This is a genomic window from Nitrospirota bacterium (assembly GCA_023229435.1).
Taxonomy (GTDB): Bacteria; Nitrospirota; UBA9217; order UBA9217; family UBA9217; genus JALNZF01.
On sequence record JALNZF010000024.1, the window covers coordinates 1 to 51,544 of the forward strand.

The 51,544-nt window shown below is 54.5% G+C and carries 51 protein-coding genes, 7 tRNA genes and 1 pseudogene; 19 read left to right on the top strand and 40 right to left on the bottom strand.

Annotation, left to right across the window (positions count from 1 at the left end; all coding sequences use genetic code 11):
- The first annotated feature begins 205 nt into the window (after positions 1-205).
- Together M0R70_13390 and M0R70_13395 are read left to right on the top strand one after the other, a co-directional pair.
- The gene (locus M0R70_13390) at positions 206-817 is read left to right on the top strand and encodes a YkgJ family cysteine cluster protein (GenBank protein MCK9420365.1); all 612 of its coding nucleotides are present in this window, start codon (positions 206-208) and stop codon (positions 815-817) included.
- A gap of 47 nt (positions 818-864) precedes the next feature.
- Entirely contained in the window at positions 865-1,413 is a 549-nt protein-coding gene (locus M0R70_13395; GenBank protein ID MCK9420366.1) for an NUDIX hydrolase, read from the top strand.
- Between the two features lie 155 nt (positions 1,414-1,568).
- Here the strand turns inward: M0R70_13395 and M0R70_13400 are convergent, their stop codons facing one another.
- The gene (locus tag M0R70_13400) at positions 1,569-2,204 is read right to left on the bottom strand and encodes an HAD family phosphatase (GenBank protein MCK9420367.1); all 636 of its coding nucleotides are present in this window, start codon (positions 2,202-2,204) and stop codon (positions 1,569-1,571) included.
- Between the two features lie 179 nt (positions 2,205-2,383).
- Between M0R70_13400 and dprA the strand changes: the two genes are divergently transcribed.
- From dprA to argB, 7 genes are all read left to right on the top strand, one after another.
- Positions 2,384-3,496: a DNA-processing protein DprA gene (gene dprA / locus M0R70_13405; protein MCK9420368.1), complete on the top strand. Its 1,113-nt coding sequence runs from the start codon at positions 2,384-2,386 to the stop codon at positions 3,494-3,496.
- A gap of 137 nt (positions 3,497-3,633) precedes the next feature.
- The gene (locus tag M0R70_13410; protein ID MCK9420369.1) at positions 3,634-4,110 is read left to right on the top strand and encodes a DUF494 domain-containing protein; all 477 of its coding nucleotides are present in this window, start codon (positions 3,634-3,636) and stop codon (positions 4,108-4,110) included.
- Positions 4,111-4,211: 101 nt separating this feature from the next.
- A complete protein-coding gene (topA, locus tag M0R70_13415; GenBank protein ID MCK9420370.1) occupies positions 4,212-6,821 on the top strand; it encodes a type I DNA topoisomerase in 2,610 nt (869 codons plus the stop codon).
- A 67-nt stretch (positions 6,822-6,888) separates the two neighbouring features.
- Positions 6,889-7,782: a tyrosine recombinase XerC gene (xerC, locus tag M0R70_13420; protein MCK9420371.1), complete on the top strand. Its 894-nt coding sequence runs from the start codon at positions 6,889-6,891 to the stop codon at positions 7,780-7,782.
- Positions 7,783-7,899: 117 nt separating this feature from the next.
- Positions 7,900-8,433, top strand: coding sequence for an ATP-dependent protease subunit HslV (hslV, locus tag M0R70_13425; GenBank protein MCK9420372.1), 534 nt, complete (start codon positions 7,900-7,902; stop codon positions 8,431-8,433).
- 107 nt (positions 8,434-8,540) lie between these two features.
- Positions 8,541-9,884 (top strand): ATP-dependent protease ATPase subunit HslU, encoded by a 1,344-nt coding sequence (hslU, locus tag M0R70_13430; GenBank protein MCK9420373.1) that lies wholly within the window; start codon positions 8,541-8,543, stop codon positions 9,882-9,884.
- A 166-nt stretch (positions 9,885-10,050) separates the two neighbouring features.
- Entirely contained in the window at positions 10,051-10,932 is an 882-nt protein-coding gene (gene argB / locus M0R70_13435) for an acetylglutamate kinase (protein MCK9420374.1), read from the top strand.
- Positions 10,933-11,041: 109 nt separating this feature from the next.
- Here argB and M0R70_13440 read toward each other — a convergent pair whose 3' ends face one another.
- The 13 genes from M0R70_13440 to M0R70_13500 all read right to left on the bottom strand — a co-directional run bounded on the left by M0R70_13440 (position 11,042) and on the right by M0R70_13500 (position 19,951).
- Positions 11,042-12,292, bottom strand: coding sequence for a hypothetical protein (locus M0R70_13440; protein MCK9420375.1), 1,251 nt, complete (start codon positions 12,290-12,292; stop codon positions 11,042-11,044).
- A 567-nt stretch (positions 12,293-12,859) separates the two neighbouring features.
- Positions 12,860-14,389: a mechanosensitive ion channel family protein gene (locus tag M0R70_13445; protein ID MCK9420376.1), complete on the bottom strand. Its 1,530-nt coding sequence runs from the start codon at positions 14,387-14,389 to the stop codon at positions 12,860-12,862.
- Between the two features lie 88 nt (positions 14,390-14,477).
- On the bottom strand, positions 14,478-15,089 hold the full coding sequence (gene yihA, locus M0R70_13450; protein ID MCK9420377.1) for a ribosome biogenesis GTP-binding protein YihA/YsxC: 612 nt from the start codon (positions 15,087-15,089) through the stop codon (positions 14,478-14,480).
- Between the two features lie 96 nt (positions 15,090-15,185).
- A complete protein-coding gene (gene clpX / locus M0R70_13455; protein ID MCK9420378.1) occupies positions 15,186-16,430 on the bottom strand; it encodes an ATP-dependent Clp protease ATP-binding subunit ClpX in 1,245 nt (414 codons plus the stop codon).
- A gap of 4 nt (positions 16,431-16,434) precedes the next feature.
- The gene (gene clpP / locus M0R70_13460; GenBank protein ID MCK9420379.1) at positions 16,435-17,034 is read right to left on the bottom strand and encodes an ATP-dependent Clp endopeptidase proteolytic subunit ClpP; all 600 of its coding nucleotides are present in this window, start codon (positions 17,032-17,034) and stop codon (positions 16,435-16,437) included.
- Between the two features lie 108 nt (positions 17,035-17,142).
- On the bottom strand, positions 17,143-18,429 hold the full coding sequence (tig, locus tag M0R70_13465; GenBank protein MCK9420380.1) for a trigger factor: 1,287 nt from the start codon (positions 18,427-18,429) through the stop codon (positions 17,143-17,145).
- Positions 18,430-18,570: 141 nt separating this feature from the next.
- Positions 18,571-18,653 (bottom strand) — tRNA-Leu (locus tag M0R70_13470).
- Between the two features lie 81 nt (positions 18,654-18,734).
- A tRNA-Lys gene (locus M0R70_13475) sits at positions 18,735-18,810 on the bottom strand.
- Between the two features lie 226 nt (positions 18,811-19,036).
- Positions 19,037-19,113: transfer RNA gene (locus M0R70_13480), tRNA-Arg, on the bottom strand.
- 94 nt (positions 19,114-19,207) lie between these two features.
- Positions 19,208-19,284: transfer RNA gene (locus M0R70_13485), tRNA-Arg, on the bottom strand.
- Between the two features lie 62 nt (positions 19,285-19,346).
- Positions 19,347-19,422: transfer RNA gene (locus M0R70_13490), tRNA-His, on the bottom strand.
- A gap of 268 nt (positions 19,423-19,690) precedes the next feature.
- A tRNA-Arg gene (locus M0R70_13495) sits at positions 19,691-19,767 on the bottom strand.
- Between the two features lie 107 nt (positions 19,768-19,874).
- Positions 19,875-19,951, bottom strand: a tRNA-Pro gene (locus tag M0R70_13500).
- Between the two features lie 158 nt (positions 19,952-20,109).
- Between M0R70_13500 and M0R70_13505 the strand changes: the two genes are divergently transcribed.
- The 4 genes from M0R70_13505 (at position 20,110) to M0R70_13520 (ending at position 23,125) form a co-directional block, all read left to right on the top strand.
- Positions 20,110-20,364: a hypothetical protein gene (locus M0R70_13505; protein MCK9420381.1), complete on the top strand. Its 255-nt coding sequence runs from the start codon at positions 20,110-20,112 to the stop codon at positions 20,362-20,364.
- Positions 20,365-20,373: 9 nt separating this feature from the next.
- Positions 20,374-21,345, top strand: coding sequence for an ABC transporter permease (locus M0R70_13510; GenBank protein ID MCK9420382.1), 972 nt, complete (start codon positions 20,374-20,376; stop codon positions 21,343-21,345).
- Between the two features lie 93 nt (positions 21,346-21,438).
- Complete coding sequence (locus tag M0R70_13515; protein ID MCK9420383.1) at positions 21,439-22,290, top strand: ABC transporter permease; 852 nt, start codon at positions 21,439-21,441, stop codon at positions 22,288-22,290.
- A gap of 157 nt (positions 22,291-22,447) precedes the next feature.
- On the top strand, positions 22,448-23,125 hold the full coding sequence (locus M0R70_13520; GenBank protein MCK9420384.1) for a PilZ domain-containing protein: 678 nt from the start codon (positions 22,448-22,450) through the stop codon (positions 23,123-23,125).
- 220 nt (positions 23,126-23,345) lie between these two features.
- Here the strand turns inward: M0R70_13520 and mltG are convergent, their stop codons facing one another.
- From mltG to M0R70_13590, 14 genes are all read right to left on the bottom strand, one after another.
- Complete coding sequence (mltG, locus tag M0R70_13525; GenBank protein MCK9420385.1) at positions 23,346-24,428, bottom strand: endolytic transglycosylase MltG; 1,083 nt, start codon at positions 24,426-24,428, stop codon at positions 23,346-23,348.
- 584 nt (positions 24,429-25,012) lie between these two features.
- Positions 25,013-25,333, bottom strand: coding sequence for a phasin family protein (locus M0R70_13530; protein ID MCK9420386.1), 321 nt, complete (start codon positions 25,331-25,333; stop codon positions 25,013-25,015).
- Between the two features lie 115 nt (positions 25,334-25,448).
- Positions 25,449-28,091 carry an alanine--tRNA ligase gene (gene alaS, locus M0R70_13535; protein MCK9420387.1) on the bottom strand — a complete coding sequence of 881 codons (2,643 nt, stop codon included), beginning with the start codon at positions 28,089-28,091 and terminating at the stop codon, positions 25,449-25,451.
- Positions 28,092-28,388: 297 nt separating this feature from the next.
- A complete protein-coding gene (locus M0R70_13540; GenBank protein ID MCK9420388.1) occupies positions 28,389-28,868 on the bottom strand; it encodes a recombination regulator RecX in 480 nt (159 codons plus the stop codon).
- A gap of 150 nt (positions 28,869-29,018) precedes the next feature.
- A complete protein-coding gene (locus M0R70_13545) occupies positions 29,019-30,272 on the bottom strand; it encodes a type IV pilus twitching motility protein PilT (protein ID MCK9420389.1) in 1,254 nt (417 codons plus the stop codon).
- Between the two features lie 222 nt (positions 30,273-30,494).
- Positions 30,495-31,583, bottom strand: coding sequence for a recombinase RecA (gene recA / locus M0R70_13550; protein ID MCK9420390.1), 1,089 nt, complete (start codon positions 31,581-31,583; stop codon positions 30,495-30,497).
- Between the two features lie 161 nt (positions 31,584-31,744).
- Positions 31,745-32,302 carry an RNA 2',3'-cyclic phosphodiesterase gene (gene thpR, locus M0R70_13555; protein MCK9420391.1) on the bottom strand — a complete coding sequence of 186 codons (558 nt, stop codon included), beginning with the start codon at positions 32,300-32,302 and terminating at the stop codon, positions 31,745-31,747.
- A gap of 126 nt (positions 32,303-32,428) precedes the next feature.
- Positions 32,429-33,664 carry a competence/damage-inducible protein A gene (locus M0R70_13560; GenBank protein MCK9420392.1) on the bottom strand — a complete coding sequence of 412 codons (1,236 nt, stop codon included), beginning with the start codon at positions 33,662-33,664 and terminating at the stop codon, positions 32,429-32,431.
- Between the two features lie 211 nt (positions 33,665-33,875).
- A complete protein-coding gene (locus M0R70_13565; GenBank protein MCK9420393.1) occupies positions 33,876-34,436 on the bottom strand; it encodes an STAS-like domain-containing protein in 561 nt (186 codons plus the stop codon).
- Between the two features lie 121 nt (positions 34,437-34,557).
- Positions 34,558-34,866, bottom strand: a complete 309-nt coding sequence (locus M0R70_13570; protein MCK9420394.1) for a hypothetical protein — start codon at positions 34,864-34,866, stop codon at positions 34,558-34,560.
- A 38-nt stretch (positions 34,867-34,904) separates the two neighbouring features.
- Complete coding sequence (locus tag M0R70_13575; GenBank protein ID MCK9420395.1) at positions 34,905-35,618, bottom strand: hypothetical protein; 714 nt, start codon at positions 35,616-35,618, stop codon at positions 34,905-34,907.
- Positions 35,619-35,779: 161 nt separating this feature from the next.
- The gene (locus M0R70_13580; protein ID MCK9420396.1) at positions 35,780-36,319 is read right to left on the bottom strand and encodes an ORF6N domain-containing protein; all 540 of its coding nucleotides are present in this window, start codon (positions 36,317-36,319) and stop codon (positions 35,780-35,782) included.
- 212 nt (positions 36,320-36,531) lie between these two features.
- Complete coding sequence (locus M0R70_13585; GenBank protein ID MCK9420397.1) at positions 36,532-37,374, bottom strand: ATP-binding protein; 843 nt, start codon at positions 37,372-37,374, stop codon at positions 36,532-36,534.
- Positions 37,371-37,835: a phosphatidylglycerophosphatase A gene (locus tag M0R70_13590; GenBank protein ID MCK9420398.1), complete on the bottom strand. Its 465-nt coding sequence runs from the start codon at positions 37,833-37,835 to the stop codon at positions 37,371-37,373. Before M0R70_13590 ends, M0R70_13585 begins: the two co-directional genes overlap by 4 nt.
- Before the next feature lie 277 nt (positions 37,836-38,112).
- On the opposite strand from M0R70_13590, the gene M0R70_13595 reads away from it, so the two are divergent.
- From M0R70_13595 to M0R70_13605, 3 genes are read left to right on the top strand one after another with little or no spacing between them, the layout of a single operon-like run.
- The gene (locus tag M0R70_13595; GenBank protein ID MCK9420399.1) at positions 38,113-38,337 is read left to right on the top strand and encodes a sulfurtransferase TusA family protein; all 225 of its coding nucleotides are present in this window, start codon (positions 38,113-38,115) and stop codon (positions 38,335-38,337) included.
- A gap of 16 nt (positions 38,338-38,353) precedes the next feature.
- Entirely contained in the window at positions 38,354-38,893 is a 540-nt protein-coding gene (locus tag M0R70_13600) for a DsrE/DsrF/DrsH-like family protein (protein ID MCK9420400.1), read from the top strand.
- 23 nt (positions 38,894-38,916) lie between these two features.
- Positions 38,917-39,282 (top strand): DsrE family protein, encoded by a 366-nt coding sequence (locus M0R70_13605; GenBank protein MCK9420401.1) that lies wholly within the window; start codon positions 38,917-38,919, stop codon positions 39,280-39,282.
- Positions 39,283-39,350: 68 nt separating this feature from the next.
- Here the strand turns inward: M0R70_13605 and M0R70_13610 are convergent, their stop codons facing one another.
- The 4 genes and pseudogenes from M0R70_13610 to M0R70_13625 form a co-directional block, all read right to left on the bottom strand.
- The gene (locus M0R70_13610; protein ID MCK9420402.1) at positions 39,351-39,938 is read right to left on the bottom strand and encodes a type I restriction enzyme HsdR N-terminal domain-containing protein; all 588 of its coding nucleotides are present in this window, start codon (positions 39,936-39,938) and stop codon (positions 39,351-39,353) included.
- A 153-nt stretch (positions 39,939-40,091) separates the two neighbouring features.
- Positions 40,092-40,406: pseudogene (locus M0R70_13615) on the bottom strand (co-chaperone GroES).
- A 382-nt stretch (positions 40,407-40,788) separates the two neighbouring features.
- Positions 40,789-40,971, bottom strand: a complete 183-nt coding sequence (locus M0R70_13620) for an SEC-C domain-containing protein (GenBank protein ID MCK9420403.1) — start codon at positions 40,969-40,971, stop codon at positions 40,789-40,791.
- A gap of 214 nt (positions 40,972-41,185) precedes the next feature.
- On the bottom strand, positions 41,186-41,737 hold the full coding sequence (locus M0R70_13625; GenBank protein MCK9420404.1) for a YaeQ family protein: 552 nt from the start codon (positions 41,735-41,737) through the stop codon (positions 41,186-41,188).
- Positions 41,738-41,989: 252 nt separating this feature from the next.
- Between M0R70_13625 and M0R70_13630 the strand changes: the two genes are divergently transcribed.
- Positions 41,990-42,799, top strand: a complete 810-nt coding sequence (locus M0R70_13630; GenBank protein ID MCK9420405.1) for a hypothetical protein — start codon at positions 41,990-41,992, stop codon at positions 42,797-42,799.
- Between the two features lie 10 nt (positions 42,800-42,809).
- On the opposite strand, the gene M0R70_13635 is transcribed toward M0R70_13630, so the two are convergent.
- The 4 genes from M0R70_13635 to M0R70_13650 all read right to left on the bottom strand — a co-directional run bounded on the left by M0R70_13635 (position 42,810) and on the right by M0R70_13650 (position 45,079).
- Positions 42,810-43,547: an MBL fold metallo-hydrolase gene (locus tag M0R70_13635; protein MCK9420406.1), complete on the bottom strand. Its 738-nt coding sequence runs from the start codon at positions 43,545-43,547 to the stop codon at positions 42,810-42,812.
- Between the two features lie 554 nt (positions 43,548-44,101).
- Positions 44,102-44,488, bottom strand: a complete 387-nt coding sequence (locus M0R70_13640; GenBank protein MCK9420407.1) for a hypothetical protein — start codon at positions 44,486-44,488, stop codon at positions 44,102-44,104.
- Positions 44,489-44,544: 56 nt separating this feature from the next.
- Positions 44,545-44,922 carry a TfoX/Sxy family protein gene (locus tag M0R70_13645; GenBank protein ID MCK9420408.1) on the bottom strand — a complete coding sequence of 126 codons (378 nt, stop codon included), beginning with the start codon at positions 44,920-44,922 and terminating at the stop codon, positions 44,545-44,547.
- 13 nt (positions 44,923-44,935) lie between these two features.
- Positions 44,936-45,079, bottom strand: a complete 144-nt coding sequence (locus M0R70_13650; GenBank protein MCK9420409.1) for a hypothetical protein — start codon at positions 45,077-45,079, stop codon at positions 44,936-44,938.
- A gap of 272 nt (positions 45,080-45,351) precedes the next feature.
- Between M0R70_13650 and M0R70_13655 the strand changes: the two genes are divergently transcribed.
- Entirely contained in the window at positions 45,352-47,130 is a 1,779-nt protein-coding gene (locus M0R70_13655; protein MCK9420410.1) for a DUF4388 domain-containing protein, read from the top strand.
- 50 nt (positions 47,131-47,180) lie between these two features.
- On the top strand, positions 47,181-48,254 hold the full coding sequence (locus tag M0R70_13660) for a PilT/PilU family type 4a pilus ATPase (protein ID MCK9420411.1): 1,074 nt from the start codon (positions 47,181-47,183) through the stop codon (positions 48,252-48,254).
- 139 nt (positions 48,255-48,393) lie between these two features.
- Here M0R70_13660 and M0R70_13665 read toward each other — a convergent pair whose 3' ends face one another.
- The 4 genes from M0R70_13665 to M0R70_13680 form a co-directional block, all read right to left on the bottom strand.
- Complete coding sequence (locus M0R70_13665) at positions 48,394-48,945, bottom strand: NAD(P)H-dependent oxidoreductase (GenBank protein ID MCK9420412.1); 552 nt, start codon at positions 48,943-48,945, stop codon at positions 48,394-48,396.
- A gap of 98 nt (positions 48,946-49,043) precedes the next feature.
- Entirely contained in the window at positions 49,044-50,030 is a 987-nt protein-coding gene (locus tag M0R70_13670) for an MBL fold metallo-hydrolase (GenBank protein MCK9420413.1), read from the bottom strand.
- Positions 50,031-50,140: 110 nt separating this feature from the next.
- Entirely contained in the window at positions 50,141-50,323 is a 183-nt protein-coding gene (locus tag M0R70_13675; GenBank protein ID MCK9420414.1) for a hypothetical protein, read from the bottom strand.
- A 162-nt stretch (positions 50,324-50,485) separates the two neighbouring features.
- Complete coding sequence (locus M0R70_13680; GenBank protein ID MCK9420415.1) at positions 50,486-51,367, bottom strand: diacylglycerol kinase family lipid kinase; 882 nt, start codon at positions 51,365-51,367, stop codon at positions 50,486-50,488.
- Positions 51,368-51,544: the final 177 nt, after the last annotated feature.

A 51,544-nucleotide genomic window follows, 5' to 3' on the forward strand; every position in this document is an offset into this window, starting at 1 on the left:
CTGCGAATCATCCTTGGAGAAAGTATCTGAAACTAAAACGAAGAAACCAGGAACAGCCAATCACTGTTCCCTAAAACCGGACATTTCTATTTTGGTAACAATAGGACATTTCTATTTTGGCTTGACATCCCCTTCGCTTCATATTGACAAACCACCTGTCAAGCCCGTATAATCCACCAACTCGCGACAGAAAGGTCTTGTGTAAATGAACCGCATAATCAAAAAATATGGACAGTTCCTCGAACGATCAAACACGGTCTTCTCCACTGCCGCTTCAAAACACGGCGTCGGATGCAAACAAGGGTGCCACGAGTGCTGTTCTGTCGGGTTCTTCGACATCACGCTTCTCGACGCGATCTATCTGCGCAACGCCCTGAAACAGCTCCCCGCTCCCATCAGGGAGCGCGTCATCGCGAAGGCCAATGAGCAGATTGATATCCTGGAAAAGAAGAAGGCTTTTTCCCGCAAAGATCCTTTGCTCAAAACTCTGCCCGCCATCGACTCAATCTCCCGCAGATCGGCAAAGATGTCCTGCCCGGCGCTCGAGAACGGCGCATGCATGATCTACAACCAGCGGCCGCACATCTGCCGCATCTTCGGCCCGACCATCCGCGGCCCGCGCCGCGCGGTGCAGCTCGCGGGCTGTGGGCTTTTTACAAAAGACATCCCCGAAGCCGATTTCCCCATCTTTGACCACTATAAGGAAGAAAAGAAATTGCAGAAAGCCATGTTTGTAAAAGCCGGCCGAACACGGCTCCGCGAAGTCGACACCATCATTCCCGCGGCGTTGACGCTGGATTTGAAAAAGTGGCTGTGACCGTTACTGCGGAGTGCGGAATGCGGAGTGCGGAATAACTTCCCTCGATGGAAATCATCAGCAAAAAAACCGTCTGGAAAGGCAATTTTATGAGCGCGGTGGAGATCACCTACCGCGACGCCCGGGGAGCGGTGCGTACCTGGGAGGCCCTCGAACGCGTCGGCGTCAGCGGTATCGTGGTCATGATCGCTGTCACGCCTTCCCATAATGTCATTCTTGAAAAGCAATTCCGGCCGCCGATGGGCCGGGACGTCATCGAACTTCCCGCGGGACTTGTTGATCCCGGAGAATCCATGGAAGCTGCCGCGAACCGTGAACTGATCGAGGAAACCGGCTGGTCAGCGGGGAAAATAGAATTTCTCGCCGAAGGTCCGATCTCAACAGGCGCCTCAACCGAAGCGCTCCGGGCCTATCTGTGCACGGAGCTTGTCCATGTGGGAAAGAACGGGGGGGACGACAACGAGATCATTGAAGTGACCGAGGTCCCGATACAGAAGGTCCAGGATTTTCTCCGCGCCGCGCAGATGGGCGGCACGCTTGTGGACTTGAAGGTGTTCGGGTTGGTGGAGTTGGCAAGGAAGGCATTAGAGCTTTAATCTAAAATTCCCCCTCACCCTAACCCTCTCCCCTGTGGGGCGAGGAAACTTTTTTACTTCCTCTCCCCGAGGGGAGAGGACTGAGGTGAGGGGGGCATTGTCCTTGGTGAGTCGCTGGCTCATGACTGTTGCACTTCAGAACGCCATCAGCATTTTCATGCAATGTCGATGAAATTCCTTATCTGTTTATCGTAATCATCCATGCCCACAAAATGGATCGTCTGGAGCCCCTGCCCCTGTGCCCGTTTGATGTGATTGATATTGTCATCAACAAAAAGAGTTTCTCCCGTCTTGACACCGAGAGCCGTGCATACATCCCCGAACACAGATGCATCTCGCTTGCTCTTGTGGAGCCGGAAGGAGTTGAATACCGAATCGAAGTGCCGGAACAGGACCGTTTTCCTGTCTATTTCATCGAGCCAGTTCGTCTGATCGCTCAACATGGCAACGATGAGACCCTTTGACCTCAGAAGGTCCACCGAGGCGATCATGTCCGGTCTGAGCACGAATCGCTTCAGTATCTCGTTTGTAAGCTCAGCGTCGGTGCCACGGATATTGGTCTTGCTCCTGACCGCGTTCCAGAATAATGCTTCGTCAGCATTACCGATGAGATATTCCGTCTCGTAAATGAGTGCATCAACCGTCTTGAAAAATGCATCGGGATCAAGACCATTCTCCTTGCCGATAGCCCTAAGGCCTTTCCAAAACCCCTCCTCCGCGATCACTCCCCCGAAATCAAAAAGGACCGCTTGGAGCATACTCTGCTCGATCTTTGCTGTTCTCTGAATCACCGTCCACCTCTCAGGTATCGATCAGGACTTCGAGATGAAATTTCTCTGAAGAATGACTTACCATAACATACTCAACAACTGACTGCAAAAAAATCTGCAAAAAAAATCTTGACTATCTTCCCTGAGACTGTATAATTCCTAACCTTAAGAGCGGAAAGAGCCCACACACGGACAGCCTCATGCAAACAAATTCCGATCCGGCCCTCTTCTGGATAGGACTCAGCAGCATTCCGGGAGTAGGACGCATCACGTTCAGGAAACTCGTCGACCTTTTCGGTTCACCGGAGCGGGCGCTCTCCGTTTCCTATGAGGATCTCAAAAAGATCGGCATGCTGTCCGACAAGGTCGCCGCGGCAATCGGATCGTTCCCCTGGCAGGAACATGCGAAGCGGGAGATCGCGAAAGCGGATGAAGCGAATATTGCGATCGTGACCGCGGACAACCCCGCGTATCCTGAAAGCCTCAGAAATACGCCCGACCGACCGCCCTACCTGTATGTGAAAGGCGCGTTGCGGGCCGAGGACAGCAACGCCATCGCGATCGTCGGCACGCGCAAGCCCACACATTACGGGATGACCGTAACGCGCCGAATCGCATCGGAACTTTCTTCCGCGGGTTTTACCATTGTCAGCGGCATGGCGAGAGGGATCGACACCCAGGCGCATCGTGGTGCGCTCACGGCAAAAGGCCGGACCATTGCGGTGCTCGGGTGCGGCATCGATGTGGTGTATCCGCCCGAGAACAAGGGTCTTATGGAAGAGATCAGCAGCGCAGGACGTGGGGCCGTGGTGACCGAGAACCCCTTCGGCACGCAACCTGAATCGGGTTACTTCCCGTCGAGAAACCGGATCATCAGCGGGCTATCACAGGGAACCGTGATCATCGAGGCTGCCGAAGACAGCGGCTCGCTCATCACCGCAAAGTACACGCTCGAACAGGGCCGCAAGCTCTATGCCGTACCGGGGAACATCGGCTCGCTGACCAGCAAAGGCACGAACAATCTGATCAAGCAGGGCGCGATCCTGGTGGAAGGCGTGGAAGATATCCTGAGGGACCTCGGGATGCAAAAACGGGACAAAGGACCGGACATGCCGGCCCGTCCCCTGCCCGCGCTTACCCAGGAAGAAACAACCGTGCTTCGCTGCATCACGAATGAGCCGAAGCACATTGACATCATCATGAATGAAAGCCGCGCCAATGCCGGAAAGCTGGGCGGGGTCCTGATCAATCTGGAGTTGAAAGGACTCGCGAAGCAGCTCCCGGGGAAGTATTTTGTGCGGGAAGAATCATAAGTATTACCACTAAGTCACCAAGGCACGAAAAAAGTCAACCTTTACTGGGCTGTTCTTAGTGTCTTCGCCTGCACCCAGCGGTTACGAGTGGTAACGCGAGTGCAGGGTGTGTCTTAGTGGTAAAAAGAGGAGTTACTTTGGACGAACAAATGATGGATCTGTTCTCGCTCATCGCGGACCAGGTACGGAACAAACAGGAGTTGTTCGACAACGAAGGCAAGATCATGCAGACCCTGCTGAACAACGGCTTCCTGCTCACCGAGGCGGACGCCGCGCTCACCCTGATGCAGACCCTCGTGCAGAACCAATCAGAGAGCTTCCTCGCACGAGAACCGAAGGCATCTTCCGTCCGGATGAGAGCGATGAACCGGGAAGAACGCGAACGGTTCACTGTTGACGCTTTTGGTTTTGTCTCAAAACTCACCCACCTCGGCATCATCTCCGAGGACCAGCGTGAAGAACTCCTGGAAAAGGCCATGACCGCATACACCGAACGGATAGAGCTTGACCATATCAAGAACCTAATTGCCTTTATCTTCTTCGTCTCCCCCCATGATCGGGAGCATAACTCGTCTGCGAATCTCCGGCGGATAAAGAATACCGCGTGGAATTAGAATGGATTCACCACAGAGTTCACAGAGAATACCGAATATGAATCATACTTTTAATGTTGCACTTTTACTCGGTGTCCTCTGTGGCAAAAAGGTATTACTGAATGAAATCTCTCGTCATTGTTGAATCACCCGCAAAGGCAAAAACCATCGCCAAATATCTCGGCGATGCATTTGATGTGCGCGCCTCTGTCGGCCATATTGCAGACCTCCCGAGCAAAGGTCTCGCGGTCGATGTCGACCATGGATTTAAACCCACCTACGAGCTCACCGAACGGGGAACACAGGTGGTGCGAGAGCTCCGGGCAGCGCTGAAAAGCGCAAGCGCCCTGTATCTCGCGACCGACGAAGACCGCGAGGGTGAAGCGATCTCGTGGCACCTCGTTGAGCACCTGAAACCGAAGATACCGGTGCGGCGCATGGTGTTCCACGAAATCACCAAATCCGCAATCGAACACGCGGTCGCCAATCCACGCGGCATCGATCACGGGCTGGTTGATGCGGCTGAGACCCGCCGGATCCTGGATCGGCTCTTCGGATACGAGGTGTCTCCGGTGCTGTGGCGACGCGTAAATCGCGGCCTATCGGCCGGCCGGGTTCAGAGCCCGGCGCTTCGTCTCGTGGTGGAACGAGAACAGGAACGCATCGCTCATGTCGCTGCAGGATACTGGGGTATCGAGGTCCTGACTGCGACGACACCTCCGTTTACGGCCGTTCTCATCACCCTCGACGGCGCCAAAGTCGCAACGGGCAAGGATTTCGACAGCACGGGTCGTGCCGGCGACAAGGTAATCGTCCTTGACAAGACCCGGGCCCTGGCGCTGGCAGCCGGCCTTGATAAAACGCTTCTCACGGTCCGCAGCGTCGAGGAAAAACCATACCGCTCTTCGCCAAAGGCGCCGTTCATGACGTCAACCCTTCAGCAGGAAGGCGGCCGGAAATTGCGGCTGTCCGCGGCACAGGTCATGCGCATCGCGCAGGGTTTATATGAACGCGGTTTCATCACCTATATGAGGACGGACACGGTGGTGATCTCCGATGAGGCGCTTGCGGAAATCCGCGCGGAAGTGGGAAAGTTATACGGCCAGCAGTACCTCGCTCCAACCACACGCAGCTACTCATCAAAAGTGAAAAATGCCCAGGAAGCGCATGAAGCGATCCGTCCAAGCACGCCGATGCGATCGCCGCGCGAACTTAAGAGTGATCTTAACGCCCAGGATCTTGCCCTGTATGAGCTGATCTGGCAGCGCACGCTCGCTTCGCAGATGGCCGACGCGAACGGCACCACCGTCAGCATTCGGCTGGGCGCACTGAGCAATGGAACTGACTGCGAATTCACGGCAAGCGGCACTACGATCACCTTTGCGGGCTACCGGCAGGTGTACGAGGAATCCGCCGATGACGAAACCGAGATCAGTAAGCGTGAAGCGCTGCTGCCGAAGCTTGCTGTTGGCGACAAGATCGACATTGCGAACGTGACACCGGGTGGACACACGACGCAGCCGCCCGCGCGGTACACCGAAGCTTCACTGATCAAAAAACTCGAGGAACTGGGCATTGGCCGTCCCTCAACCTGGGCGTCCATCATGCAAACGATCGTCAATCGCGGTTATGTCTGGAAAAAAGGCCAGGCGCTCGTACCCAACTGGGTTGCGTTCTCCGTCATTAATCTGCTGGTGAAGCACTTCTCCGGTCTTGTCGACTATAGTTTTACCGCGAACACGGAAGAAGATCTCGACGCGATCGCGCAGGGATTGCAGAAGAAGGAACAGTGGCTCGCTGATTTTTATTTCGGCAATGACCGGGGTCTCGTCGGACTCAAGCAACGCGTTGCAATAAACCTGGACGAGATCGATGCCTCATCGATCAACACCTTCCCCGTCGGCATTGACCCGAAAACCGGCCTTGCAGTCGTGGTTAAGCCGGGGAAATTCGGGCCCTACGTTCGCCGCGGTGAAGAGACGGCAAGCGTTCCCGATACCATGACGCCCGACGAACTGACACTGGAGGCGGCGCTGAAACTGCTCGCCGCGCCAAAGGGGACCGATCCGATCGGCGAAATCGACGGTCTGCCTCTGTTTATCAAGAGCGGTCGCTACGGCGCGTATGTCCAGTGGGGCACTCCTGATGCTCCCCCGCCCGGGCTTGACAAACCGAAAATGGCGTCACTGTTCAAGACAATGGATCCGGCTCACATCACCCTCCCGGACGCAGCGCGGCTGCTGTCGCTCCCGCGTGTGGTCGGCGTTGATCCGGCTGATGGCGTGGCGATCACCGCACAAAATGGCCGCTATGGCCCCTATATCACGAAGGGCAAAGAAAGTCGCACGCTCGCCGGCGAAGAGCAGATCTTCGATATTACCGTCGAACAAGCCCTTGCGCTGCTTGCAACACCGCGCCAGTTCGGACGGCGCGCTGCACCAAGGCCTCCGCTGCGCGAGTTCGGCAATGACCCGGTGAGCGGCAAACCGGTCCTGGCCAAAGAGGGCAAGTTCGGTGTATATGTCACCGATGGGGAAACCAATGCAAGCCTCACGCGGAGCGACCGCCTCGCGGAAATGATACCTGAACGTGCCTATGAACTGCTGGCGATACGTCGTGAAAACGCGGGCAACGGCGACGTGCGCAAAAAACGAACGCCTTCCAAAAAGACGGCCAAGAAGCCTGTGAGAAAAAAGGCCTCGCCGGCATCCGGCTCTCCTGTAAAATCCTGACCGGATAAACCAGAATAACGTTTACCTCTTCTCTTGCAAATTCGCGCCTGTTACGCTACAGTACATCATGCGGAAGAACATATACGACTTTCTCTCCTACCTCAGAAATGAGCGTAACGTTTCTCCTCACACCCTGCGCGGCTATCTCTCAGATCTCGAACAGCTCTCCTCCTTTCTCGGCAAGAAAGAACTTTCTGCCGTAGACCATCAAACGCTTCGGCGATTCATAGCCCACCTCATGCGGGGCGAAGTGAAGAAATCATCCATTGCCAGGAAACTCTCCGCCATCAGATCCTTCTTCAGGTATCTGAACCGCGAAGGCATCCTTACTAACAATCCCGCAAGACTGGTCGCCACGCCGCGCCGCGACAAGCGTCTCCCCTCTGTTCTGACAGCCGACGATGCACTGAGGCTCATGAACTCTCCGAATTCAAAGAAACCCGAAGATCACGCCAGTATGCTGAGAGACCGTGCCGTGCTTGAAACCCTGTACTCCACCGGCATCCGCGCCAGCGAACTCATCGGCATGAACCGGGAAGATATCGACCGCAACGATAGCCTCATCCGCATCAGAGGCAAGGGCCGCAAGGAACGGATCGTACCGATCGGCGGCAAAGCACGAGAAGCGATCGACGCATATCTGGGAGGCCATTCCCGCGACGCTGAAACCTCAGCGGTATTCATCGGGCCGTCAGGAAAACGCTTGACAGCCCGCACGGTTCAGCGTATTTTAGAAAACCATAGAAAGCAGCTGGGCTTGCAACAAAAGGCGAGTCCGCACACGCTCCGGCACAGCTTTGCCACGCACATGCTTGAGTCCGGCGCCGACCTGCGCGCCATTCAGGAACTCCTGGGCCACGCGAGCCTCTCGACCACCCAGCGTTACACGCATGTGAACCTCGACTCGCTGATGGAAGTATATGACAAGGCGCATCCAAATGCGCGGAAGCAGAAGAGATAGACGGGCGAAGGACGACAGACGACGGACGTAAAGACTTAATCGTCCATCGTCATAGTGAGCGAAGCGAACGATCGTCCATCGTCCGTCGTTTATTACACCGGAGGCATCATGAGTGAAATAACACCCCTGCACGGAACAACGATCCTGGCGGTCCGACGGAACGGCAAAACAGCGATCGCCGGCGACGGCCAGGTGACCGTCGGCGCCACCGTGATGAAGCACAATGCGAAAAAGGTCCGCAAAATGTATAATGACAAGGTCCTTGCCGGCTTCGCGGGCGCGACCGCCGATGCGTTCACGCTCTTCGAAAAATTCGAGGCAAAGCTCGATCAGTACCATGGCAATCTCACGCGCGCCGCAGTGGAGCTTGCAAAGGACTGGAGAACGGACAAGGTCCTCCGCCGGCTCGAGGCACTGATGATCGTCGCTGACCATGAGCGTTCATTTATTCTCTCCGGCAACGGAGACGTGATCGAACCTGAAAATGGCATCTCCGCCATCGGCTCAGGCGGCCCCTATGCCCTTGCCGCGGCCCGGGCGCTCGTCGACCACACCAAGCTCGACACCCGTGCGATCGTGGAAGAGGCGATGAAGATCGCTGCGGAGATCTGCATTTATACGAACAATGTAATTTCGATAGAAGAACTGTGACAGCAGGGTTAAGGGTCCAGGTGACGGGTTCAGGGTTGAGAACTGTTGATGCTCCCCTGTACCCTGAACCCCGACCCCTGACCCCTTATTTTTCACTGGAGGTTTTATTGAAAAATTCACTCACACCACGACAGGTTGTCGAAGAGCTCGACAAGTATGTCATCGGCCAGCACAAGGCCAAGCGGGCCGTTGCCATTGCGCTCCGGAACCGCTGGAGACGTCAGCGTCTTGCTGAAGACCTTCGCGACGAGGTCATGCCGAAAAACATCATCATGATCGGTCCCACGGGCGTGGGAAAGACCGAGATCGCCCGCAGGCTGGCAAAGCTTGTCCAGGCCCCCTTTCTCAAGATCGAGGCTTCCAAGTTCACCGAAGTCGGGTATGTGGGCCGTGACGTGGAGTCCATCGTCCGCGACCTTACCGAGATCGGCATCAACATGGTAAAATCCGAGATGACGGAACAAGTCCAGGAAAAGGCAGCGGCCATGGCGGAGGAGCGTCTGCTCGACCTTCTGTTGCCGCCGCCCCGGACGTCGCCGGGGACCGAAACCTCGTCGATTGAGCTGGAAGAGCAGCACACCAGCACGCGCAACAAGCTCCGCCAGCAATTCCGCGAGGGAAAACTTGACGAACGGATGGTGGAACTCGAGCAGAAGGAAAAGGTCATGCCCTTCGGCATTATCTCGAATATCGGCATGGAAGAGATCGAGATGAACCTGAAAGAGATGCTCGGCGGGCTCCTTCCTGAAAAGACCAAGCGTCGCAAGGTCAAGATAACTGACGCACTCCGGCTCCTGCTCCAGGAGGAAGCCGCGAAGCTCATCGACATGGAGAAGGTCATCAAAGAAGCTGTCCAGAGGATCGAGGAGTCCGGCATCGTGTTCCTCGACGAGATCGACAAGATCGCGGGCCGCGAATCACATGGTCCGGATGTGTCCCGCGAAGGTGTACAGCGCGACCTCCTGCCGATCATCGAAGGATCCACGATCACGACCAAGTACGGGCCGGTCAGGACCGATCATATCCTGTTCATCGCCGCCGGCGCGTTCCATGTTTCCAAACCGTCTGACCTGATCCCCGAGCTTCAGGGCAGGTTCCCGATACGGGTCGAGTTGGATTCGCTGGGCAAGGCCGAATTCATCCGGATTCTGACCGAGCCGAAGAACGCGCTCATCAAACAGCAGGTTGCTCTCCTCGCCACGGAAGAGGTCTCGATCTCCTTTTCCACTGACTCGATCGAGGAAATCGCCGACATTGCGGCCAAGGTGAACGAGCGCACGGAGAATATCGGGGCCCGCAGGCTCCACACGGTCATGGAACGCCTGCTTGACGAGATCTCCTTTGACGCGCCTGAGAAAAAGGGCGTCAAGGTCGCCATCAACGCAAGCTATGTGCAGGAGCGCCTCGCCGACGTCCTGAAGAGCGAGGACCTGAGCAGGTACATTTTGTAGCGGCAACTACAGATGACACAGAGAAAACTCTTTTATCCGCAGATTTCGCAGATGGGCGCAGATTTCTAAAAAACATATCAGTTTCGATTTAATCTGTGAAATCTGCGTAATCTGCGGATACTCTTTTGACCTGAGCAGTTACTAAATTTATTTTGAGGTTTATTTAATGGAAAAGCTGATCGAAAAAGCAAAGATCCTTATCGAGGCCATGCCCTACATCCAGACGTTTCGGGGCAAGACCTTTGTGATCAAATACGGCGGGAACGCCATGATCGACGAGAATCTGAAGCAGGGCTTTGCCCAGGACGTGGTGTTGCTGCGGTATATCGGGATCAATCCGGTGATCGTTCATGGCGGCGGACCACAGATCGGCAAGACCATGGAGCAGATGGGGAAGAAATCCACCTTTGTCTCAGGCCACCGGATCACCGACAAAGAGACCATGGACATCGTTGAAATGGTCCTCGGCGGCAAGGTGAACAAGGAAATTGTAAATCTCATCAACCAGGCAGGCGGCAAAGCTATGGGTCTGACAGGCAAGGATGGCGGACTGATCCAGGCAAAGAAGCTGAAAATAATAAAGAAGTCCGAGAGCACGGGAGAAACCGAAACCATCGATATCGGACACGTCGGCGAAGTAACCGAAGTTCGACCCGCTACTCTCGTTGCCCTTGAGCAGGGAGGCTTCATCCCGGTGATCGCGCCTATCGGTGTCGGTGTGCATGGAGAAACCTATAATATTAACGCCGACCTGGTGGCAGGGGCCCTTGCCGGAGCGCTCAAGGCTGAGAAGCTCATCCTGCTGACGGACCAGGTAGGCATTCTGGACAAGGACAAGAACCTCCTCCCGACGCTGAACAAGAAGAAGGTTGAAACCCTCGTTCATAACGGCGTAATCGCGGGCGGCATGCTGCCCAAGACTAAATCATGCTTCGAAGCACTCGATGCCGGCTGCACCAAGGTCCATATCATCGACGGCCGTGTCCCCCATGCCCTCCTGCTCGAGATATTTACGAAGGAAGGCATCGGTACGGAGATCACCAAATAAGAACCCCCTTCGAGCTGTCGAACATGCTCGGCATACAAAAAGGGGGTTACGGATATACCGTAACCCCCTTTAAAAACAGTTTCTCTATACCGCGTGCATTAAAGCGTTGTTAAAACGCCCAGGTAATCTGCAAGAGCGCCCTCTTGGTCTTCTTCACGGTAGCGGTATCCACTTCTTTTTGAGTCAGCTCGAGGTTCCATCTGGCCCCGCTCTTGTCGGACATATACAACATGCCGTCCAGGCCAAGCATGATCAGGGTTGTTTCGTTGCTGCCGACATTCGTGTCCGGATCCAGCATGTCATACCGCGCGAAAACGCCCAACTTGTCGGTGATGTTGAAATCCACAAGGCCGTAATAGCCCTCGTTCTTGCTCGTGCCCCCTGCCGCATCGATGGTTTCTTTGCCCATAAAATAGGTCCCGACAATGCGCCATTTGTCGCGAATGAAGCGGACGAGCAGCCCGTCCTTCGTAAATTCATTGTTAAAGCTGACGCTTTTCGTTGGGTCGTCCGTTTGACTCACACCAAGAGTAGTGGTGTACATCGAGTACACGCCGTCGTAATGGAACAGCCCTGCCGCTGATTTATGCTCGTCAAAGTTAACAAGAGCGGTAGCATACCAGTCCTTGTGATTATTGGCATCGATGGCGTTCGTGGAGTTCATGGCTCCGTTAACAGCGCCAACGGTAACTTCAGCGGGACCCATTTTGAGTTTTGCATCCACACCCTGTGAGCGGGTAAATGGTTTGTAAGGGTTTGCGCTATTGGCCTTGTCATTCAGAACAAGCGCCCGCTGCTCAGCACTGCGGGCGCCCGCGCCGAATACATGAAGGATCTCCGGCAGGATCTCACCAGCGCGCACGGCGATGAATCCGCTGCCGACCGGCTGGTTATACTGGAGATATGCCTCAGCCAGCTTCTTGCGGGACGCGTCTCCCTGCACCACGTTGCTGCCGGCGGTTGAACCCGTGTTTTCATTCAAATACATCTCCGTAAAATAGGAGAATCGGTCGGACAGTGCGCCGCCGGTGTAGAGCGAGAAGGCATGCTGCTCGAACTGCGAGGCGGGGTTCTTTTCCTCTTCGACATATGCCCTGAACTTCCATACCAGGCTGAGGTAATTGTCCAACTTCTGCGTGGTCAGGTCGAAATTGGCTGGCGCGGCCTCAAGACGATGCCCGTTGCCCAAGAACTCAAGTCCAAAGGGAGTGAGCTGCCAAGTCGGCGTCGCGTGACAGCTGTTGCATGCAGAACCCGTCAATCTTGACCATGCCGGGATCGCCATGGCTTGCTGTACCGTCAGAAATAAAAATCCGCCAACGAACATTAAATACACCACTGCCTTTATTTTTTTCAACATCTCTTATCCTCCTTTAGATTTTTTTATTGAAAAAACAGTAAATTTGTTTCAAGACCACAGAGCCATATGATTCCGGTATCACCTCCTTAACCATTTTGTATGCGCTGCTTCGAAAACCACGAATAATCAAAGAAAACGCCCGTGAACGAGGGAGGACGCAGGTTGATGAGGACCCGCACTTTAGGTCATTCACGAGCGCCAATTCAGTCAATGCAAACACACTCCACCACACTAATCCTAAGGTATTTTATTTTTCCTGCCCGAATTTATGTCGATGATGAAAGCAAAATATCAACTCACACATCACCTGTCAAGAGAATTCTCATTGTATCCCAAAATAAAGGCAACTATCTGCAAAAACATCATCGTATGCACCGAAAGATGCAAGTAATCAACAGATGATGTAAAATTGAAGTTATAGTCGCACCGTTCGTTCGTGTTCCTGGTTTCTCTCTCACATAAACAGTTTTATGATCGATCGTCGTTTTAATTATTCGAAGAACTACAGGACCGCTCCAGGCGTTGAGCAATTAAGACGCAGCGATGAAAAAAGAGTCGCGGATGTCCTTATTTGTCCAACCCGAAGAACTCCCTCATCTTCGAAAGAAGTTTGCTCTTGTCGTCTTTCTTGCGACGCTCCAGGGCCGAGGCATCGAGCCTTTCACGTTCGGTATCAAGACCCGCCTGGCGCTCAGACAGGATCTGGCTCAGGTTTTCAGCAATGGAAGGATTATTGATAAGCGTGGTTCTGAAGCTCTCTTTGTCGATCACGATGAACTCCGCGTCATCTTTCACCCGAATGCTTGCCGTGCGCAGGGCTCCCGTCAAGAGGCTCATCTCGCCGAAGAAATTTCCGGGTCCGAGCGTGGCCACGACCGCCCTCTCGCGGGACGATTTTTCCACGACCACGTCCACCTTGCCGCTTTTGATTATGTAGAAGGAACTGCCCGGCTCGCCCTGTCGAACAGGAACCTCTCCGGCAGCATAAGTCTTGACGCTCACGTGGGCGACCAGGTCCCTCAATTCCACCTTGCTCAGGAATGAGAATATCTCCACGTTCTTCATCATGTTCATAAGCTCATCAGCCCTGCGCTCCTGCTCGGCATGACGGGTTTCAGGCGTTATCTGATGGAGGTGGACGCTTCTCACAGGGTACGGGATCTCGATCTCGTTCCGCTTGAATTCGTACCACAATAGATTCATGATCTCGGCCTCGATCTCTACATGGGCGGCAAAATCAGTGATCGAGAACCGGATCTCGAATTGAACGGCAAAATCGCCGTAATTGATAACGCGAACGACCGGCGCCGGGAATTTCATCACACGCGGCACGGACGATAATACCTCAAGGATCACGTTCTTCGTCTTGTTCGGGGGATCGGAATAACTCACTCCAACGGTCAATTTTCTCACCTGGAGCGTATTGGGAAGGCTGAAATTCACCACGGCCTCGCTCAGGATCTTGCCGTTCGGGATGAAGACCTCGTTGTGTTCGATGGTCATGATCCTCGTGGACCGGAGCGAGATGTCCATCACCCTGCCTTCATGTCCCGCGGCGGAGATCCAGTCTCCCTGTTTGAGCGGCTTTTCGAGATGAATGGTTAGCCCGGCCAGCATGTTCGATAGCGTGCTCTGGAATGCCAGACCGATGGTCGCGGTCAGGACCGTGGTCGTGGCGATAAGCGACGTGACGTTGATGTCCATGATTTCCTTGAGCAGGACCAGGGCGACGATGACGATCACGAGGGCCGTGATGATATTTTTGAACGCCGCAGGAAAACTACCGCGCTTCCAGCGCACCACGAAGAGATCACCATAGAGGTAGAGGCCGAGACGGAGCGCGGCGAAGGTGAACACCAGCCAGGAGAAAAAGTTGAGCTGGAGCGATATTCTCGGGTGGTATTCGGCCGCGCCCAGATGCAGGAAAAGCTGGACCGCAATGAAGAGGATGATAAGGTTGAGTCCGGACCCGATCGGTTTCAACTGCGCCGATTTTTTCGCAAGAAAACCGATGGCAATACTGGCCGCTCCATAGAAGAGAAGACTGAACGCCGTGGCCCAGAACAATGAACCCATGAGGTCTTTTATGAATTCCATGTGAGCCCCCATAAAAGCTGAGAAGTCAAAAGACAGAAGTCAGGAACCAGGAGTCTGAAATCAGGCGAAAGAAACAAAACAATTGGTATTATTCTCCTGACTCCTGACCCCTGAATCCCGGCTCCTTTAATTTTATTACTATTGCGGACCACAACTCCTTGAGCCCCAGCCCGCTTTTGGCAGAGGTGAGGAGCACGTTATCAGCGGTCCCCAGCGCCGCGCTGATGTTCCGTCGGGCCCGCTCAATCTCCTGCCGGTTCAGCTTGTCGGTCTTGGTCAGTGCGTAAATCGCCGGGATATCATACTGACGGAGCCAGTCGATCAGACGGAGATCACGCTCATCGGGTTCTCTCCTGCTGTCCAGGAGAACGACGACAGCGGAAAGACGCGGTGTGTTTTTCAGATATCCCTCGATCATCGGCGCCCAGGCGTCGGTCACTGCATGAGGGACGCGGGCATAACCGTATCCCGGCAGGTCCACAAAGTAGAACGATCCATTGATGATGAAGAAGTTGAGGAGCTGGGTCTTGCCGGGTGTCTGGCTTGTTTTTACCAGGTTCTTCCGGTGAAGCAGCGAGTTGATAATCGAGGATTTTCCAACATTCGAGCGGCCGGCAATGGCGATCTGGGATTTGCCGTCCTGCGGGAACTGCTTCGGTCCGACGGCGCTGATGACGAATTCGGCTGAGAGTATTTTCATAAAAAACAGGAGCCAGAAGTCATAATATGGGGGGAAACCATGGATATCATTATTCCTTACTCCTGACTTCGGGATACTGACTCCTGACTCCTTCTCTTAGGCTATTTTCTCGTAGATGAGCAGCGGCTCCGCCCCTTCGGTGATCACCTCTTCACTGATGAGGCATTCGCGGATACCGGGTTGGGAAGGAACGTCGTACATGACGTTCAGCATCACGTCCTCGAGGATGGCGCGCAGGCCCCGGGCGCCTGTCTTGCGGCTGATCGCCTTCCTGGCAATGGCCGTAAGGGCGCCGTCCGTGAAACGGAGCTTGCAGCCCTCGAGGGCAAGCAGCTTCTGGTATTGTTTAATGAGCGCGTTCTTGGGACGCGTGAGGATATCGATCAACGAGTGTTCATCGAGCTCTTCGAGCGTTGCCACGACCGGCATGCGGCCGATGAACTCGGGGATGAGCCCGTATTTGAGCAGATCGCCGGGCTGGAGGCTGGCGAGCGTCTCGGAGAGCTTCCGTTCTTTCTTGCTCTGGATGTCGGCGCCGAATCCCATGGTCTTCTGGCCGATGCGCTGCTCGATGATCGTATCAAGGCCGACGAAAGCCCCGCCGCATACGAACAGAATGTTCTTGGTGTCCACCTGGATGAACTCCTGGTGCGGATGCTTTCGACCGCCCTGCGGCGGCACACTGGCAACGGTCCCCTCGATGAGCTTGAGAAGCGCCTGCTGCACGCCCTCGCCCGAGACGTCACGGGTGATCGAAGGGCTCTCGGACTTGCGGCTGATTTTGTCGATCTCGTCGATGTACACAATGCCGCGCTGCGCCCGCTCCACATCGTAGTTGGCGTTCTGGAGAAGTTTGAGAATTATGTTTTCCACGTCCTCGCCCACGTACCCCGCCTCGGTGAGAGTCGTGGCATCGGCAATGGTGAAGGGCACATCGAGGATCCTTGCCAGGGTCTGGGCGAGCAGTGTTTTGCCCACTCCCGTGGATCCGATCAACAGGATGTTGCTCTTCTGGAGCTCGACCTCGTCGCCGATCTCGTGCTGCACGCCGATGCGCTTGTAGTGGTTATGCACGGCCACGGACAGTATTTTCTTGGCACGGTCCTGCCCGACCACATATTCATCGAGGTTGCGCTTGATCTCAGCGGGTTTCGGAAGCCGCGGAACCTTCGATTCCTTGATCTCTTCCCATTCCTCGGAGATGATCTCGTTGCAAAGATCCACGCACTCGTTACAGATGAAAACCGAGGGGCCCGCGATCAGTTTTTTTACCTCGTCCTGCCCCTTGCCGCAGAACGAGCACTTGAGCGGGGTCGTTGTATGTTCTTTCTTTTCCACCATGGGGTCACTTCTCCTTCACAAGCCGGGGAACTTTCTTGGCAATGACCTCGTCAACAAGGCCATACGCCTTCGCATCCTCGCCGGACATGAAATAATCCCGGTCCGTATCCTCATGGATCTTCTCGATCGGCTGCCCTGTATGGTTTGACAGGATCTTGTTCAGCGTGTCCTTCATCTTCAGCATTTCCCTGGCATGGATCTCGATGTCCGTGGCCTGTCCCTGGAACCCGCCCATGGGTTGATGGATCATGATACGCGCATGCGGCAGGGAGAAGCGCTTTCCCTTGGCGCCCGATGCCAACAGCAGCGCGCCCATGCTCGCGGCCTGGCCGATGCAGATGGTCGAGACCGGGGACTTTATATAATTCATGGTGTCGTAGATCGCAAGTCCGGCGGTCACAATGCCGCCTGGTGAATTGATATAGAGAAAGATGTCCTTGTCCGGGTCGTCGGCTTCAAGGAAGAGGAATTGCGCGATCACCGTGTTCGCCACCAGATCGTCGATGGGCGTGCCGAGGAAGATGATCCGGTCCTTCAACAAGCGCGAGTAAATATCGTACGCCCTCTCGCCTCGGCTCGTCTGTTCTATTACCATGGGGATCAATGACATATATTCTCCTTCGGGATTTCCACCGGGAACCGTAACAACAAAGAAAAACCTCGCGTCTCTCGGCGGCGTAATGACTTCGCAGCTTGAATTATTTGATCCTTCTTATTTTTTATTATAGCTCTTCCTGGTGCGGGAAAGCAAGAGACCGAGCGTCTTTTCCTGAACGAGCGAGGCACGCAGGTTATCAAGTCCGCCGTCCTGTGAATCATAATATTTCTTGACCGCGTCCGCGGTCTGTCCCGCTCCCTTCGCCATCGCCGCGATGGATGCGGACAGTTCCTGATCGGTCACTTCGATCTTTTCTTTTTCAGCTATCTCTTCGAGCAGCAGGATCCCTTTGACCCGCTTCACGGCCAGGTCCTGGTTCTTCTCCATGAACTTCTTCGCATCAAAGGACTTGATGTCCATGCCCTGCCGGGCAAAGCGAGTGGCCTGCTGCCGCGCCATGGTCTGCAGTTCATGTTCCACCATGCCCTGCGGCACATCGAACGCATGAGCATCCACCAGTCTCGACATCAATTCCTCACGCTGGGCAGACCCCTGCTCGTCGCGCTTTCGCGCCTCGAGATCTTCCCTGACCCGAGCCTTCAGTTCGTCGACCGTTTTGTTGCCGCCGGTATCCTTCGCGAACTCATCGTTCAGCTCGGGGAGGACCTTTTTCTTGATCTCTTTAAGCGACACCGTAAAGCGCGCGTCCTTGCCCGCTATTTCCTTATTAGCATAATCCGCCGGGAACGTGACCTGGATATCCCGTGTCTCGCCCTTCTTCATGCCGATAAGCTGCTCCTCGAACCCCGGGATCAGATTTCCCGAACCGATGGCGAGCATATGGTCCGCTGCCTTGGCGCCTTCGATGGTCTTTCCTCCATGGAACCCTTCGAAGTCGATGATCGCCGTGTGGTCCTTCGCGAGCGTCTCGGCTTCGACAACTTCGAGCTGCGCGTACATCTCGCGGAGACGGTCAAGCGTCTGGTTCAGTTCTTCGTCGGTCACTACAAGGTCCGTTTCTTTAACCTCAATTCCGTCGTAGGCGCCAAGCGTGATGCTCGGGCGTACTTCCACGGTGGCGGTATAGCTCAGCGGGGAGCCCTTGGCAAGCGTCGATATATTCTCGATCTTCGGCATATCCACGGGGCTGAGCTTGTGTTCCTGGAGCGCCCTAAGGTACGAGTCCGAAATGAGCTTGTTCATGACCTCGGACCGGACCTCTTCGCCATAATGTTTTTCCACGATGTTCTTCGGCGCCTTGCCGGGACGAAAACCGGGGATCTTCGCCTTTTTGGCAACGTCCTTGATCGCCTTGTCCATCTCCTTGTCGACGGAATCAGGCTCAATTTCGATATTGATCTTTTTCTTTACCGGATTTATTTCTTCTATTACCGATTTCATGATTTACCACCTTTGGTTGAGGGTTGAGAATTTACAGCGTTCAAGAAGGTTTAGGACGCAGTGGAGTTTAAAAACATGTTTCATAACACGGAGGTTTGTACTCCCCCTCCGAACTCCCCCGCTCTGAACTCCGAACTACTATGGTGCGAGAGGGGGGACTTGAACCCCCATGGTCGCCCACCAGATCCTAAGTCTGGCGCGTCTGCCAGTTCCGCCACTCTCGCTTTCTGAACAAAGAAAGCAGTGAACGTGAAGCAGCCTTCAAGTCCCGCTGCCTGCTGCTCACTGCTCCCTGAGTTTTATTATGGTGAGCCGTGAAGGAGTTGAACCTTCGACCCGCTGATTAAGAGTCAGCTGCTCTACCAACTGAGCTAACGGCCCATAGATGAGAGGATGAGAGTATCAGATGCAAAGAGTGGCTATTATACTTATCTTTAAAGTTTGATGCAACATAAAAAACTAATGCACAATGAACGCCTGCTCATACACTGCATGATGGACGATTGACGATTTTGACTTGGCTCTTCGTCCGTCGTCTCTCGTCCTTCGTCTCTCATCTCCCCTTCATCGTCCATCGTCCGTCCTTTTTTTGTCTCCTTATATTTGATGGTGCGCCTGGCGGGAGTCGGACCCACGACCTTTGGCTTCGGAGGCCAACGCTCTATCCAGCTGAGCTACAGGCGCGATAAAAAACTCGATGGACGATGGACGTTGGACGATTTTGACTTGGCTCTGCGTCCCTCGTCCCTCGTCCCTCGTTTTTTTCTTTGCGGTATCTTGGTGCGCCCGGCAGGAGTCGAACCTGCGGCCTGCGGATTCGAAGTCCGACGCTCTATCCAGCTGAGCTACGGGCGCGGAGAAAACACCTCATAAAAGCTGTAGAGACGGCCGACGTGACCGTCTCTACGATCGAAATTTGGGGTGAGCGACGGGGCTTGAACCCGCGGCCACCAGGGCCACAACCTGGAGCTCTACCAACTGAGCTACGCCCACCATGAAAATCTAAAAGAGCACCGAAAAATAACAGGAGATATGATACCTTAAAAAGTAAAATATTTCTATTTATTTTTTATTGGTGCGCCTGAAGGCAATCGAACCCGCTGACCCGTCGCCCGTAAAGGGCTCCCCAAAGGGGGCCTGCCCCCTCTGGTATCTTCCCCGAAGCTCAGGGGAATACTTCCCCTGAAACCCCTTGGGTCAGGTGTTCTGCCTTTTTCGCTTCAGTCACCAGTTATGGCTTGCCGATCATCTGTTGGTTGAATGGTGCGCCTGAAGGGAATCGAACCCCTGGCCCACAGCTTAGAAGGCTGTTGCTCTATCCATCTGAGCTACAGGCGCAATCGCTTCGCGTATTGTAAATTGGAAATTGGAAAATTAAGATTTTAAATTATCAGGCACAATGCAAAATTTACAACTTCCAATCTCCAATTTCCAATTTTTTATACTGGTCGGGGCGAGAGGATTCGAACCTCCGACTTTCTGCTCCCAAAGCAGACGCGCTACCGGGCTGCGCCACGCCCCGCTGTACAACCACACCATTTATACCCTGAATGGTAGGCCATATAATACTCACACTCCTCCGCATTGTCAAGCGCTATGTCCGGACTTCTGACAACAGACGACCGGTTTCTTATCCTTTTTCCCTTGAAATGATATAATTTTTATACTATGATGAGCCTTATGGAAGAGCGGATCGGATCAGTGATAAGATTTTTTGAAAAAACCTCCATTGCTGCGGTAAAGCTTGATTTCGGCGACCTCGCGATCGGCGATACCATTCACATCAAGGGAAACAATACCGACTTCACTCAGAAGATCGATGACCTGGAGTTCGACCACAAACCGGTCCAGAAAGCCATCCGCGGCCAGTTTACCGGCATCAAGCTTTCCCAGCACGCAAAGCCTTTCGATCTCGTATACAAGGTCACGGAATAAAGCCAGCCGATGCTTTCCTACGTCATAAAACGCGCGCTCCTGATGATCCCCATCCTCCTCGGCATCACCGTGCTCAGTTTCGGTGTCATGCGACTCGCCCCGGGAGGTCCCGCCGAGGCGCAGATGGAGTTTTCAGCAAAGGCGTCCGCCGAGGCTCGGGAGCGGCTCCGCAAGCTTTACGGCGCTGACCAGCCCTTTTACAAGCAATACGCCACGTGGCTCACGAAGTTCGTGACCCTTGATTTCGGCGAGGCCTTTGCCGACGGCCGCAAGGTCAAGGACAAAATCCTTGAACGCCTCCCGATCACGCTCACGATCAACCTGCTCTCGCTCGGGCTGGTGCTTTTGATTGCAATCCCCATCGGCATTATGTCCGCCACCCGACAATACTCTCTCCTTGACCGCTTCACGACCGTCTTCGTTTTCATAGGCTTTTCCACGCCCTCGTTCTGGCTGGCGCTCCTGCTCATCTATCTGTTCGGTGTGCAGTGGGGCGTGCTTCCGATATCAGGTATCCAGAGTCTCGATGTGACGGGGCTCTCGGGTTGGGACAGGCTCATGGACAGGTCCCGGCATCTGATCCTGCCGGTCTTTGTGTTGTCCTTCGGCGGTCTGGCTGGATTCTCGCGTTATGTCCGGAACAATATGCTCGAGGTCATGCGCCAGGACTACATCCGCACAGCCAGGGCCAAGGGGCTTTCCGAGCACGTGGTCATTTACAAACACGCCCTCAGGAACGCGCTTATGCCGGTCATCACCATTTTAGGTCTGGCACTCCCCGGCATCATCGGCGGCAGTGTGATCATTGAACAGGTCTTCGGTATTCCCGGCATGGGGCAGCTCATGTTCCAGTCGGTCATGTCTCGGGACTATAATCTCGTCATGGGGATACTGGTCCCCGCCGCGTTTCTGACCTTGCTCGGGAATTTCCTGGCGGACATCGGGTATGCATTTACCGACCCGAGGGTGAGACTGCGTTAGTGCGGATTTCACCCTGCACTCGCGCGAGCACTCGTAATCGCTGGGCGCAGGCGGAATGCGGAGTGTGGAATAAAAGAAATAACCGGAGTAAAAATGTCTACCACCGAATCCTTCACATCCCAGACGCTTCATTACCTCATGAAGAACAAGCTCGCGGTCATCGGCGGGACGCTCGTGCTGCTCGTCTTCATCCTGTCCATCTTCGCGCCGCTGGTCGCGCCCTATAACCCCTCCACCATCGATATCAAGAATATCCTTGTCGGTCCAAACCTTTCGCACCTGCTTGGCACGGACGACCTCGGCAGGGATGTGCTGTCACGTATGCTCTGGGGAGGAAGGATCTCTCTTGAGGTGGGATTCGTGGCAGTCGGGATAGCAACGGTCCTCGGCATCTTTCTCGGAGCCATCGCAGGCTACTACGGAGGCAGTCTTGACAGCGCGATCATGCGGGCCGTGGATATCATGCTGAGCATCCCCACGATCTTCCTGGTGTTGGCCGTGATCGCCATCCTCGAGCCCAGCATCATTAATATCATGATCGTGATCGGGCTCACCAGCTGGATGGAGCCTGCGCGTCTCATCCGCGCGGAGTTCATCTCGCTGAAAGAACGCGAGTTCGTGATCGCCGCGCGCGCCATCGGCGCCACCGACGGCCGCATCATCATGAAACATGTTCTGCCGAACGGTCTCTCCCCGATCCTCGTCTCCGCCACCATGGGCATCGGAGGCGCGATCCTCATCGAATCGGCACTCAGCTTTCTCGGCCTCGGTGTTCAGCCGCCTACTCCAAGCTGGGGCAGCCTGCTTTCCTCAGGCAAGGACAACATCGAGATCGCCTGGTGGCTTTCGGCTTTCCCCGGCCTCGCGATCCTTATCACCGTGCTCGGCTACAATCTGCTCGGTGAAGGCATCCGTGACGCGCTTGATCCGAGGCAGAGAGAGTAATTGTGTGTGCGGCATATTGGGCCGGTCACCATTTTGATAGTGTCGTCATTCCCGAATGCCTTAATCGGAAATCCAGAAGTTCTCAACGTCCCTGGGTCCCCCATAAAAGCACTCGGGGACGACGAAAATAGGTAATCAAACAAGCTCAAAGGAAATCATGCAAAAGGTATTGTTCTCAAAGGACCTTATTTCGATCCTGATGCAGGGCGAAAACCTGCTCAACCGCGCGGACATCCTGGTATATACCGCGGCAACGACCGAGGATATCCTGAAGACCCACATCGAGGAAACCCTCAATCTCATCGTGACAAGTCTCGACCTGCCCGGCACGGTCAGTGAGTCCATTTTTGAAATCATCTGGCAGTCGCAACACCTCAAGGAGGTCCGCGTCATCATGATCTGCGAAGACGATGTCCTCCACCGGGCGCGATGCAAGCATTGCGGGGCTCATGCCATCCTGCCCATACCTGTTGACCCGGGCCTGCTCCAGGAAAAAGTGCGCCAATTCCTTGAGGTCGCCCTTCGACAGGCCTACCGGGTGCTTTTGAGGGTCTCCATTGATGGAAAGTTCAATGACCGGCATTTCCTGTGTCACACCGAGAACATCAGCACCACCGGAGCGCTCATCAGTTCAGAACTGGACCTCTCCCCCGGGAACCGCATTTCGTGCTCTTTCTATCTTCCTGACGGCACAAAGGTCGAAACGCAGGGAGAAGTGATGCGGGTGCTGAAGCAGGCAGGTTCAAACGAGACGCTCTATGGGATCAGATATACCAACATCCCGTCGGAGAGCAAAGCAAAGATCGAAGCGTATGTTAAAAAGGACCGGATGTAGAGGCTCGTCAGGGCCGTAACGGCGATCTCGCATTCCCTCCTTAACAGCCCCGGGGAAAAACAAGTCGGGAAATGCGCTGGATAGCAGAACGGTGCGGGAACATCACGACTGATTTGCGGGATACTCCCGTGAGAAGCGTCTGCGTTCGGCGTTGTTCCTTTCTCAGAAGAACGTTACCCTTGCGGGTGTTGCGCCAAGTGACCCCGTACCCGCCATCCTTCTACGGCGCCCGCTGCTTCGCCTTCTTCTTATTCGATCGATACCGGCCGATGGCCTTCTCATGCGCATGAAAATCCTTTGAGAAATAGTGGCTGCCGTCTCCCTGGGCAACAAAAAAAAGATAGTCCACCTGTTCAGGATAGAGCGCGGCAAGGATCGCACCCTCGCCGGGGTTCGCGATCGGCCCCGGGGGAAGCCCCTTGTGGAGGTAGGTATTGTAAGGAGACCGCCGCTTGAGGTCCTCCCTGGTGACCTTCGTGATCCATGCCTTGGTTCCGTATACCGCGGTAGGGTCCGCCTGGAGCTTCATGCCCTGCTTCAACCGGTTATGATATACCGCCGAGATGACCTTCCGCTCCGAATCCACCTTGGCTTCTTTTTCCACGATCGAAGCAAGGGTAATGATCTGCTGCTCGGTGAATCCGAGTTCTTTCGCCCGGTTTCTTTTGTCGTTAGAGAATACGGCCTTATATCGCTGGACCATCTTTTTTGGAATATCTTCAAGCTTGATGCCCTTGGGCAGATAGTACGTATCCGGGAACAGATATCCTTCGAGCGTATCAGCCTCGATGCCGAGCGAGCGGACATAGGTCTTGTTTTTTACCAGATCGATGAACTCATGAGGTTCGGAGATGAGCGGAGTGCCGGACAGCGTCCAGCCGATCTGGTACAGGTTATAGCCCTCGGGGATCACTACCTCGTATTCAATGATCCTGCCTTTTCGCAGGTGGTCCAGGACCTCCCAAAGGCTCATGCTCGTGCTCAACCCGTAGTAACCCACTCGCACCCTGCGACTGATACCCTGCAATCTGCCGATGATCTCGAAGTATCCAGGGTAACGGATGATGCCTTCTTTTTTAAGTTCCCCGGCGATCGCTTTAAAGCTCATCCCTTCGGTAACCTGGACTTCCTTCCAGACCTTCTCGTTGGATGGCGGAATGAAGAGAGCAATATAAAAATGGATACCAACCAGAAGAGCTGCCGTAGCGATGAGGAATGACAACCACAGATGCTTCTTTACCCGCTTTCGCGTTTTCCCCCACGCAACGACAAAGACTTTTAATCCTTTGCTCATTACTTTCATCGGGACAGACCTCTTCCCCCAGATCCTTCGTCATGATGCACTCACCCCGATCCCTGTCTCGCAATGGGAAGGGGGGCATAAAGGCACGTGTGCTTCATAAAAAGGGATTGAAAACTTTGTGCCGGTCAGGCAACCGGAAAACGCTGATGTTCATCCCTCCTGCGTGCATGCAGTTCATGGACGATCCATAAGCAGAAACCTTTCCAATAAAGCACCTTGAGCGAATGAAAGGGATCCAGCGTCTGTTACTCCGGTGAGTTGTTTGTTATAAAATATTCGATGGGACTGTATGTCCGGTCTGCATGCCGGCGCCCGTCCGCGTCGGATGAATTCGGGATCAGGTTCATCGAACAGAACACGGAACATTCCCCCGCGCACAATCAACGATCGATGAGAGGGGGACTTTTGCAGGAAAGCACGTTTGCCGAGCGAGAAAAACCGTCGCGAGCACATCTGTTCCACGAGATGGCCCATACCCGATCCGGCATGCCAACGCGAGGGTCTGCCCGATCCGCGGGATTGGGCAGAGGTGTCATCTTGCATGACCAACAGAACAGAGACTTCGAAGCGCCGGAGCCGTGATCTTATGCTCCGCCTTTCCCCTCTCCGCCTTCAAGTTTCGAGAGTCGTGCAGATATGCCCTGTATTTTCTTTTCCAGTTTTTCAAGGTCTTCGCGAGTCGGGATATTCAGCTTCTCAAATACGGCCGCAATGGTGTCCTTGACCTTCAGGTCCACATCCTTGGTGCTTTCCGCGGCCTTGGACGACCACTCCTTCACCAGCGTGGCAGCCTCGCTCTTGGAAAGTTCCCCTGCCTTGACCAGTTCGTCGACAAATTCCCTGGCCTTTTCCTGCGCTCCCAGTCCAACAAGCATTGCTCTTTTGATGATATCCGCGACATTCATGATAACCTCCTTGGGTTAGATATATCTGATTATAACATAACTCAAAGCCTGTTACGTGAGTGAACGGGAAACGAATCTATTACAACAACCTGAGGCATCGCTCCTTGGCCGGAGTCTATCCAGCCGCTTTTTTTACCGCATCGTACAACGCATCAAGCGCCGCGTCCAGTTTCCCGGGGTCCTTGCCGCCGGACTGGGCAAGATCGGCCTTGCCCCCTCCTGTGCCGCCCAGGATAGGCGCCATCTCCTTGATGATGGTTCCGGCATGGAACCGGGTCGTCAGGTCTTTTGAGACCATCACGATCAGACTCACCTTGTCGTCCTTCACCGAACCGAGCGCCAGAACGCCCGACCCGAGCTTGTCCCTGAGCTTGTCTCCGAAAGCCCGCAGATCTTTTGGATCAATTCCATCGACCCGCTTGGCGAGCACCATGACGCCATGGATCTTTTTTGCCTCCCCGATCACATCGCCGGCCTGAAAGGATTGGAGCTTGTGCTTTATCCGGTCAAGTTCTTTCTCGCTCTCTTTGAGCTGTGCCGCCAGCTTCTCGACCCTGCCGACAATGTCGGCGTCAGATGCCTTCAGCACCAGGGCGATCTCCCGAAGGTACTTCTCTTCTTTTTTCACGTCCCAATACGCACGTCGTCCGGCGAGCGCCTCGATCCTTCGGACCCCGGCCGCGATGCCGGCCTCGGAAACGATCTTGAACATGCCGATATCGCCGCTCGCACGGGTATGGGTCCCGCCGCAGAGCTCTTTGCTCACATCCTTCACCGTGACCACCCGGACCGTATCGCCATATTTCTCATCAAAGAGCGCCATGGCGCCGGCGGCAATGGCCTGGTCGATATCCATGACCGCCGTGTCAACGGGATGGTTCTCGAGAATACGCTCGTTCACCAGTTCTTCGATCCGTTCCTTTTCCCGTTCCGTGAGCGCCGTGTAATGCGTGAAATCAAAGCGGAGCCGTTCAGGCGACACCAGCGATCCCGCCTGTTTCACATGCTCGCCGAGCACTGACCGGAGCGTTGCGTGGAGAATATGCGTTACCGTATGGTGCCTGGCGATATCGGCCCGATTGCCGGTCTCTACCTTCGCGAGTATCGCATCGCCGGTCTTGAAGGTACCTTTCCTGATCTTCCCTTTGTGGACGATCAGGTCCTGGACCGGCTTTATCGTGTCCGTAACGTCGAATTTTGATGCTTCTCCCAGAAGCTCGCCTTTGTCCCCCACCTGTCCGCCCGACTCGGCATAGAAAGGCGTCTGATCAAGGATGATCTCCACCTCATCGCCATCATGGGCCTCGGTGATTTTTTTGTCTCCCTTGATGATCGCCAGGACTTCCGCAGTGCCTTCGAGCACAGTATAGCCGACAAAAAGCGGCTTCTTGATGCCTGCGGAGACTTCCTTGTAAATCGGCTTTACCTTCTCCTCGCCCGATCCTGCCCAGGAAGCCCGCGCCTTCTCGCGCTGTTCCTGCATGGCGCGGCGATAGCCGTCTTCGTCCAGTTCGAGATGCATGTCCCTTGCCATGTCAGCGACAAGGTCCAGGGGAAATCCAAAGGTGTCATAGAGCCTGAACAGCACGTCTCCGGGGACCATGACCTGACCCGAGGCCTTGAGTTTTGCAACGGATTCGTTCAAAAGAGCAAGACCGGAGTCGAGCGTGGCAGCGAACCGTTCCTCCTCGAGCAGCACCACCTTTGCCACATGATCCCGGCTGTCCGCGAGCTCGGGATAGGCTTCCCGCATCTCGTCCACCACGGCCCCGGTAAGCCTGTACAGGATCGGCTTGTTGATGCCGATGAGCTTCGCGTAGCGGCTGGCCCGGCGGAGAATACGCCTCAGCACATACCCCCTACCCTCGTTTGAGGGAAGCACGCCGTCGGTGATAAGGAAGGTCATGGCCCGAAGATGGTCCGCGATAACCTGGTAGGAGATGTCTGCTTGCGCATCTTTGTGATACGGCACGCCGGCCAGGGTCGCGATCTCTTTGATGATGGACTGGAACAGGTCGGTTTCAAAGTTGCTCCTGACCTTCTGCACTACGGCGGACAGGCGCTCCAGGCCCATGCCCGTGTCGATGCTCGGCTTCGGCAGCGGGGTGAGCTTGCCCGTCTCGTCGCGGTTATACTGCATGAACACCAGGTTCCATATCTCGAGATACCGGTCGCAGTCACACCCCACGGCGCATCCGGGCTTTCCGCAGGACATCTCGGGCCCCTGGTCGATAAGGATCTCGGAGCACGGGCCGCAGGGCCCGGTGTCTCCCATTGACCAGAAGTTGTCCTTCTCGCCGAGGCGTACGATACGATCGGCCGGAACGCCGATCACGGTCCGCCAGAGCTCAAAGGCCTCGTCATCATCCTTGTACACCGTCACCCAAAGCTTGTCTGCCGGGAGATTGACCTTTTTGGTGAGAAATTCCCAGGCGTACTCGAGGGATTCCTTCTTGAAATAATCTCCAAAGGAGAAGTTGCCGAGCATCTCAAAGAAGGTATGGTGCCGCGCCGTATGGCCGACGTTCTCGAGATCGTTGTGTTTGCCTCCGGCGCGAACGCACTTTTGGCTCGTGACCGCGCGCTTGTAATCCCGCGCATCCTCGCCGAGGAACACGCCCTTGAACTGGACCATTCCCGCGTTCGTGAACAGGAGCGATGGGTCGTTCTTCGGAACAAGGGACGAGCTCGGCACCACCTTGTGGCCGTGTTGGGAAAAATAGTCAATGAACAGTTTTCGTAATTCGTTCGATTTCAATGTTAACTCCTGACATTAATAGAGAATAATAATGTAACTACTCAGATGGCATGAAATTATCGAGAACCATGACAAGTAAGCTGCCGCTATACTATAAAATGTCGTCATTCCCGAACGATTTAATCGGGAATCCAGAGGTTTTCAACATCCCTGGGTCCCCGATAGAGGCATTCGGGGACGACGGATATCGGGTACCTGAACAGTTACAATAAAATAATCAAAGATAAAAACAGCTCCTCTGGAAGATTCAGGTCCGAGTGCTGTGTTGATCTGTTTTTATCCGTTGTTGATTGCCGTTTATATAGATTTATCGGTTTGGTTCAGCACATCCCTGATAATCTCAAAAGAGAACCCTTTCCGTTCCAGAAACCCCGCCAGCCGGCGCCTGCGGGTCTCGCGGTCAAGGGACCGGGATCCCATCGTATTCAATTTTTTCCCGGCAACCCGCTTTGCGGTCTCGATCTCGGTTTCTTCGCTAAAAACCTCGGCAAAGACCTCCCGGATGAGCTCCCGGCCGATCCCCTTGTTCTTGAGTTCCTGCCCGATCCTGCGCCTGCCGAACCCCTGAAGCCTGATCCGGCTTCGGGTCCAGTCACGCGCAAACTGCAGGTCATTCACGTAACCAAACCGCTCCAGGCCGGCAAGAACAGTCTCGATTATCGCATCGTCGAATTCCTTGTCATGAAGCTTTGCCTCGATCTCCGCCCTGCTTCTGGGCCGATAGGTAAGAAGACGGTAAGCCGCATTTTTAGCGCGGGTGAGTTCCTTGTCATTCACGTGACTGCGCCGTCCCCTTTTTTAACCTTGATGGACGAATGACGATCACGCCGCGGCGTGACTTCGCTCACTACGACGATGGACGCCACGACTTTTGCGTCTCTCGTCCCTCGTCTGTCGTCCCTCTGGATTCCATCGTCCCTCGCCGGTTTACTTGTCCCCGAACCGATCTATTTTGAAATCGCTGTCCGTCGAGGAGCCCTTGTACTCCTTCGCCTCAGCTTCCTTTTTTGGCGTGCCGGCGCTCCCTGTCGCCGGTTTCGTACCACTGATCGTTCCTTTTATGCCCGGCGACATCCTCTTCTCTTCCGCTTCCATCGACATATCGCTCGTCGACTGGATGCCTTTGACCTTGAGCGCAAAATCGTCGGGATTGCTCGCCGTCATCAGCGCCTCGTCGTAGCTGATGATCCCCTTCTTGTAGAGCATAAGAAGCGACTGATCGAAGGTCTGCATCCCATAGTGAAGCTGGCCCCCGGCTATGATCGTCGATATCTGACGGGTCTTGGATTCGTCGATGATCGCCTCGCGCACCGACAACGTGCCGAGCATCACTTCCACTGCCGGCACACGTCCGCTGCCGTCGGCCCTGGCCACCAGGCGCTGAGAAATGATCCCCTTGATCACGGACGCGAGCTGCATCCGAACCTGCTTCTGCTGATAGGGAGGAAATACCGTGATGATGCGGTTGACCGTCTCCGACGCGTCCAGCGTGTGCAGGGTGGAGAGCACCAAGTGTCCCGTTTCGGCAGCGGTCAGGGCCGTGGAGATGGTCTCGAAGTCGCGCATTTCTCCCACGAGGATGACATCCGGGTCCTGCCGGAGCGCGCTCCGGAGCGCATCACTGAACGAAAAGGTGTCCGAACCGATCTCGCGCTGATTGACGATGCTCTTTTTGTCCCGATGAAGAAATTCGATCGGGTCCTCTATCGTGACGATATTGGCGGTCCGGGACATGTTGATGTAGTCGATCAGCGCCGCGAGGGTCGTGGACTTGCCGCTCCCCGTCGTTCCCGTAACTAGGATGAGTCCGCGCTGCTCGCTCCCGATCTTCTGGAGCACCGTCGGGAGCATGAGGTCTTCAAAGTTCAGTATTTTGCCCGGGACCATACGGAAGACCATGCCCACGCTGCCGCGCTGCTGGAACACATTCACGCGGAAGCGGCCCATCCCCGGCACGGCATAGGCCATATCAAGCTCTTTTTTCTCCAGGAACTTTGTCTTCTGGACGGGGTTCATGATGCCCAGCGCAGTGGCAAGGGCTTCCTCCTGGGACGTCCGCTTTTCGGTCTCAATGGAGATCAGCCTGCCGTCGACCCTGAGGATGGGCGGCACACCGACCTTCAGATGCAGATCGGAAGCCTTTTTTTCGATGGTTATCTTGAGCAAATCATTCAGATTCATGGCTACCTCCCGTGCGCTCCACTTATTTACATTGTCAAACTGCAACCACAGAGAACACAGAGACTGGAACGGCTTCGAGGTTACTCCCTCCGTGTCCTCTCCTTAAGAGGTGTTTTTTGTTGTTCGATCCTTTCAGGTTCTAATCTTCATCGATATCCTTCTCGATAGTTGGCTTTTCTCTGTGTACTCTGTGGTATCAGTCTGTTCCTCGATTGATTCTCGCTATTTCCCTTTCGAGGCCTTCGCCGGTTTCTCCACAGAGAGAGCAGGTTCCTTCTCCCTTGCCGCCGCGCTCTCCGGAGCGGAAGCAACGGAACCGGTCAGACCTGCGGCCTGCCGCACCTTGGCCTCGATCTCAGTGGCCATCTCGGGGTGATCGTGCAGGAACAGTTTGACGTTCTCCCTGCCCTGGCCGATCCGCGTGCCGCTGTAGGAGAACCAGGCCCCGCTTTTTTCCACGATATTTTTTTCCGCACCGATGTCGATGATCTCACCGATCTTTGAGATGCCTTCATTGAACATGATATCGAACTCGGCCGAGCGGAACGGCGGCGCGATCTTGTTCTTCACCACCTTGACCCTCACCCTGCCGCCCGTCACTTCCTCGCCTTCCTTGATGGCCGCGATCTTGCGGATGTCGAGCCGCACCGAGGCGTAGAACTTGAGCGCGTTGCCGCCCGTGGTGGTCTCGGGGTTCCCGAACATAACGCCGATCTTCATGCGGATCTGGTTTATGAAAACGAGAGTCGTTGCCGACTTGCTGATGGCGCCGGTGAGCTTTCTGAGCGCCTGGCTCATGAGCCTCGCCTGGAGTCCCATATGCGCGTCGCCCATCTCGCCTTCGATCTCGGCCCGCGGCGTAAGCGCCGCGACGGAATCGACGACGATCACGTCGATGGCGCCGCTCCGCACGAGCGTCTCGGTGATCTCGAGAGCCTGTTCTCCCGTGTCGGGCTGGGAGATGAGAAGGTCGTCGGTGTGCACGCCGAGCTTGCGCGCATACGTCACATCCAGCGCATGCTCCGCATCGATGAATGCGACCTGGCCGCCCGCCTTCTGCGCCTCGGCCAGGATATGGAGCGCCAGGGTGGTCTTGCCGGATGACTCGGGGCCGTAGATCTCGATGATCCTTCCGCGCGGCACGCCGCCCACCCCGAGTGCGATATCCAGGCCCAGGGACCCGGTGGATATCGCGGGAATCCCCGCGGGAACTTCCTCCCTGCCCAGACGCATGATGGACCCCTTGCCGAACTGTTTCTCGATCTGGCCCACCGCCAGTTCCAATGCTTTTAGTTTATCCTTATCCGCCACTGTGTATCTCCTTTCAAGTTATGAATCGTCCGAAGGTTACATCACGAGGGATGATGGACGATCGTTCGCTGCGCTCACTAAGACGAGGGACGAATAATCTTTTGTCTCTCGTCCGTCGTCACTCGTCCCGCGTCCCTCGTCCCGCTTCTCTCGTCTATCGTTTATTGAAGCTCCGCGCGCCCCATCTCCGTATACACCGCGCCAGAGGGTTTCAGCTCACTCTTCATGAGGCTGACGGAGGTCACTTCGAACCCCGGCAGACTGATGTCCTTGATCTCTTCCAATGTCTTGAGCCATCTGTCGCTGGACCGAATGTACTTGATCCTGCCGAGTGTGAGGTGCGGAGTGAACTTCCGTTCCTCGCGCGCGATGTTCAGAAGGACCATGGCATTTTCAACAGCAACCTGGAGCCGCGTGAGCTTCTCGATATCCCCGGCAAGTCCGATCCAGACCACCCGCGCGTTTTTCGGATTTGGAAAAGCCCCGATGCCTGAAACAGAAAGTCCGAGCGGCCCAATTCCTTCCGCTGCCTTTTGAAGACTGCTCATGATCTCCGGGACCTTCTGATCCGTCACCTCACCCAGGAATTTCAGCGTCAGGTGCATACCCTCTGCCCGGCTCCAGCTTGCATCCACACCCGCGACCCTGAGCCTGCCCTGAGCCACGGCCAATTCCTTTTTTACAGACGCGGGTATCTCTATGGCGATAAACAGTCTCACAATAAATTCCGATGGACGATGGACGATCGTTCGCTTTGCTCACTAGGACGACGGACGATTTTGACTTGGCTCTTCGTCTGTCGTCCCTCGTCCGTCGTCTCTCGTCTGTCGTCCTTCGTCCCTCGTCTATCCTATCAAATGTCTCCTCACCATATCCAGCGCCATCTGCGACGCCCTGATACGGACCTGTTCCCGCGTCCCGAGGAACCGGTGTTCAGCGATCTTGACCCCCTGCGCTGAAGCGAGCGCCGTGTAGACAAGCCCCACCGGCTTTTTTTGTGTCCCTCCGCCGGGGCCCGCGATGCCGGTAACGGCAAGTCCGAGTTCCGTGCGCGCGGCTTGTCGTATCCCCCGTGCCATGGCTTCCGCTACCTTGCCGCTGACCGCGCCATGCCGCTCGATGAGGTCCTGCGGCACGCCGAGCATCTCGGTCTTGGCAAGATAACTGTACACCACCACGCCGCGCTCGAAATACTCCGAACTTCCCGCAATGCTCGTGATCCGGCCGCCGATCATCCCGCCGGTGCATGATTCCGCGACCGCAAGTTTGAGCCTCCGTTGCTTCAGGAGAGCGCCGACCACCTCTTCAAGCTCCTGGCCGTCCACGCCGTACACCGCGTCGCCCAGCTTTTCCCGTATTCCCGCGTCGGTCCTTTCCGCCTGCGCCTGCGCCTGCTCGGCATTGGGCCCACGGGCGATGATGCGAATATCCACCCCGGTTTCCTTTGCGGTCAGACCCACAACCGGGACTCCGCGCTTCAGAATGTTCTGGATCGCCTGGTTCACGGCCGACTCGGACAGACCGCAGGTGCGCAATACCCGTCGCCGGATGAACGTCCTGCCGCCGAACCGCTCTTCAAGCACGGGCCGGAGGCCCGCGTCGAACATGGCCCGCATCTCAATCGGCACCCCCGGAAGAACCGCGATGAACAGCCCTTCCTCGTCAATGAAAAAACCCGGTGCAATGCCTACGGGGTTCTGAAGCAGCCTCGCGCCCGTCGGGATCAGCGCCTGCCGGTCGTTCGATGCGGCGAATTCTTTTCCCCTGCCGGCAAGTCTTGCGTGAATGGCCTTCAGCGCTTCATCGTTCAGCACCAGGCGTTTCTTGACGATCTTGGCGATCACCTTGCGCGTGATGTCATCCTCGGTCGGGCCGATTCCGCCGGTGATGATCGCTACTTCCACCCGTCCGAAAGCCCTCCGAAGCGCCTCTTCCATGTCCTGCTCGTCGTCCCCCACCACGGTCTTGAACGCGGTCTCAAGGCCGACGAGCATGAGCTCTTCCGAAAGGTAGAGGGAATTCGTGTCGAGCACGCCGCCCGACAGGAGTTCGGTGCCGGTGGCTATGATTTCAGCGCGCATAGAAGAATACCTTGATAAAGAATGGACAAAGGTTATTGTATCATCGTGTTGCACCCGACGTCAATTAAATTTGGCCCTCAGGAGACTGTTTAAAAAGTGTTTTAAGTGGTTCGACAAGCTCACCACGAACGGCTATAGATTTAAAATTCTATGATCCCTCCGTTCGCCCTGAGCTTGTCGAAGGGTGAACGAAGAGTTTTTCAACAACTTGTCAGAGGAGTTCGTAAGCCCATACCTTTCCATCACTGCGGGCCTCCTCAATTCGCTTCACAAGCCGCTTTTTGAAAAGGTTCAGAAGCCGCGTACCGCTCGTGTTCGCCTCAATTTTTTTAGCATCCGAGAGTTCTTTGGCTGTTACTCGTTTCTTTTTGACGATGAAGTCGAGCGTGTCCTTGAGATAATTATTGAGATTTCCCAAAACAACCCTGCTGCCGTCCCGCATCTCCGCCATGACCGCGAGGTCCTTTCGTTCGATGGCGACCTCGATGTTCTCTTTCTGGTTTTCGTTCAACCCCGCAAGGAGCAGGTACTTGTCCCCATATTCTCCGCCGAGGAGGCGCGACACGAGCTTTGTCACGATCTCGTCTGCGCAGGAATAGTCGATCACCCCGATCTTCGAGAAATCAAGGGCCACCACGGCGCCGTTCGGCTCATCTTTAATGTCCCGCTCGATCCGCTCCCGGATCGCCTGTCCCGAAGGCCGGGTGACAAGGTCCTTTGAGCCGTTACCGAGTTCTTCTTTTAAGAGTTTATAGAGGTCGTACTTGATCATTCCAGTTCCCGTTTCTCTATCTTCTTTCCCCGGCCCTGCCGGAGAAGGTCAGTAATTGAAATCAGTTTATTAACGATGAGGTGAGCCACCCAGCGAAGCGAGGATGGTTCGACTGTTTTCGTTAGATTTCAAAGTTGCGCTCACTCAACTCCTCGCAAACCCCATCCAATCCTGGGAATAAGGAACCTGCCGTGATGCCCATGTACCCGAGTTCACGGACGACTTGTTTGCGGTCGCGGATGGGGAGATCAATTGCCCAGAGGTACTTTTTGCCATCAGACTCTTTGGTCTTAATGTAAGATTCAATATCGTCGACATTCGTAACTGTTGAAGCCGCCTGTTGTGGAATCATCCTCTCATTTTCGATTGCGAGGAACTCTCCAATCGATAAATGAGGTCCAGCGGTCGCCAGCATGTGCAATTGATTCAAGTCGATTTTCCACTGGGCTTGATCGAATACGTGGATTCTTACCTTATCCGCTGGAACAGCTTCGGCGGCCTTATCATTTGAGATGCCACGATAGGCAAAGAACGCTGCAACATAGGGAGAATACGTCCAATCGAGTAGAGGCGTGGGATAACCATGGTGCTGAACCAAATTATAAAAAAAGCACCATTCTCATTTGGGTTTTCCAAATTGAAGACATGCTTTGTCCTTGCACTTAGATGCTTGTGCAGCACTTGAATGTCTTCATTTAAAAATCGCGTGAGATCGGCCCGGTTAGCACGATGAAACGATGTTCGCAAGCGCCACGGCTTGTTCTGACCACGAAAGAGGAATCTCCTCCCCTCCAGGCTAGCCACATATTCTTTGAATGCGCCCCATTCTTTGTTTTGTGCGACAAGTTCCGATGGTTTATCCGCCATAGACAGTGGCAACGTGCAGTTGCCTTTCGTACCGCTGTTGGTAGTCCACGAAAGTTTCAGAGAGTCGCTTTCCCAAGAACCATTTACATCAGCGTAGTTGGAAATACCTACGTTCTCTGTGTAGTGGTCCCGAATTTTGTCCGCGGAAGTAGGTATCCCGGGAGGATCAATCGGCAGAATCAAATCGGTACGAAATTGGAAATTCTTATTCTTGTTTTCAGTATGAAACCAGGCAGCGGTGCTGGGTAGTGTTTTATTGGTTTCGTTAAGATAAGCAACTCCCTGATAGTGCGATGAGCGCTCATCTATATTCACGATAATCACTCCTTCGCTGGAGCCGATATATCTTCCAATCCACTGTCCCCTCATATCTTGTGCCTACCTTTCATTTAGCCATCTATTATTCCAACGATTGCATGGTCGAATACCATTCACTTTCAGGTGATTCACTCATGGCTCGCTGCATTCAATCTTACCTACATTGTTTTGTAGGTTGCCCGGCTTTCCTTGATTAGGAATCCGATCTTCCGTTTGGGCTTTTCCTCTATCGCCATAAGCTGTCGTATAGCCTCGAATACGATCTGGAACTGGCCGTCGTATTTCTTTTCGAGCTCATCGAGTTTCCGCGCCAGATCCTTGTGCGATGCGATCATCTCCCGAAGTTTCACAAAGGCCCGAATGATGAGGATATTGACTTCTATCGCGCGATCGCTGTTCAGCACGCTTGAGAGCATGGCAACGCCCTGCTCCGAAAAGGCATAGGGCAGGTATTTCCGGTGCTTTCCTCGCCCTTGCTTTAAGGTCACAAATTGTGACCTTAAAGCCTTGTCCTCATCTTCGCTCAACTGAAACATGAAATCAGAAGGAAAGCGTTTGATGTTCCGCTTTACCGCCTGATTCAGCACTTTGGCCTCCACGCCGTATAACTCCGCCAAGTCGCCATCGAGCATGACTTTCTGCCCTCGTACTAGAAATATTTTGTGCTCTATCAATTCAGCAGTGACTATCGGTTTCATAACATCCATCTCCAGCCCCTATGCAAAAAGAGAAATTTCCCCTCACCCCGACCCTCTCCCCGAGGGGGGCGAGGGAGTAAAGACGTATGGTTCAATTGAATCAATTGAACCATAAATGAGCGGATTTGTCAAGGGGAAATTTCAGAAAAAAATGCTGGATGGATTCCCGCTTTCGCTGGAATGACGAAAAGACATCTTTAAAAAAATAAAAATCACACTTCAGGCAGCATGATATTTATCTGGCTGCCGGGGAAGGCTCTGAGATTCGTTTCCTTCGCCTTGCCCCTGGCCCATGCGGGAATAAGAGAAAGTCTGGCCGTTCCCGAGCGGATGGAGAGCTTGCCCTGCCATTGTTCAACGAACCGCCGGACAGCGGCGAGGCCGTGTCCCCTGCCCTCGTCTTCGTACCGGGAAGCGCCGTGAAGGAACGCTTTCTCGATGGCATCGAGATCGCCTCGCAGCTTGAAACGTTCTGCCAGAGATTTTCGAAATCCGATGCCCACGTCCATGACCGCGATCTTGACGACATTCTTATTCATGCTTTGGAACCGGTATTTCTGGATGCCAACAAATCCCTTATTCTCGCTGTGCTCGGTTACGTTCTGGCAGACTTCGGAGAGTGCAACGATAAAATTGTTTATCGCCCGGTCGTCGTAGTGCAGGTGGGTCGCGAGGATGGCCTGTGCGCGTTCCCTCACCGTGCCGACGATGGCATGGATGTCGTTCGATCGTTCGATGGGCGTGATCTCGAGAAGCACGTCCGATTCCGGGGTCCGGATTTTTTGATTGGTGGGTTGACATGGGGACTGGTCGAGGGAAAAATACCGGCGCGCGTGGGTGAAAAAATCCATCCGTTCGAGATACGCGCATACCTCGCCGGACTGTGGGAGCAAAACCGTTTTTTTCACGTCTTCGAGCATGCAGAGCTCGCCGATCTCAAGGAGTCCCAGCATGCCGTAGGGATCGATAAAGGTCACGTCACGGAGGTCGATCTGCTCGGAGGTAATAAAGGACTGGAGGGTCTGTTCAAAGGTCTCTTCGGTTATCTGGTTCATCGGGAAATGAGAAGCGCCACAATCTGGAGCACGATATTAGTATACACGCCCGCCCCAACGTCGTCGAGCATCACGCCAGGGCCTCCATGCAATTCCTCCAGACGCCTGAGAGGCCAGGGTTTTATGATATCGAACACTCTGAAGAGCAGAAAACCGGAGACGATAAAGAACCAGCGCGGTGGAACCATGAACATTGCTATAAGAAACCCGGCGATCTCGTCGATCACGATCGAGGGGCTGTCCGTTCGGCCAAGCATGATCTCCGTGTGACCGGCAGCCCACATCCCGACGAGGGTTACGAGAACGCAGACAGCAAGATAGTGCCCGGGAGGCAGACCCTTCATCCCCAGGTAGAGAAATACCCCGACGACCGTCCCCGCTGTTCCGGGGGCGACCGGAGCTCTCCCCGCGTAGGCTCCCTGCGAAATAAAAAGGATGATATTTCTCGCTGCCCTGTTCATCTGCCTCTATTCATCGAAATTTCGGTTATTTTAGCATCAGGGCAAGCTTACCGTCAAGGTTTGTTTTGGCGCGCGGTTGTAAAAATATTTTCATCTGGTATATACATCGTACGGCCAATAAGGTATAATAAACAAAATACGGCCTGCACTGAATTGCCGTTGCGTGCGCTCGGCGACAGGGGGAAGTTGCCACCCAAGGGAAAATTGCAGTAGCTTTTTTTCTGAAAAACTGATAATAATAAACCAAGAGCGGTAACTACTCAAGGAAGGAGGATATATGGGGAAAACAATTTTAAATTTTAGAGGGATGTCCTGTCCCATGCCGGTCATCAAGCTGTCGATGGCAACAAGAAAAGGGGCGCCCGGCGACGTCTTCGAGGTCATCTGCGACGACGCGGCGTTCGAACCCGACATCACGGCATGGTGCAATGAGACGGGGAACGTGCTCAACGGTATTACGAAGTCCGGCAAGGACATCACTGCGACGATCACTAAAAAATAACTATTAAGGAGGAAGCATGGAGCAGAACGATTTGGCAAAAACGGTACGGGAACTGGAAAGCCGACTCGCGAAACTCGAAAAGAACAGCTCCCAATTGACCATGGTGCTCTTCAGCGGAGACTTCGATAAGGTCTTTGCCGCCTTCATCATTGCGACCGGGGCCCTGGCCATGGGGAAAAAAGTCTCCATGTTCGTTACCTTCTGGGGGCTCGACGCCATAAAAAAACCGGTCATCAATACCGCGGGAAGAAAGCTTCTCGAGAAGATGGTCCTCTGGATGAGGCCCAAAGGCCCGCTCAAGCTGGGGACCTCAAAGATGAATTTTGGCGGCATCGGCCCGCGCTTGTTCCGCTACATGATGGGCAAAAAGAACGTTGAACCTCTTCAGTCCCTGATCGGGATGGCACAGGAAATGGACATCAAGATCATCGCCTGCCAGATGTCCATGGACGTGATGGGCATCAAAAAAGAGGACCTGCTCGACGGTATCGAGATCGGCGGCGCGGCAACGTTCCTGAATGATTCTTTCCGTTCGAATACTACGCTGTTCATTTAATTACCACAAGAGAGGCAGAACCCATGAAAAAGATCGTGTATATTTTAACCCACGACCCCCAGTCGCGAAAGGAGCTTGTCTCGAGCGTCTTTGCGCAGGCGTTGACGGCACTGAGCTTCGGATACGATTGCGAAATGTTCGTCCTGGATAACGGCATCAAGCTGTTCCAGACGGAATATATAAAAGGGATCAAAGCGGCGACATTCGACCCGCTGGCTGAACTGATCCAGCATTATCAGGACATGGGGGGCAGGCTGTATGGCTGCAATCCCTCCATCGCGTCCCACGATATATCGACCGAGAGCTGCATTGGCGGGATTAACGGCTATGTGAATGCGTCACACCTGATCGAAAGCTCCGTGGCTGCCAACGCGGTCTTTACGTATTAATACGCAGTAGTGAGAACAATCCCGGGACACCGGGAGGCGGGGCATACAAGAACGCAGGTAGGTATTGTCTATTCTTCGCGGGCAACAGGCCCCTTGATGGAAACGCCGCCATCCGCGCCCTGCGGCACACAACAGCGTATGGCGTCAAAGGCCAGCAGAATTCGCTTTTCCTTCTCAATCCGATCCAGCGGGAGCGGTTGGGAAGAAGATTCTGAAAGCATCCGGATGATCCGGTCCCTGACGGGAATAGCGCCGAACCCTTCTCCCACAACCTTGCCTGTCGCAACATCCAATACTTCCACGTTCACGGGGTCCGCCACTACCGCAATAGGCACGGGCGGTGATCCGATCAGCCGGGCAATGGCCACTGCCTGGCGTTCCCGTGAATCAAGTGAGCCCGCGGCGCACTTGATGACCATGGCTTTCTTCCCCGAGATCGAAATAAGAAAGTCCACGGAAGAATACATCGTTTCCTGGCCGAGTTTTACCTCGAATACCACCCTCTTCTCGATGTCCTCCGGCAGGTATCCCTTTTTCTCCACCAGCAGATAAGAGACCACCTTTCTCGCCTCGGCAGCCAGGCTCTCGCCGTCCTCCAGCTCCTGTTCAAGGATGGACTGGATCTTTTTCTCCCGTATAACGGACTCGTCTTCCATATGAGCCTCTGTCTGCTATTTTTTCTTTCCCGTCTTTTTGACTGTTGCTTTTTTCGTTTTTTGCACCTGAGCGGGGACTTTTTTCACAAGCGCTGTTGCCCCCCGCGCGGATGTGGACGCCGGGATCTGGAGCGGTTTCCGGTCCTCGCCCGACAGAGTACCAAGGATGTCCCGCTCACGCACAAGGACCAGGTCCTCATTACCGATGGTATACGTCTGGCCTGCATAGCGCTCATAGAGCACCAGGTCGCCGGGCTTCACCGTCGTGGGAATGAACTTTCGATCTTTTTTTTCGATCTTCTTCTTGCCGTATTTCTCTTCCTCGTACGCGCCGGGCCCGATCGCCTCAACAACCCCTTCCTGCGGCTTTTCCTTCGCGCTATCCGGAATATAGAGCCCTCCCGCGGTCTTCTCCGCCGCATCGGACGGCCGTACAACAGCCCAATCATTCATCGGTTGCAACTTCATGGCATTCCTCCTTCTCGAATAAGCATCAGTGAAGCCATTATACGGTAAAAAATCACCTCTGTCAAAAGGTAAGGGAGTGGCGGAAAAGATGAGATGTCAAGCCGCAATAGGCTGTTGAAAAACCATTGTGATGTGTCATCCTGAACGAAGTGAAGGATCTCAAGTATTGGGAAAGGCAAGATTCTTCGCGGAGTCTATCCTGAGAAACTCCGAGATCCTTCGTTTCACTCAGGATGACGAATCGAAGGACTCAGAATGATATCTTCTGTGATTTTCGACTTTTTCAACAGCCTGATTACGGATAACATGCCTGTTTACATCAACGGTTTGACCCCGCTGCTGCAACTGTCTGCAATGGGCTGAACTCAGCTCACTTGGTGCTTCACGTGGGGCCGCAGTTGATGGCACACATTTTCGCCGCCTTTTTATCGTCCTCAGGCTCATGGCACTTCTTGTACTTCTTCCCGCTGTTGCACCAGCAGGGTTCGTTCCTGCCCGGCCGCACCTTCGGGACACCCTCGTCCTTGCTGCTGAACAATGTTCCCAGCTTTTCGATAATCCCCATTTGCGTGTCCTGCCTTCCTGAAGGTCTGATCTCCCCGATCGTGTACGACAAATTACGAGCCGCAACGGGTGCATCAATATCCCCCTGGTCACTTCGTTATATTGTAAACCAATGCCCGTGAATGGCGCAAGAGGTAATAAGAACAGGGGAAGAGCTTTATTGCTGAAAATAACTGAAGAAGAATAATCATTGACCGCGACATGCCATTGACCTATCAGGTAGGCGACAAGACCGTTGCGTTCGTCAGGTCCAGGTGCACGGTTTCCTGGTCATCGGTCACCCATACCTGGCCATCCTGAATAGTGAATTGAAGTTTCATGCTGCGCTTCGCCAGCCTGGCGAGGGCCGCGGGAGCGCCCGCGGGCAAGTTTATTACAGCCAGGTTCCTCAAGCGTTCGAGGCTGTTCTTGATCTGGTTCAGCCACACGTCAACACCGTGGCCGCCGTAGGCGAAGATGAATACCCGGGACGCGCGTCCGCAGGCCTTGCGAATGCGTTTCTCGTCGGGTTGACCCACGTCGATCCAGACCTGGATCGCGCCGGTCAGGTCCTTTTGCCAGAGTGAGGGCTCATCATCGTTTCCGATGCTGTCGGCAAAGACCAGCGCCTCATCGGCGTGCAGGGCAAAGGCCAGAAGGCGCACCATCATGCGCTCGTCGGTCTCGGACGGGTGGCGGGCGATGGTAAGGCTGTGATCTCCGTAAGAGTTGCGATCCATATCGGAGATCTGGAGCTCTGCTTTGAATATCGTGGATTTCAGCGCCATGTCGTCCTTAATAAGAAAGGATCCTTGAACAAATCGGGAACAGTACGGTAAATCATCCGGCAAGGCATTCGGGATTTACGAGAACATCATAGCAGTCTCTCCCGAAATATCCAATAGTTATATGTCATACCCGACAGAATCGATTTTCTTTGTTCCTTTGGGAACAAAACCCATCCTTACCTTGTCTCATGAGGTAGAAACGACAAAGACAATTGTCTTTGCTACCTCACCGGGACAAGAAAGGAAAACACAATGAGAAACACAGTGATCGGCATCATCATGGCAGTACTCGTATCAGCAGCACCGGTATTCGGGCATGGCAGGGCCCCTCTCGCGGGAGGCGTCTCCGTCGAGATCATTTCGGACAACGGCAGCGTGTACCGGGACTTCCCCGCTTCAGACCGCTGGAAACACGAAACCCGCGTCATCAAAAAGTATCTCGAGGCAAAAAAAGGCGAGAACTACGGGGTCATGATCAGGAACAATTCGCCGGAACGCCTCGGCGTGGTCATTGCCGTTGACGGGAGGAACATCATTACCGGATCACGATCGGACCTCAGGAACAATGAGACGATGTACATTGTGAACGCCTATGAGCACGTGCGATACGACGGGTGGAGGACCACGGACAGCGAGGTCCACCGGTTCTACTTTACCGAGCCCGCGGACTCCTACAGCATCCGGACCTTTGCCGATTCATCGGCCATGGGCGTGATCGCCGTCGCGGTGTACCGACAGAAGGATCGGTCGCAACCACTGTACGATATGAGCAGAAATGAGGCAGCGCCGTCAGCACCTTCAATGGACAGTGCAGCGCGAAAAAAGGGAAAAGCGCTTGCCGGCGAGAGCGCGGGAACGGGTTTCGGCGACCCGACCTATTCTCCGGTGGTGCGGGTCGAGTTCGAACCCGAGAGCGCCCCGGTCCAGAAGACCCTGGTCAAGTATGAGTGGCGGGAAACGCTGTGCAAAAAAGGCATTCTTGACTGCGGCCAGGAGAGGACGAACAGGTTGTGGGACAATGACGGGTACGCGCCCTATCCTCCGGGATTCCCGAGGAGTTGAAGGGGTTGAGCTACTCCATCTTCCGGATGCGCACTTCGATCCCCTTGTGGTCCTTCAACAGCGCCATGAGCAAAGAGGTGTCGGTGGACCCGTAGTGGTAGGGATAGAGGATCTTCGGCTGGACCATCTTTGCAGCGGCGGCGGTCATTTCCGGGGTCATGGTATACGGCAGGTTCATCGGCAGGAACGCGATGTCTATGTTCTTGAAACCTGCCATCTCAGGGATGTTCTCCGTATCCCCGGCCACGTACACCCGCTTGTCGCCGAAGGCCATGATGTACCCGTTCCCCGCGCCCTTGGGATGAAAAGGCTCTCCCGTATCGCGCTTGTGGACGATATTGTAGGCTGGTACGGCCTCGATCGTGACACCTTCGACGATCTGCACGTCGTTGTTCTTCATGACGATCCCGCCCGGGAACTGCTTTGCGGCAGTCCCGGTCAGCACGACCTTTGTCTTTTCCGTTCGGATCTTCCCGATCGCGGCAGGATCAAGGTGGTCTCCATGCTCGTGAGTGATGATGATGACATCGGCTTTGGGAAGTGTCGCATAATCCGCGAGTTTGCTGAACGGATCGACATGAAATATTTTGCCGTTAAAGGAGAAGATCAGCGACGCATGGCCGATGAACGTTATCTTCAGGTCGCCGGAGGAGGTCTTGATCACGTCGGTCGGGAACTGCCCTGCCGCATTCGTTGATGCGGCGGACAGCAGGACAAGAAGCATTGTTGAAAAAAATAGTTTGTTCATACAAAATCTCCTCAAACCTATGGGGATCAGGATATATCCGCGGATGCCGCAGATATCGCAGGAACATCCCTCTCCCCGATAATACGTTACATGATCCTATTTTTCGCCAGTTACTTTTTTAGCGCCCCGACACCGGGGACAGACGCTTTTCCCCATGCCGTGACAACTTGGACAAGATCGTTGACTTGCATTCGTACTTGACTGCCTTCCTTGCCCGTGACAAACAAGACACGTTATGGAACCATTACCGCCGCATGCCGGACATAATATCATTGATGTTTTATCTGCCATTTGCCACCCTCCTTGATCTTTGATCAACCGATCGCTATCATGATAAGCCCATAGGGCCAATTCTTGCCAGGTTGTTGAAAAACACTTAGTTTACCCTTCGACCCTTCGGCAAGCTCAGGGCTCAGGACGAGCGGAGCGTATATTGAATTTATTCGTATTTATCCGTTCGTGGTGAGCCTGTCGAACCACAAAAAGACTTTTTCAACAGCCTGTTGCGGCTTGACATTCCCTACGCTACAGGCTTATACGGATGCGCGTTGTCCCTAACGTTGTTTTCCTTCACTCCCCGGCAGCTTGCACTGGGGATTTTCCATCCCTTTGTTCCAGGGCAACTGCTTCAACACCAGCGCGATCCCGCAGCGGTCGAAGAATACCACCATGGCCGTGCCCACGATCAATAGCGCGTAGCAGTAAACCCGCCCCGCATCCCAGAGACCGAGCAGCGTGTAGGCGAAGTAGGCGATCCGCACCTGGGAAGGAAAGGACACCGCGCTGCCGGTCCGCATGGCAATGGTGACCGCCTGTACGGCGCTCACGATCATGACCCCGGCGTAGCCCGGCGTCCAGCCGACAACGGCCGCTACGATCAGTACCAGCGTGACCGTCCAAAACCACCATTCAATGCTCGTCAAGTCCATCTTGATCTTCATAAGGCAACCTCTCCCCCGCCGCGAGTGACCGCAAAGCCATCCGGATCCGGGGTCATTTACGCATTATATTCCCTCAACGTCTTCGTCTTCTTCGCTCTTCCCTTCCCCTTCTTCTCCGGCAGCGACAGCGCGAACCGTTTCCCCGCGTCGATCCATTTCGCCAGGCCGGCAGCGCTCTTCCACCCCGCTTCCTGCACCATGACCCAGCCGCTCATCGGCCTGCCGGTGATGTCAAAGGGCTTTACGTTCCGCCCCGTGAGGCTCTTCTCCGCCAGGTCCCTGTCCATGCGAACGATCAGGCTGTCCTTATGGATGCCGAAGGCCATATTGCCCTTGAGCAGGTAGCAGACGCCGCCGAACATCTTCTTTTTTTCAACGTTCCGCCATTCCTTCGCAGCAGCGTCGATCTTGTCTTCGAGGTTTTGGTTATACATCCTGGATTCCCCGTTATTTGCCGCCCATCAGCCAATCCAGCAGGAACCATGCGCCCACCAGTCCCGCGATGAGGATGATCGTATTCAGGATGTTCCGAAAGCCATGGCTCTTTTCAGGGTCCGGCGGTTCAGATGATGTTAGTCCGTTCTTTTCCATCGTGGTTTCTCAAGGAGTGTCCTGCGGAAGCGCAAATTATTCTTCGAGCATGTGTACCCTGGCTTGTTCTCATGAGGGTCAGTCGCAATGAGAAAGACCTATGCCTGAAGGTTTCTGTTGTTTGTTGAAGAGTATACGCCCAGTGAATATTTTGTCAAGCTCCGGCCGACCCTCGATTGCCCTTGATTCTTATCCCCGGTCAATATATAATTCAAAGTAATGCAATGAGCGAATTCATCCAGATTATATACAATACCGGGGATTAGGAGAACATGGCGTTTACCGGAGATTTAGAACATCTGAACATAGTGGACATCATCCAGTTGATCCACGCGACGCGCCAATCGGGCATTTTTTCCGTTAAGGGGATCAACGGGGAGAGCAGGATTGTTTTCAGCGCCGGGAATATTGTCGGCGCAAATCATATCGACAACAGTGTTCGCATCGGGACCGTCCTGGTGAAAACGGGCGCCATAACGATCGACGATCTCAAGCAGGCAATGGGCGTCATGAAGAATGCGCATAAGAACCGCATGCTGCTTCTCGCCACCCTGGTGCAGATGGGCACGCTGAAGCGGGAAGACGCCCTGAGAGGATTGAAAAAGCTGGCCGAGTTGACGATCGTTGAGCTGATGAGCTGGACAAAGGGCACGTTTACGTTCGACACGGATGCGATCGTCGTTTCTTCCGAAGGAGGGCAGGATTTGGGAGTTGATGCACAGATGGTTCTGATGGAGGCGCTTCGCTTCTCCGACGAGCGGGAACGCGACCGCCGGGAAGGAAAAGGAGTGCCTTCCTTTGTGGCGATCTATCCCGATGTCCTTCCCGAGGAAAACGCCGGTGAACCAAAAGGAGAACGTTCGTCCGTTACCGCGGATGATCTCGGGCTTGCCGACCTCGACCGGCTTGAGAAGAAGATAGCCCGGCCTGTTTCTGAAATGGAAGTCTTTGATCCGGTCGAGATCCAGCGCCGGAAAATAAAGGAACTGCTCACGGGTTTTTCTTCTGATGAGCAGGAGGCCTTTATTTCTTTTCTGGGGAAATCCCTGGTCCGAAAGGTCGGGCCCGACGATAAGGGGAAACAGGCCGACAAGGCCATCGTCCTGTTCAGCCGTGATACGCTGATCATTCATTCAGTTATGTCTCTCTGCAACGATGAGGGAGTGCTCGTATTTTCGACGGACGACGAAAAGGATCTCGACCGGATGGTATCGCAGTGCCTCTTGTCCGCGAGAATGCCGGTCGTTGTCTTCGACAATCCCCTGAAAACAGAGAACGGGTTTTCCCGGGAAAAGATCGCCGGCATGAGGAATCAGGTGAGGGGAAAATACTCCGCGGTTCCCGTTCTTCAATTCGCCTCTCCTCAGGACAGTGATTTCATCCTTCAATCGTACCATGACGGCGTGACGGCTGTTCTCCCCAAGCCGTCGAAAGAGGACCGGAGACAAACGTACATCCAGGATATGATAAAGTTCCTCGACGCGTTCAAGTCGTATGTCAATAGTTTTCAGTACGGACACGATGATGCTGATATCTACGGCAAGAAGCTGAAAGACGGCATCACGTCGCTTCGCGGGATCACCAACCCTGCCGATGCGCTCCTCGTGGTTCTCACGGCGGTGTCCGAGACGTTCGAACGCGCGGTCACGCTTGTCGTCCGTGGTTCGGAATTGATCGGGGAACGGGCCATGGGGGTCGGTTCCGTGAAAAGCAGGGGGCCGGCTTCGGCGGCAGGGCTGAAGGTCCAGCTTTCCAAGCCTTCGGTGTTCCGTGACGTTTTTGAAAAAGGGCGGGCCTATTATGGAGAGGGCGGCGATGAAACGCTCAGGACATTTTTTACGGAAATAGGCATGCCGCTGCGGCCCGCCATCGTTCTGCTGCCCTTGATATGCGATCGAAAGGTCGTAGCGATGATCTACGGGGATTTCGGGCAGAAAGAGGCGTCTCCCGTGCGGCTCGATATGTTCGAGATCCTTTCCCTGCAAGCGGGCATTGTTCTGGAATATGCGATCTTCCGCAAACAGGTTACGAAAGCGGCGCAAAATCCATAGATCCCGGGATGTGTCTTCGACTCTGATAAAACGCGGAGGAACAAGTCGCCATGAATATCGCAATATTTAACCAGATCCTTCACATCGCATTCGAAAAAAAGGTCTCGGATATCCATTTTGAGGTCGACAACCCGCCGATGTTCCGGGCGCGCGGTCATCTTATACGCTCCAAGATCGAGAACCTGACAAAAAAAGATACTGAGTTCGTCGCAAACGCGGTTATGGAGCAGCACAACCGGAAGCTGCCCGAAGACTTGAAGGAATTCGATACGTCCTACACGCTGGCGAATGTCGGCCGCTTCCGGGTGAGCATCTTCCGTCAGCGCGGCAATCTCGGCGTTGTTATGCGCGTGATACCTCACCAGATCGGCACGTTCGCGGAGCTGAATCTTCCGCCGGTGCTCGGCAAAATCGTGCAGGTTCCGAACGGACTGATCCTCGTCACCGGGCCGACCGGCAACGGCAAATCAACGACGCTTGCTTCGATGATGAGATTTATCAATGATAATTTCGATTACAATATCATTACGATCGAGGACCCGATCGAGTTCCTGTTCACTTCGAACAAAAGCTGTATCATCCAGCGGGAGGTGGGCATCGATACGGATAATTTCAGCGTCGCGCTGCGGTCCGCAATGCGCATGAATCCGGACGTCATCATGGTCGGAGAAATACGGGATCTCGAAACAATAGACGCCTGCGTGAAGGCCGCCGAGACGGGGCACCTGGTATTGTCCACGTTTCACACCCAGAATACGGCTTCGTCCATCAACCGTATCATTGGTTATTTCCCGCCTCAGGCGCAGGAGAATGCCAGGAGCAGGCTGGCGGAGAGCCTTGTCGCGATCATTTCGTTGCGGCTGGTGCGAGGGAAAAACGAAGAATCGGTCCTGCCGGTCCTTGAAGTGATGTATGCGACATCCACCATCAAGGCGTGCATCAGGGACAATCACCTCGACGAGATCGAGCAGTATATCGAAAAAGGACGCGACGAATACGGCATGCAGTCAATGGACCAGCATCTCATTCAGCTCTGCAAAGCGGGCCTCATAACGCTCGATGAGGCGAAGCGCATCTCTCACTCGAAAGACCTTGAGCGAAAGCTCACGTACGGTGAATCATAGGATAAGGTAAGTATCCCCTCCTCCGCTCCGGCACGTTTCCCATCATGAGCGGCAGTTGAATGATCTGTCTTGAACCCGGGGGATAGCCTCCCTGCGCTATGCCCTCTGCATTTTGCAGAGACCCTGCCCCCTGCCTCCTCTACGTGTTAATTTCAACCCACGACGCAAAGGCGCGCATAAACGTCTGCGCGAATTCCCGGGTCGCTTCATTGACGATATTGCCGTTCTCGTCGAAGAGGTTCGCGGCCTGCCCGATGTAAGCTTCCGGCTGTTGCATGGTCGGCACATTAATAAACACCAGCGATTGTCTCAGGTGATGGTTCGCGCCGAAACCGCCCAATGCGCCGGGTGAAACGCTCACGACGGCGCCCGGTTTTCCAGCCCACGCACTTTTGCCATAGGGACGGGAACCCACATCAAGAGCGTTCTTGAGCGCTCCCGGAACCGATCGGTTGTACTCAGGCGTGACAAACAGAACACCGTCAACATTTTTTATATGTTCACGGAACTCGGTCCAGGCAGGCGGCGGATTGTCATCCCTGTCCTGATCGTAGAGCGGCAGTCCTCCGATCTCGATAATTTCGAGTTTGAGAGAACCAGGCGATAGCGTCATCAGCGCCTTTGCCATTTTGCGATTCAGTGATTCCTTTCGAAGGCTTCCTACAAGAACAGCGATCTTTTTCTGTGCCATTGCATCCTCCTTGCCTACCGTAAAGCGATTCCGCCCTTGAGATAAGAGTGGTTATCCACCCTGCCTGAGCTTTTAACTTTGACCTTATCACTCCATCCTTATTTCACTTCCTCCCACCAGTTCCGATTGGTAATGGGCTTGTCAATATCCACGAGTTCTCCAATTATCGGCGTAATGATCCGGACCTCGTTTTGCTTCGCTGCTTTCACGGCCCGTATGATCGGCTCATCCCATGCGTGAAGGGCCAGCGTAAATGTTCCCCAGTGGACCGGCAAAAGCATCTTCCCTTTTACTTCGATATGTCCTTTCACCGCTTCTTCCGGCTTGACATGGATATATGGCCATTTGTCTGCGTAAGCGCCGATCTTGATGAGCGTCAGATCAAAGGGCCCATACTTGTCACCAATGGCCTTGAAATGGCCCGCATATCCCGTGTCCCCGCTGAAATACAGTTTCCTTGTTTCACTCAGCACGATCCATCCCGCCCAGAGCGTGTTATTTCTGCTCAAGAGCCCCCTGCCTGAAAAATGCCGCGCCGGAACACAGATGAATTTCAGTGTTCCGAACGTGGATTCCTCCCACCACGTTAATTCCCTGATCTGCCCCGCAGGAACGCCCCATTTCCGCAAATATGCGGCAACCCCGGCGGGAACAAAGAAAACCGCCCCGGACCGCGAAAGCGATCTGATCGAATCCTTATCCAGATGATCATAGTGGTCATGCGATAGTACAACGGCATCGATCCCCTTCAGTGCATCCGCGCTGACCGGAGCTTTGCTGAATCTTTTCACGAACCCGGGAACGGGTGAGGCGTATCGGGAGAAGACCGGATCAATCAGCACCCGGTGACCGCTGATCTCGATAAGGACCGTTGAATGCCCCAGCCATCGGACCGTCAGCCCGTCGGCCGGTTTCCCATTCAAAGAATCCTTGTCCAAAAGGACAACCGGTATTTCACCCCCGGGTCTTTGACGTTCCCCCCCCTTTATCCATTTCCAGATTTCCGATGCCATGCCGCCTTCAACGAACATCGGGGTCGGCAGCCAGTTCTCATATTTGCCGTCGTTATTTATCGGTGCGATCAAGGGTGCTCCTTCAGAAGATGCATTTCCGGCATAAACGACAGGCGAACACGCCGCGTTGAACAGGAGAAGTAAGATGAAAAGCGGCTCAAGGGCCGTCCATCCCTTTCCCATCACGGTTTGATATAGGCATTCAGGCCGATGATGACCGGCTTGTCATTTACTTTGGCGGTGGTGACAATATTTCCCCGCGTGCTTGCAACGACAAGGGTCTTGCCGGATGCCGACGGAGTCGGAGTTTCCAGATCAATTTCGATAGAGAGCTTGTTGTCCTTGATCTCAACTTTCATTGCCATTGGCTTTTCTCCTTTTCTGATCGCGACGGTGGGTCCGGCGCGCTTCTCAAATAACCGGCCACCTCTCGTGTCTCATTATAATTTCCCCGCGCAACGGGTGAATAGATTCAACAACGATATAGTATGTCCCCAAAGATGAAGATGGGTGACCCTCAAGGTCCTCTAAAGGTTCCCGATCACGATGAGAGCTCGCGGGACCACTTCGATCTCGTACCTATTGTCCGGCGAGGTAAATATCTCGCCGTCAACATGGACAGGCACCGGGACCTCACTCCTGACCATAAGCTTCGACGTCCGTCTGAGCTTCGCATATTTCACCCGGTCTATGGTGCCGAGAAAGACCTTGGGCAGATGCCATAACAGCGCCAACAGCCCCAGCGGGCCCACGATCGTCACGTCGAGGAGCCCGTCGTCCACCTTCGCGTGTGGCGTAAGCTTGAATCCGCCGCCGCAGGTCGTGCCGTTCCCGATGCTCAGGAGAAATATTTTCTGTGAAATCTCCTCATTGTTCAGCGTGATCGTGACCGGGACAGGATCGAACCTGCCGAGCACCCGCGCCAAAGCGCAAACATACAGCCAGAGTCCGTGCCTGGAGTGATTGATCCTGTAGCTCTCTGCGTTGACCGCGGCATCGAACCCGATCCCCACGCCGTTGGCAAAGTACATGTCGTTGATCCGGCCCGCGTCGATGGTCCTCGTCGCGCCCCGGAGGACCACGTCCACGGCCGACTCGATGTTGTTCGGAATATGCAGGGACTTGATGAAATCGTTTCCAGACCCCATGGGGATTATGCCGAGGGGTTTCCCGGAATAGAGCATCCCAGGAACAACGTCGTTCACCGTGCCGTCGCCGCCCACCACGATGATCGCATCGAAATCAGGCGCCGCGCGCCGGGCGATCGCTGCGGCGTCCCTGGGTCCTTTGGTCAGTTCGAGGTCAAAGAGAACGCCCTTTTTCTTCAGGACCTCCACTACCTTCAGGACCGCTTTCCGTGCCTTGCCCCTGCCCGCCGCCGGGTTCGCAATGAGCTTATAGTTCATCATGCGATGGTATGATTAGCTCCCCTCCCCTGGTATCCCTGGTATTGCCTGGTGTCACCCATTTGAAGGCTCCCTGTCAAGTGAAAAAGCCCACCCTGTGACGAGAAAATGAAATTTTCTCGTCGATGTTTTTCCGCAGTCAGCAACATCCATACAATTGCCGTAGTTTCATTCTGTTTC

Excerpts from the sequence above, each read along its gene's own strand:
- M0R70_13390 (MCK9420365.1), top strand. The coding sequence starts at position 206 with ATGAACCGCATAATCAAAAAATATGGACAGTTCCTCGAACGATCAAAC.
- M0R70_13395 (MCK9420366.1), top strand. The coding sequence starts at position 865 with ATGGAAATCATCAGCAAAAAAACCGTCTGGAAAGGCAATTTTATGAGC.
- dprA (MCK9420368.1), top strand. The coding sequence starts at position 2,384 with ATGCAAACAAATTCCGATCCGGCCCTCTTCTGGATAGGACTCAGCAGC.
- topA (MCK9420370.1), top strand. The coding sequence starts at position 4,212 with ATGAAATCTCTCGTCATTGTTGAATCACCCGCAAAGGCAAAAACCATC.
- xerC (MCK9420371.1), top strand. The coding sequence starts at position 6,889 with ATGCGGAAGAACATATACGACTTTCTCTCCTACCTCAGAAATGAGCGT.
- argB (MCK9420374.1), top strand. The coding sequence starts at position 10,051 with ATGGAAAAGCTGATCGAAAAAGCAAAGATCCTTATCGAGGCCATGCCC.
- M0R70_13440 (MCK9420375.1), bottom strand. The coding sequence starts at position 12,292 with ATGTTGAAAAAAATAAAGGCAGTGGTGTATTTAATGTTCGTTGGCGGA.
- M0R70_13445 (MCK9420376.1), bottom strand. The coding sequence starts at position 14,389 with ATGGAATTCATAAAAGACCTCATGGGTTCATTGTTCTGGGCCACGGCG.
- yihA (MCK9420377.1), bottom strand. The coding sequence starts at position 15,089 with ATGAAAATACTCTCAGCCGAATTCGTCATCAGCGCCGTCGGACCGAAG.
- clpX (MCK9420378.1), bottom strand. The coding sequence starts at position 16,430 with ATGGTGGAAAAGAAAGAACATACAACGACCCCGCTCAAGTGCTCGTTC.
- tig (MCK9420380.1), bottom strand. The coding sequence starts at position 18,429 with ATGAAATCGGTAATAGAAGAAATAAATCCGGTAAAGAAAAAGATCAAT.
- M0R70_13505 (MCK9420381.1), top strand. The coding sequence starts at position 20,110 with ATGGAAGAGCGGATCGGATCAGTGATAAGATTTTTTGAAAAAACCTCC.
- M0R70_13510 (MCK9420382.1), top strand. The coding sequence starts at position 20,374 with ATGCTTTCCTACGTCATAAAACGCGCGCTCCTGATGATCCCCATCCTC.
- M0R70_13515 (MCK9420383.1), top strand. The coding sequence starts at position 21,439 with ATGTCTACCACCGAATCCTTCACATCCCAGACGCTTCATTACCTCATG.
- M0R70_13520 (MCK9420384.1), top strand. The coding sequence starts at position 22,448 with ATGCAAAAGGTATTGTTCTCAAAGGACCTTATTTCGATCCTGATGCAG.
- mltG (MCK9420385.1), bottom strand. The coding sequence starts at position 24,428 with ATGAAAGTAATGAGCAAAGGATTAAAAGTCTTTGTCGTTGCGTGGGGG.
- M0R70_13530 (MCK9420386.1), bottom strand. The coding sequence starts at position 25,333 with ATGAATGTCGCGGATATCATCAAAAGAGCAATGCTTGTTGGACTGGGA.
- M0R70_13545 (MCK9420389.1), bottom strand. The coding sequence starts at position 30,272 with ATGAATCTGAATGATTTGCTCAAGATAACCATCGAAAAAAAGGCTTCC.
- M0R70_13560 (MCK9420392.1), bottom strand. The coding sequence starts at position 33,664 with ATGCGCGCTGAAATCATAGCCACCGGCACCGAACTCCTGTCGGGCGGC.
- M0R70_13565 (MCK9420393.1), bottom strand. The coding sequence starts at position 34,436 with ATGATCAAGTACGACCTCTATAAACTCTTAAAAGAAGAACTCGGTAAC.
- M0R70_13580 (MCK9420396.1), bottom strand. The coding sequence starts at position 36,319 with ATGAAACCGATAGTCACTGCTGAATTGATAGAGCACAAAATATTTCTA.
- M0R70_13585 (MCK9420397.1), bottom strand. The coding sequence starts at position 37,374 with ATGAACCAGATAACCGAAGAGACCTTTGAACAGACCCTCCAGTCCTTT.
- M0R70_13590 (MCK9420398.1), bottom strand. The coding sequence starts at position 37,835 with ATGAACAGGGCAGCGAGAAATATCATCCTTTTTATTTCGCAGGGAGCC.
- M0R70_13595 (MCK9420399.1), top strand. The coding sequence starts at position 38,113 with ATGGGGAAAACAATTTTAAATTTTAGAGGGATGTCCTGTCCCATGCCG.
- M0R70_13600 (MCK9420400.1), top strand. The coding sequence starts at position 38,354 with ATGGAGCAGAACGATTTGGCAAAAACGGTACGGGAACTGGAAAGCCGA.
- M0R70_13605 (MCK9420401.1), top strand. The coding sequence starts at position 38,917 with ATGAAAAAGATCGTGTATATTTTAACCCACGACCCCCAGTCGCGAAAG.
- M0R70_13610 (MCK9420402.1), bottom strand. The coding sequence starts at position 39,938 with ATGGAAGACGAGTCCGTTATACGGGAGAAAAAGATCCAGTCCATCCTT.
- M0R70_13620 (MCK9420403.1), bottom strand. The coding sequence starts at position 40,971 with ATGGGGATTATCGAAAAGCTGGGAACATTGTTCAGCAGCAAGGACGAG.
- M0R70_13625 (MCK9420404.1), bottom strand. The coding sequence starts at position 41,737 with ATGGCGCTGAAATCCACGATATTCAAAGCAGAGCTCCAGATCTCCGAT.
- M0R70_13630 (MCK9420405.1), top strand. The coding sequence starts at position 41,990 with ATGAGAAACACAGTGATCGGCATCATCATGGCAGTACTCGTATCAGCA.
- M0R70_13635 (MCK9420406.1), bottom strand. The coding sequence starts at position 43,547 with ATGAACAAACTATTTTTTTCAACAATGCTTCTTGTCCTGCTGTCCGCC.
- M0R70_13640 (MCK9420407.1), bottom strand. The coding sequence starts at position 44,488 with ATGAAGATCAAGATGGACTTGACGAGCATTGAATGGTGGTTTTGGACG.
- M0R70_13645 (MCK9420408.1), bottom strand. The coding sequence starts at position 44,922 with ATGTATAACCAAAACCTCGAAGACAAGATCGACGCTGCTGCGAAGGAA.
- M0R70_13650 (MCK9420409.1), bottom strand. The coding sequence starts at position 45,079 with ATGGAAAAGAACGGACTAACATCATCTGAACCGCCGGACCCTGAAAAG.
- M0R70_13655 (MCK9420410.1), top strand. The coding sequence starts at position 45,352 with ATGGCGTTTACCGGAGATTTAGAACATCTGAACATAGTGGACATCATC.
- M0R70_13660 (MCK9420411.1), top strand. The coding sequence starts at position 47,181 with ATGAATATCGCAATATTTAACCAGATCCTTCACATCGCATTCGAAAAA.
- M0R70_13665 (MCK9420412.1), bottom strand. The coding sequence starts at position 48,945 with ATGGCACAGAAAAAGATCGCTGTTCTTGTAGGAAGCCTTCGAAAGGAA.
- M0R70_13675 (MCK9420414.1), bottom strand. The coding sequence starts at position 50,323 with ATGGCAATGAAAGTTGAGATCAAGGACAACAAGCTCTCTATCGAAATT.
- M0R70_13680 (MCK9420415.1), bottom strand. The coding sequence starts at position 51,367 with ATGATGAACTATAAGCTCATTGCGAACCCGGCGGCGGGCAGGGGCAAG.